The following is a 57,671-nucleotide window of genomic DNA, read 5'->3' as shown; positions in this document are numbered from 1 at the left end:
GTATCTTGACGTCGCTCGTTGGCGCATTGGCGACATTCAGGTAGAGCGTATAGGGCGTGCCGGTATTCAGTGCGCTTTGATAGGTGAAATCGGGATTATCCCGGAAAAGCGCGGCGTCATTGCCCGAAATGCCCTCGATGACATGCACCTGGCCTGAGCTCAGCGCGCCGGTGCGAACGGCGGATTCAGGCAGGAAACGATAGATCACCTCATCGAGATAGGCTGGCCCCTGGTGACCAGCATTGCCGGGAGCCCAATTATAGGCCGCGTTTCTGACGAAGCGGATTTCCTGACCTTTGACATAGCGATCGAGGATGAAAGGGCCGGTGCCTGCGATTTCAGGCCCACCCGCCTTCAATTGCGGCGAGGAGAATGATTTCGGCGAGATGATCTCGATGCTGGTCGCGCCATCGAGAAACGGCGCATAGACGTCATTGAGCGTGAGCACGACCGTATGAGGATCGCGCGCGACTGCCTCCGAAATATGAGAGACGTGACCGGCGCTGATGCTGCCGGAATAGATCGGCTCCTTCAGTTTCAGGAAGTTTGTGACGACGGCCGCCGCGTCGAATGTCTCTCCGTCGCTGAAGATCACGTCGTCGCGGAGGTTGAAGGTATAGGTCCTGCCATCCTCGGATATCGCATAGTCTTTCGCCAGCCACGGCACATAGCCGCCATCCGCGGAGCGGGCGAGAAGGCATTCGTAGGCGTTGCGCAGAACCAGCTTCGCCTTGGCCTGGCCGTTCAGATGCGGGTTGAGCGTCGTCGGCTCCGTTTCGACACCCCAGCTCAGGGATCCGCCGGGCGCAGGCTTGTCATCCGCCAGCGTTTCGCTCGCTCGCAGTCCGGTGGACAGAGACAGAGCAGCAATCGCTGAACTCTTCAGGAAATCTCTTCTGGTTACCACGCTATTCTTTCCCATGTCATTTTGGACTGGTTTCCAATCAGGCAGCGGCGGCCTTGCGCGCGCCGGCCAGCAATTCGATGGTGCCAAGGCGGTGCGCACCTTCGGAAACCGGGCAGTCGATCACAAATTCTTCGATGCCGAATTCCTTGTGCAGGCGCTGAAGCTCCAGATGGACGTCGGCCGGTGTTCCGCGAATGACGCGCGGGCTTCTCTCTTCGATCCGATAGTCGGTCGCGCCTGCCTGGCGAACATATTCGAGCGCCTGCTCGCGGCTGCCGACATTGACGCTTTGTCCATCCTTGATTTGCAGGTGGAACCGGCGCGTGTCGCCCAGGAGACCGTCGGCAAGAGAGGCTGTTTGCGCCGTGACGATGCTGACAGCGAGCAACGCAGTCTTGCCGCCCGTCTGCCGATAGGCCGACAGCGATTGCGAGATCGCTTCGTCGTCACCATGGATATGACCTGCATAGACAAAACCCCAGCCGAGGCGAGCGGCCAATCTTGCGCTGTCGGGGCTTGCGCCGAGCAGAAAACGGCCGGGCGGCTCGTCAGGTGCTGGAAAGGCTGCTAGGTCCGCTGCTTTGCCTTCTTCGCCCTGTTCATGCCGCAAGAAGCCATCCAGTTCGCTCAACTGCGCTTCGAAGGATGGCTTGCGCGAGGGATCATATGCTTTCTGGAGAGCGCCGGTCGAAAGCGGAAGACCGCCCGGCGCCTTGCCGACCCCAAGGTCGACGCGTCCTGGCGCCAGGGCCGCCAGCAAATTGAAATTCTCGGCAACCTTGTAGGCGCTGTAATGCTGTAGCATCACGCCACCGGAACCGATGCGGATGCGCCGGGTATGTGCCAGCAGGTGGCCGATCAATATTTCGGGGGAGGAGCTTGCGAGTTTTGGAGAATTATGGTGCTCAGCGACCCAGAAACGCCGATAGCCCAATTCTTCGGCTCGTCTGGCGAGCGCCAGGCTGCGCTGCAATGCCTGCGATGCACGCTCGGCGCCATCAATCGGGCTCTTGTCGAGAAAACTCAGGGCGTAAGACATCTGTCCTCATAGGTCGTCGGCAATATCAATTGTTATAATCTATATTTTTAATAGATTATTAGATCGAGCAATGATGTTTTAATCGTCGGCTGCACAATGAAAGATCATGCCGCGCGAAGCCTTCCTGAAATTATGTGTTCAGAGACAGCGAAGCACTTGATGGCATCGAGAGGCTGCGAGGTCACTAGGTTCCTGATGGCAACTTGCCTCTGTAGAACCTTCAGGCGCTCCCCAGGAGGCGTTTCAGTGGCGCATATCATCGTCCGTTGCTCGAAGACTTTCGAAGTCGCGGATGCGCGAGCGGGCGAGGTCAATGATCCCGGTACTCGCGCATTCTTCGAATGCGATTATCTGTCTTTCTCCAGCTTCATTTTCGACACGACAAAACGGATTGCTCAGCTGTCTCCCGCATATGCGGATATCGTGCCCGCCGTTCAATCGGCGAGGCCGGCGCTTGCAGCCGTGCCATCGATGTCCAGCTCGACACCTGCCTGGACCATGGGGCGCTGGAGCGTTCGATGACCTCGGGACTCGAGCAGGCCGTCGGTCGGCATCATCCATTTACCTAAACATTCTGATGATTGTCGGAACCAAAAGCGCACGCCTGCGTAGACTTAGGCGGGGAGCTTCGTTCGGTTGTGGCGAGGAGCGGAGTGCCTTGAACCGCTTCAATACCCAGGAAGGGTAATTTGCTTTCATTCTACGGCGACACGCAGAGTAACTTCGAAAGGGGACCTGATGTCGAGTTACACACCTTTGGTCCTGTTTTTCATCTCTGTGGGGCTGCTGATTTGCATGATTGGTATCGGTTTGGCTTCCCTTATTCAGTAAAAGATATCACAGATGACGCCTCTGGATGAGCGGAAGCTGGTGGTCGGGGCTGAAGAGATTCGAGGGCAACTGAGCGATTAAAGCCGGAATCCAGGATATGTCAGGCGTCACTCGCTGTTAAGTGAATTTCGGCCCGACCGTCGACATCGGATTTTCCTGGAAGCGCCGGAAGCGTGTTATGGATGTTTATGTCAGTATTTCTATTGTGATTTCTATTGTTAGAGAGATGCTTTCCATAGGGGTTGCAGCCTCGGACGCGAAACATGGGACGACATGAGCGTATCACGGTTAGGGAATGGCGGTCCGCGCAAAACCAGTCTCTATGAGGAGCTCTTTGGGCGGCTGAAGGCCGAGATTCTCGATGGGACAGTGCCTGACGGCGCAGTGCTGACGGAGGCCGCGCTTGCGGATTTGATAGACAGCAGCCGGGCGCCGGTACGCCACGCGCTCCAACTCCTGTTCGATGAGGGATTGATCACACGGTTTGACGGTCGCGGTTTCATTGTCGGCAAGTCGGGAACGCCGCCGAAGCGGATCAAACTTGCGGACTATCTCGGCAAATTGTTCGCTGAGGATGGCGACAGGCCGATATTCGCCTGGCAGGCGCTTTATGAAGATGTCGAGAGCATTGTTGTCTATCGTTCCTTCTTTGGCCGTTATCGCATCAATGAAAACGAGCTGGCGCGGCATTTCGGCGTCGGGCGCGGAGTAGCACGCGATGTGTTGTTAAAGCTGGAAACGCTCGGCATCACGGAAAAGGACGATAATTTCCGCTGGTCGATCGTACCGCTCGACAGCCAGCGCATTCGCGACCTCTATGAGGTGCGCGAGCAGATCGAGCCGGTGGCGCTCGCAAGCGCCTTGAGCGGACTGTCCGAAGAACACGTCGATGCGATGCTTTCAAGGCTGTCGCTGGCGCTCGCGGATTACCCCGATGTCTCGGCCTCGACCATGTACGAGCTGGAACTCGATCTTCATCAGCGCAGCCTGCAGGCCTGCCCGAACAAGGAGTTCCTGAATATTCTGAAGCGGACGCATTGCATCCTCACGCTCAGCAAGCACGTCGTCGGCAGCCGCATCAAGATGCCGGAATACGAGCCGTTCCTCGCTGAGCATATCGGTGTCTTCAAGATGGTGCAAAAGCGCAATGAGGAAGGGCTGCGAAAAGCGATGCGAGATCATATCCATAATTCGCAGCCCAATGTGCAGGCGCGTGCCAGCTATATCCGTGAACACTATCAGCCGGACGAATACAGTTTCATCATCTAACGCGCAGCGGTATCAGGTGATCGCGCCGACCTGCCAGGGCACGAATTCATTGTCGCCATAGTCGAAGGTCTCGCTCAGCGTCTTCTTGCCGGAGGCGACAGCGATGATCTCCTCGAAAATCCGTTCGCCGGCTGCCTCGATCGTATCGTCGCCGCTGACGATGTCGCCGCAGTTGATGTCCATATCCTCGCGCATATGGTTGTACATCTCGGTGTTGGTGGCGATCTTGACGCAAGGCGCCGGCTTGAAGCCGGAGACGGAGCCTCTGCCCGTCGTAAAGCAGATCACATTGCAGCCACCGGCAACCTGGCCGGTGACGGCGACCGGGTCGTAGCCGGGCGTGTCCATGAAGACGAAGCCGGGCTCGTCGACGATCTCCGAATATTCGTAGACGGCCTTCAAAGGCATGGAGCCACCCTTGGCGACGGCGCCGAGAGACTTTTCCAGGATCGTCGTCAATCCGCCGAGCTTGTTGCCGTAAGAGGGATTGTTGTTGAGTTCCGCGCCGTTGCGGCGGGTATAGTCGCGCCACCAGTCGATTCGGGAGAGCAGCTTTTCGGCGACCGCGGGCGTGACCGCCCTGCGCGTCAGCAGGTGTTCCGCCCCGTAGATTTCCGGGGTTTCCGCCAGAACCGACGTGCCACCATTACGCACGAGAAGGTCGGAGGCATAACCGAGTGCCGGATTGGCCGAAATCCCTGAATAGCCATCCGAGCCGCCGCATTCCAGAGCGAGCTTGATCCCCGAGAGCGGCTGGACCGTGCGTTTGGCGGAATTCACCTCCGGCAGCATGTCCTTGATCATCTCGGAGGCCGCCGCGATCGTCTTGCGGGTGCCGCCGAGATCCTGGATCGTCATGGTGCGCAGCCGGTTTCCCTCCTCGAGTTTGTAATGCTCGAGAATGGGCGCGATCTGATTGGTTTCGCAGCCGAGGCCGATCATCAGGATGCCGCCGAAATTCGGATGCCGGGCGTAGCCCTGAAGGGTGCGCGCCAGATAGCGATAGCCTTCCGACTGGGTGTTGATGGCGCAGCCGCCGCCATGGGTCAGTGCCACGACGCCATCGACATTGTCGAAGCCGTCTAAACCGCCGGTGCGGTTGAAATGCTCGGCAATGTATTTCGACACGGTCGCCGAGCAGTTGACTGTCGTTATGATGCCGATGAAATTACGTGTGCCGACGCCGCCGGCGCCGCGATCGAAGCCCATGAAGGTCCGACAGTCCGCTTGCGGCAGCATGCCCGCTTCTTCGATATCGACACTGAACTGATAGGGATGATCCGATTCGATCACCGCCAGGTTCTGTAGATGGACATGGCCGCCGGCCGGAATGAATTGCGTCGCGACACCGATGGGCTGGCCAAACTTGCGGATCTCCTGGCCGGCCTGGATGTCGCGAACCGCGACCTTGTGGCCGCGCGGGATCTGATCTGCAGCAGCCAAGCCGTCAATGCCGGTTGGGCTACCAGCGCGGATCATCGCGCGAGCGACAGCGACATCATCGATAGGATTGAGCAGGATGACCGGGGAAACGGCGGACATGAGAAATTCCGTATGGTTGGGTTAGTGTCTATTGCTAGCAATAGACAATTATTCGAGGGAAGACGTCAAGCACGATCAACATCGGTGGCTAGCTTCTACCTCAATCGTGTGGTTGGCGCGCGAGCCAGCCAGAAAGATCGGCTTCTGCCCGTTCGAGTGCACTATGATTGAGCAGTTTTCTCAGAAACGCCACGGCAACGGCGCGCGCTCTGAGATTGAACCGGCCATCGTCATCCTGGCCGCCGCGCGGCTGATAGACGCCGAGTTTGACGTATAGCTGCTGCAATCGGTTCTGGACGCTGCGTACCGAGAGATTGCGCCTTTGGGCGATGGCGCGATCGGTCAATCCAAGTGCTATATCGATCAGAATCTCATACTCGGCCTCGGTAAAGCCGTTGACATTGCCGAGGCTTTTTTGCTGCATGCCGCGCACTTCGCGGTCGATCACGCATTGGCTCTCGATAAAGATGCTGCGAAGCGCCAGCTTCAGGCGGTCGTCAGAGGCTGATTTCAGGACGTAGCCATAGACGGCGCCGACAGGGACGATGCGCGAGACGCCGCGAACATAGGCCTCGTCCGAATAGTTCGACCAGAACAGAATGCGCGTTTCCGGCCGTTCCTTCCATATGGTGCGAGCCGCCTCGATGCCATTGCGCTGGCTCATCTGCAGATCCATGACGATGTGAGCGGATTTCAGATCCCGCGCCAGCCGTTCGCCCGCATTGCCGTTTTCCGCCTCCAGCACGCCATCGCATTCGGGAAGTGCGGCGCGGACCGCTTCATTCAGATAGGAGCGATGAAGCGGATCGTCCTCGATGATCAGAACCTTCATGCCGCAGCTCCTCCCACCGATTGCGCCTTGGCAGGCAGGCTGACGCTGACGGTTGTTCCACGGGACGCAGCCGCAGCCTTGATCGTAAAGCGCGCTGAGATCAAGCGCGCGCGCGTCCTCATGTTTTCGATACCGCCGCCCGAAGATCTGCGGCTATTTCCAAGTCCAACGCCGTCATCCATGACATCAATGGTGACGGCACCCTCGGCCGCTTTCAGATGAACCTCGATGCTCTCAGCCTGAGCGTGGCGAATAGCGTTATTGATGGCCTCCTGCGCGATGCGGAAAAGGGCAATGGACACCGATTGTTCAAGGCAGTCGATCGCGCCACCGGTGTCATCGTTCAGGATCCAGGTCAAAGTCGCCTCGCTCTCCTGGATTGACCGTTCAAGATGGTTCTCCACTGCCTGTGCGAAGCCGAAAAGTTGAAGAACCGAGGGCTTGGCTTCCTCAATGATCTGGCGAAGATCGTGCATGCTGTGCTGCAAGCCACGAAACAGCGGCTCAAGCGCTTCGCCGGTGACATCGGGCTGGCGGGCAAGCCGTTCCAGCCGCCGGGAAAGGCGCGTCAGGTCGGCAAGAATCTGATCATGCAGGTCCATGCCGATGCGCTGACGTTCGGCCTCCAACGCCTCGGTTAGTTTCAGGGCGCCGAGGCGCAGACCCTCTTCGCGGGCACGGGCCTCGGCTTCCACGATCGCCGATCGTTTGGCCTGGTCAGCGGCACGGATTGCAAAGAAATGCGGTGCCAGGAGGTCGGCAATCACGCGGGCACTTTCTATATCCTGCATGGTGTAGAGACCGGTCTGGTGACTTGAGCAGGACAAAGCACCGATGACGTGGCCCTGAACCTTGAGGGGCACGTGCAGACGGCTGTGTAGCGATTGATGAAAGATCGGATGCGAGAAAGCACCCTGAAAATGGAATTGCGGATCACTCCAGGCATCGTCGGTTAGGAGGTAGTCGGTCTCGCCCCAAAGAAGCGTGCGGATGGGGCTGTTGCTCACGGGCGCCGGAAAGCGGCGACCCCAATCCGTCTCCAGTCCGCTCTCGTAGGCGGTATGAAACTGTTCATCCATCAGGATGATACAGACGTCGAGATGGTCATGCGGGATGACATGGCTGATTTCGGCAGCGACCGCCTGGATGACCGAGTGAAAGTCGAGCTGGCCGGCAAGAAGCCTTGATATGTTGAGATAATGGTCGAAGACCGATTGCGGCGCCAGATCGCGCAAGACACGCCCTCCCAGGCAATGCGTCGACCCTTACTCCTCCGGCCGCTCGCAGCATGCAGATTTCCGACGCTATTAAGCGCCGATCCGGGTGATCCGTCTTGCGGATTTGCGCATCTTTTCTGCGGGATCCCGCAAGGTCCCGCCCTTTAAGCGCCTGTACAAGCGTCACAATCTCGGACATCCTGTTTTTACTGACAGGGGAACCTTCAGTGCAAATATTATTTTCGATCGTTCGTTGAGGAGCGCGTTCGAAAATCTTGGCCTGGAAGATGAAGTACAGGCTCTTTGGGAGGAAAAAATGAATATTGCCAAGATGCTTATGGCATCCGCCGTCATCGCTTGCGTTGCTGCGCCGGGTGCTGCCTTTGCCGATACGTCGTCCAAGAAAATTGCATTGTCGAACAATTATGCTGGCAATTCCTGGCGCCAGGCCATGCTGACCAGCTGGCAGAAGGTGACGGGCGAAGCGGTCAAAACCGGAGTCGTTGCCGCCGCCGATCCGTTCACAACGGCCGAAAACCAGGCAACCGAACAGGCCGCCCAGATCCAGAACATGATCCTGCAGGGTTATGATGCGATCGTCATCGATGCCGCATCGCCGACAGCACTGAACGGTGCGATCAAGGAAGCCTGCGATGCCAAGATCGTTGTCGTCTCCTTCGACGGTATCGTTACCGAACCCTGCGCCTGGCGCATCGCCGTCGACTTCAAGGGCATGGGTGCCAGCCAGATCGAATATCTCGCCAAGAAGATGCCGAAGGGTGGCAATGTGCTTGAGATCCGCGGGCTTGCCGGCGTCTCGGTCGATGATGAGATTTCGGCCGGTATCCACGAGGCTGCCGCCAAATATCCGCAGTTCAAGATTGTCGGTTCGGTTCATGGCGACTGGGCTCAGGATGTGGCGCAGCGTGCCGTCGCTGGTATCCTGCCGAGCCTTCCCGATATTGCTGCGGTCGTGACCCAGGGCGGTGACGGCTATGGTGCTGCCCAGGCCTTTGCCGCGGCCAAGCGTCCGATGCCCACGATCGTGATGGGCAACCGTCAGGATGAGCTTGCCTGGTGGAAGAAGGAGAAGGATGCCAATGGCTATGAGACGATGTCGGTCTCGATCGCGCCCGGCGTCTCGACACTCGCCTTCTGGGTCGCCCAGCAGATCCTTGACGGTCAAGAGGTAAAGAAGGATCTGGTTGTCCCGTTCCTGCGCATCGATCAGGACAATCTCGAAACCAACCTTGCCACCACGCAGGCGGGCGGTGTCGCCAACGTCGAATATACGCTCGACGACGCCAAGAAGGTCATCGCCGCGGCGAAGTAGCCGATTTTCGCAAGCCGTAAAGACTGGCGCCGCCGATGAAAAGGCGGCGCCCGCCGATGCAACGCCCGACCGGACGATCCATGATTGCAGCCAAAGACAATGCTTTGAAGAGACAGGATGCCGGCCCGCAAGCCGTCGTCTCGGCCCGGGGCATCAAGGTGCATTTCGGTGCTGTGAAAGCGCTCGATGGTGCCGATCTGACGGTTCATGCTGGCGAGTGCATAGGGCTCGTCGGTCACAATGGTGCCGGCAAGTCGACGATCGTCAACGTCATCAATGGTGGTCTCAGCCCGCACGAGGGCAACGTCACCTATGAAGGGGACAGCACTGTGCACGGCGTCAACGCGGCGCGCGCGCACGGCATACGCTGCGTCTTTCAGGAATTGTCGCTCGCCCCCAATCTCACCGTCGTTGAGAATATGCGGGTTGTCCATCGCGGCCTTGCCGGCTGGAACTGGCGGCGGCAGGCGGCGATCATCGTTCGTGCCAAGCTCGACGAGATTTTTGCCGGTCACAGGATCGACGTCATGCGGACAGTCGGCGAACTCTCGATCGCCGAGCGGCAGATGGTAGAGATCGCGATCACCTTTTGTGCCGTCGGCGAGAAGCCGAAGCTGGTCATCCTGGATGAACCTACCTCTTCGCTCGATGCGGGGCTTGCGGCGCAGTTGATGGCCTATGTGCGCGGCTTCGTGCAGGCCGGTGGCGCTGTCATGCTGATCTCGCATATTCTCGGCGAGATCCTTTCGACAGCGAGCCGCATTCTGGTCATGAAGGACGGCCGCGTCGTCGCCGATCGCAGCGCCCAGGATTTCACAGTCCACAGCCTGGTCCAGGCAATGGGCAGTGTCGTCAAGGAGCAGGACCGCAAGCGCACGAGCGGGGAGGGCGGCGCATCGCCTCCTCTCCTTGCGTTGCCGGCACGAGGCGGCAAGGGACTTGGCTTCAATGCCCGCAAGGGCGAGGTGATAGGGCTCGCCGGACTGGCCGGCCACGGTCAGACCGACATGCTGCTCGATCTCCATCGGTCGCTTTCAAGCAACTGGTTGCCGGGCAGGCAGGGCAATATCGCCTTCGTCGCCGGCGACCGGAGCCTGAACGGCACTTTCCCGCTGTGGAGCATCCTGAAAAACCTCAGCATTGCCTCACTGGGCGACTTTTCAAGAATGTCTGTCGTCGACAGCGGGCAGGAGGATCGCCTCGGAGCGGACTGGAAAGGTCGCATCGAAATTCGTACGCCGACGATGGCAAACGGCATTCTGTCCTTGTCCGGCGGCAATCAGCAGAAAGTTCTGTTTGCCCGCGCCTTGGCCACGACGGCGCCGATCGTGCTGATGGACGATCCCATGCGCGGTGTCGATATCGGTACCAAACAGGAGGTCTACAGGATCTTGAACGACGAGGCTTCGTCCGGCCGGACTTTCATCTGGTATTCAACGGAGATGGACGAGATCCGTCTTTGCGACCGCGCCTATGTCTTTCGCGATGGTGCCATCGTCGCCGAGTTGGTTGGAAAGCACATCACGGAGGAAAATGTGCTGGCGGCTTCCTTTGCGGGGGAGGGCGCATGAGCCGTCCGTCATCCGCTACCCTGCGCCTGCTCATTCCGGCGCTATCGCTTGCCGTGCTGCTCGCCGCGGTCTTTTATCTGCAGCCGCGCGCCATGAGCTATATCGGTCTCAATCTGCTCTTCAATCTCGCCGTACCGATTGCCTTGGCGACGATCGCGCAGATGATGATCATGTCGGTCAACGATCTTGACCTGTCGATGGGGACCTTCGTCAGCTTCACGGCCTGCGTGGCGGCGACCTATCTGCAATCCTCTCCGCTCATCGGCATCCTCATTCTGGCGGCCGCAATCGCCGTCTATGCCGCGATCGGCATCGTCATCTATATCAGGGATCTGCCATCGATCGTCGTCACGCTCGGCATGAGCTTCGTCTGGGGCGGCCTTGCGGTTCTATTGTTGCCGGCGCCGGGTGGCACCGCGCCGGATTGGGCGCGCTGGCTGATGACCTCGAAACCGCCGCTTGTTCCTATGGCGATCATAGCGAGCGTGGTCATCGCGCTGTTTTCCCATCTGATCGTCATGCGCTCCTCTTTCGGGGTGCTTATCCGCGGCGTCGGCGGCAATCAGCGATCGCTGCAGCGGGCCGGCTGGTCCGTCGTCAGCCTGCGTGCGGCGGCTTATGCGCTGGCTGGCTTCTTCGCCGTACTTTCCGGTATTGCGCTGGTCGGGCTCACCACCTCGGCGGATGCGAACATCGCGCTGCGTTACACATTGCTGTCGATCGCCGGCGTCATCCTCGGTGGTGGCGAATTTACCGGTGGCCGCGTCTCTCCGGTGGGTGCCGTCATCGGCGCGCTGACGTTGACCTTGGCGGGTTCCTTCCTGTCATTTCTGCGTATCTCGCCCGACTGGCAGATCGGCGCACAGGGCGCGATCCTGATTATTGTGCTTGCGCTCAGGCTCTTGCTCAATCGCGTCGAAAAGCGGGAGAAACAATCATGATCGCTTTTCGCACGCTTGGCCGCAAGCCCTGGATCTGGTCTTTCATCGCGGCAATCGCGGTGTGGATCATCACCGTCCTCTTCACCGGCGGCGCCAGTTCTATCGGTCTCTCACAGGCCGCACTCACCTTTGCGGCATTCTCTGTTATCGTCGGCATCGGGCAGATGTTCGTCATCACGCTCGGGCCGGGTAACATCGATCTTTCCGTGCCTGCCACCATGACGCTTGCCGGTACGATCGCGCTGAAACTCATGAATGTCGAAGACAGCATGATCGTGCCGGGTCTGCTGGTGTCGGTTGTGATCGGGCTTGGCATCGGCATCGGCAACTATGCGCTGATCAAGCTGCTGCGCATTCCGCCGATCATCGCAACGCTCTCCATGAGCTTCATCATTCAGTCGACCGCCATCTGGAGCAATCGCGGCTTGCGCATCAAGCCGCCCGAATATCTGGCCGATTTCACCACGTCGGGTGTGTTCGGCATACCAAATGTCGCTATCGTCGCCCTGCTGCTGTCGGCGCTTGCCTGGATTCTCCTGGAAAAAACGATCTATGGCCGCTGGATATCGGCGATCGGCCAGAGCATGTTTGCAGCGCGCATGGCCGGCATCCCGGTCGATGGAACGCGGCTTGCGACCTATGTGCTTTGCGCCATCCTGGCCTCGATCTGCGGCTATCTGCTCGCGAGCTTCTCCGGCGGCGCAGCGCTCAACATGGGCGCGGAATATCTGTTGATGTCGATCGCCGTCGTCATCATCGGCGGGACGGCGGTTGCCGGCGGCGATTCCAACGTGCCGGGCATCTGGGGCGCCTCGCTGTTCATGTTCTTGGTTGTCTCCATGCTCAACACCTATGGTTTCGGCGCCGGCCCAAGGCTCGTTCTCACCGGTCTGATCATTATTGCCGTCATTCTCGTTGCTGGCGGCCGTCCCATTGGCGGGCGCTGAACTCGTTCCCCAAGACCCCTAGGAAAACTATGATGCCAAACGACGTCTCGTCCATTTACGAAATCTACGACACGCGCTTCCGCAATCTGGTCGTTCCAAGCGCTGGCTTGGAAGAGCTTTATTCGGATTGCCGCTGGGCAGAGGGGCCGGTATGGTTTGCCGACGCCGGATGCCTGATCTGGAGCGACATTCCCAACGAGCGCATGCTGCGCTGGGTGCCGGGCGGCCATGTCTCCGTCTTCCGCGCGCCGTCGAATTTCGCCAATGGCAATACGCGCGACCGCCAAGGGCGGCTCGTGTCGTGCGAACACGGCACCCGCCGGGTGACGCGTACCGAGATCGACGGCTCCATCACCGTTCTTGCTGATAGCTATAAGGGCAAGCGGTTGAATTCACCCAATGACGTGGTCGTTCGCTCGGATGGAACGGTCTGGTTTACCGACCCCACTTACGGCATTCTCTCGAATTACGAGGGTTACAAGGCAGAGCCGGAGCAGCCGACCCGCAATGTCTACCGGCTCGATCCGTCGACGGGGGAGCTGGATGTCGTGGCGGATGATTTCTGCCAGCCGAACGGCTTGGCCTTCTCGCCGGACGAAACGAAACTTTACGTTGCTGATTCAGCGGCAAGCCACGACGTCAGCGCCCCAAGGCACATTCGCGTCTTCGACGTCGTGGATGGCAAGAAACTCGCAAACGGCCAGGTCTTCTGCAACATCGACACCGGCATTCCGGACGGTTTCCGAGCTGACGTCGAAGGCAATATCTGGACAAGCGCTGGCGACGGCGTTCATTGTTTCGCGCCGGACGGCAGTTTGATCGGCAAGATCAAGATACCGCAGACGGTCGCCAACCTCACTTTTGGGGGCGCGAAGCGAAACCAGCTGTTCATAGCCGCCACGCGATCGCTTTATCGAGTGTATACGACTGCGACCGGGGTACAGGCACCCTAGTGGCATGTCAGGAGTTGTTGCCGATAATGGCCTGCGACTTCCGCGCCATCAATAATCCCCGGGCTGGGGATGTAGCGTAAGCTGGAGGTCGCGCAAACCACGGCTGCCGTCGCGGCTGCCGGTTGCGGCGACAGCGGTGAAGATGCGCTCGGCGTCGTCGTACATTTTGAGATTGAGATAGCAATATCCGCGCAGCACCATTAGGTCGACGCGCTCCTGCTGCAGCTGCGCGCGCTGGTCTAGATAGAGCAACGTCTCGTGATAGCGCTTGCCCTCGAAGGCGGAGAGTGCGCGGTCGGCCAGTATGGCGACCTGCAATTCGGCGGCGCGCTGATGGTTCATCGGTGCCTTGGTCGCAGCGACGGCCGCATCATTGGCAAGACCGGCCCGCAGATAGGCGAGGCTCTGTCCATAGGCCGCCTCTTCGCGCGATTTTGGATCCGTGTTGTTCAAGGCGGCACCGAAGGCTTCCACCGCCTCCATCGGCCGATTGAGGTTCATCAGGCACCAGCCGCGGGAAAGAGCATTGCCGGGCGTCAACAGCTCCGCGTTGACGGTGGCATTGCATCCTGCCGGCTGCCGTGTCGAGCGGGTGGCCACCCGGGCACGGGTCTCCGGTTCAGCATAATTCGAGGCAGGAGGACGGCGGGCAGGAGCTACCGGCTGCACGGGGGGCTGCGTATTGACGTAGGGCTGAGTTACCGGAAGCTGGGGCGCTACCTGAGAGACCATCGGCGGCACATTCTGCAACGCGCCTTGCTGCATCGTTGTTTGGGGTAAGGTCTGGGGCGCAGGCTGCATGGTCTGATTGGGGGACGGCAGCGGTTCTGATGCCGTCGTGCGCGGTGTCGGCTCGCCGAGCACGGCGATACGTTGGGAGCGACCGGCCCACAGTCTCTGAACTTCGGCGACGCCCACACGGTCGTTCAACTGATTGCGTGTAATGGCAAGGCCATAGGCGGAAGGCTCATCGTCGGGTTTCCAGCGCAGAGCCGTCTCGAACCAGCGTGCGGCAGCTTGCGGCTGGTTCATAGAACGCGCAAACCATCCGAGCTGCTGGGCCGTTGGGACATATTTCTGCTTTACGACTTCCGCGGCGATACGAGCGAGAACATCTTCACTGAGGTTGGCCGGTGGTTGCAGTGCCATCAGATTGGCGGTTGCCGCAAGGTAGGTCGCCATCGCGTCCTTGGATTCATTGCGCCACTTATACATGGCGTCTTCGGCTTCCTGCGGTTTGTGGTCGGCAATCAGCACCAGGGCAAGACCTTGCGAGATCGTTGCCGAATCTTCCTTCTCATGCGCGGCCTTGAACCATTGCTCGGCGTCGGGATAATCGCTGCGGCGCAGATAGTACCAGCCGAGCAGCGAATCATCGGATGCAAGACCTTGGCTGCGGGCGACGCGCTCGACCTGAGACAGATAGTCCTGGGATACCGTCAGCTTGGGATCGTCATTGCCCTGGGCGACGAAACGGCGAGCCAGATCGGTCCTGATGCTGTCGAATTCGCGCCCGCCATTGCCGTCTGGCTTTTCCAGGGACAAGAGATCCTGCATCGATTGATAGGGTAGAAGGGCGGCGGCCTTCTGGATGGTCGCAAGTCTCTCCTGCGGATTGGTGCAGGCCTTCAGGATATATTTGTAGGCATCTTGGCCGCGGGCTGCACGATCGGTGCGGATGAAGGCTTCGGCGACGCGCCAGAGAACGTCGATATCGCTGCAGGTCAGCAGGCTCGGCGTCCTCGCGCCGATGTCGATTACAGTCTGATATTGCTTCAGATCGGAAGCATTGACGAGCCGCGTGCGTGCCTCTGCGATATCGAGGCGCTCCAGCAGATCGGCGGGCGGCTGCCATCCGGATTCGGCGGCCTGGCGGTCGGCAATGGCCTTGCGCACTTCGGCATAACGGCCCTCGGAATAGAGCTGCCACATAGCTTCGAGCTGCTTGTCGCTGTTTTGCGGAATGGCCAGCGGATCGGCCGGCGGCATCCAGTTCGGATAGAGCGTCTGCAGGCGGGAGATTTCCGCCTGGAGCCGCGCCTTGTCGCCACGGCTTGCAAAATAACGCAATGCGCTTTCATCGACCTTCGGCTGGTTATCCGCAGCTTGTGTCGGGTTGGTCTGTTGCGACGTCGATGGCTGCGTTGATTGCGGCTGTGGCGAGGCTTGGGCGATCGAATCCGCAGCAGTCGTATTTGCCGGCTTGGAAGGGGTGTCGGAGAGAACCGCCGACGGCGCAGCCGCTTGTATATGATCGGCGAGCGCCTGCAAGTCGACGGGCTGTCCGGAGCCGCCGGCCGAGCTGTTATCGGCGGCAAGCATCGTCTGCGGTTCGAGGCGTGCCGACTTTGCCAGCTTGATCTTGTCTTCCGGCGAATCGTGATCCTTCGTCGCGAGCGTAAACCCCGCCACGGCGACGGCCATGAAAGCCATGATCAAGGTGGATTTTATAAACACTCCGGATGTTTCTCCGTGACGAAAGCCAGGCTCAACAGCTGCAAGGTGGCTGGATAGTAAAGCGATGGGGCGAACTGCCGAACCGAAGCAGGCAGTTTCGTTCCGCTCACCACACACGCCACAACATCGTTAACAATTCTATAACCCGGGTCTGGAAGCAAATCCTTCGGCTTGCCCGTCGCCAGATCGATCGTTGCTGGCTCATCTTCATCGACGGTCATGCCCTGCCGCAGACGTGAAAGCAGCGCCTTGTCGTCGATCCCGGCGCGCACCAGGTAAAGGGGGATTCTGACGGCGTTATAGCCGAATTCCGCCTCGAAGCCGCTGGCGGGTTCTGGCTTCGCCTTCAGGCTTACCCAATCGGCCGGAAGCTGGCGCGGGCCAAATTGCAAGGAGTGCAGCAGGGCGAGGCCGTCGTCGCTGAGCTTCTGCCAGCGATCGGAAGGCACCAGCAGCGCCATGACGGGAATCGCTTCGAAGACCCAATAGGATGGATTGATGATCGGTCCATCCTTGCGCCCGGGAGGCCGGTAACCCTCGACTCCGGGAATGAGCAGCGTCCGCCCTGCGGCGCTGATGACGACATGGGACAGGATCGACTTGGCCATGCTCGCAGCCGCCTGCAGATAATCCTTGTTGTTCCAGGCCGATCCCGCCAAGGCCAGCGCATAGGCAATCAACAGATCGCCGTCGGAAGCATTGTTCGTGTCCGTCACATGCGGGGTGACGGCCGGATCCCATTTCCATACGGCAAGGCCGTCGTCACGCAGCAGCAGCTCCGTACGGGTAAAGTACCAGATCTGTTCGAAATCGGCCGGATTATTGGCGAGGTAGGCGAGCAGCATACCATAGCCTTGCCCCTCGCTGTGGCTGATGCCGCCATTGCCGTTATCGATGATGCGTCCATTCACATCGAGGAATTTCGCCTTATAGGCAGTCCATGCCTGCGGATCGATTGCCGCGTGTTGAGCGGCAGCCGGTTGTGCTGCCGCCAGGATGGCAGCGCTGCAGATCGCAAGAACAAGGCGCCGGAGTTTCATTCGCGCCTGCCGATCTTGGAAAGAACGCTTGCCGTGCTCACTCCGAGCAGGAAGGAACCGACCACGAACAGGAAGGCGTAGGACAATATGTTGCTGGAAAGCCAATTTGCGGCAATCAGCCGATAATTCGTCAGCGACCAGGGTTGGGAGACGACAAAGGTGAACCGGCTTACAGGCACGGTATCGATCTTTCCCGTCTTGCCGGAATAGACCGTGATGCGGCCGCCGATCTGCGACCAGGTATTTTGCGTGGTCATTGCCTCGGCGCCTGCACGCAGGTCTCCGGCACTGGGCGCGGTGACAACGGTCCAGGTCGCGTCATTGGTCGGATTTGCCTCCTGGGCGATCAGGAAGCTATTGGCATTCGAGGGCGTGAACACTTGCTCCGAACTCGGGATGAAGCGAAGCGAGCTCAAGGTGATATCGAAATTGCGGTGCATCCATTGCTGGAAGCTCTGCATCTGCCCCTGCAGCAATCCGCCGCTGATGCGGGAGTTCCAATCGGCAATGGTCACGGAAGCTTCTGGTATGCCGCCTTGGCCCGGGGCAGGCGGGCGCCAGGCAACCTGGCTCGAGGCGGAGATGTTCATTTGTGTGAGGATCGTCGACGGCAGCTGCGAGACGGAGCCAATGAACAGCGCATTGCGGGTCCCAACCGTACTGGGCGAGGCGGTGGGTTCCACTGTGATGGGATGGCCGGCGACCAGCGCCATCTGGCCGAGGAGCGTCGCGGTTGCAGATAAGGTGTCGGCGTCCGCGCGGTCGATGAAGAGCGCGGTCGGCTCGGTTTCGCGATTGTAGGGATAGCCGGTGCCGGCAAGGGCTGCGAGGTTGGGCCGCTGCGCGACCCTTGCAAAATCCGGGACGGTGAACTGACTTGTGTTGAACAGGGCAAAGCGTGGCGTTGTGCTTGAGGTCGCGGCAGGCGCGCAGGCGGTATCCTCGTCGGCCAGCAACATGGCTTCAAGCGTGATCGTGTTCAAGCCCGGTTTGAAATGCCGCATGGTAATGCGGATGGGCAATTGCCGGAAGATGCCGCCGCCGGTCACCGTGATCGGCTTGGTCGTGGCGATACTGCCGTTGACATAGACGTCGACATGACTGCCTGGCCGCACATCCTTGGCATAGGCCGCATCAAGCAGGATGGTGGCCTCGCCATAGGCATTCGCATAAAAATCGGACGGGATTGCCACGTTGAAGCTTGTATGGAAACGCCGCCCGGAGAATTCTGTCGTTCTGACGCCCAGTTGTTCGAAGGAAAGGCTGGTGCCTGAGTAGATCAGTGGTGCGTCGGGTGCGGACCATCGTTGCGTTACCAGCAGATCGCGGCGGCTATCGGGATCGCGATCGGTCGGCGAAACCACCATGTCGACCGCAGATGAGATCGCCTGCCAGGAAGGGCCGCTGATCAGGAGGAGCTGCTGACCGCTGCGTGGGTCCATCGCAAACGTCGCCAAAGCTCCATTTTGCGCCGCCGCCGGAACGGCAAATACGGACTGTAGCTCCGCTGGTGTGCCGACGACGACCGTCATCTTGCCCGGGCCTGGCGCAGGCAGGGCATCCGTGCCGAACGAAAAGGTTTCGTTCGGCATTCCGCTCAAAATCGCCAGTCCCTGCGCCAGACGCAGGATCGGTTTGGTCGTTCCCGGTTGAGCCAGGGCCGGCACGACAAGATTGAACTGTGTCTTGCCGGTACTGTCGACACCGATCGCGCGGATCGCATCGGTGGTGGACAGTTTTTCCGCTTCGCGACCGGCGAAGCTGAGATAAGTTCTTGCGGGATCGATATCGGACCAGAGCTCGTAGGTCGACGGAATGTCGCAGTCGACGCGGTGCCGCTGCGTCGCTTCGAAGGTCAGCAGATTGGCGCCGGGCTGCAGGAGCCCGCGCGGGATATCGAAGCTGATATCGGATTCGTTGTCCGAGGAGCTGATCTGCTGCTGATGTACGGCGCGGTCATTCACGAGGACCGTGAGCTGTGATGCCTCGGGGGCGACGACGACGGCGTTCTGATAGGCAAAGGTGAGCTTCGCGGGTGCCGCCGCCTGCTCCGGCGTCAGATAGATCGACCAGGACCTGCGATCGGCTTCACCTTCCAATCGCAGCTTTGCGAAGGGAACGACGTAGCGCCGGAATGCCGACGGGTCGGCGCTCGCGGTTGCCTGTTTCGCCTTCGGCGCCACTTGTGGCGTTGTCTGGGTGGGGGCGACAGGGGTTACGACCTGTGGCGCAGCTGTTTGCGGAGTAACGGCCGGCGGCATCATGACCAGAGGCGGAGTAGCTTGAGGAGCTACGGTCTGTGGTGCAACGGTCTGAGGCACTGTGACCGGAGGCACCGCTGCCTTCGGCGGCTCTGTCTGCGGCGCAGCAGCTTGCGGAGTTACGATCTGAGGCACTGTCGGCGCTTCGCCCTTCGGCCGCTCGCCGGACATGTCGAAAGGCATTGTCTGTGCCTGTGCGGCAACGGCACCAAGGAGAAGCAGGAGGGCGGAGAGGGTGCGGTTCATCAGCTTCTGGCCTTCGCATCCTGCCGCTGCTGCTTGCGATCCGAGCCAACACCCCTGAATAGATAGATCAGGCCGCGGCTGGTCTGATAGAGCGACATGCTCAGGAACCAGAATGTTCCGCGGATGATGCCCGGATTGCGCCGCCGTGCCTGCTGGAACTTCGTCCATTGATCGGAATTGGCGAAGACGAGGTCAGCAATCAGGCGATGGTCGACAGCGCCCCTCGGAACATATTGGCAGCCGATGGCGGTAATGTCACCCATCTGCTCTATATTGCGAACGATGACCGACAGGGTCACCGTGTCGGCACCACTATAGGGCTGGAAGCGGATGATGGCTTCCGCGCCGATCTTGACCGGTTCCAGATCCTTGTTGAAGACGTTCAACCTGGCGCCATGGACGGAGACGTCCTCGATGGAAGCGGAGTTCCACCGGCCGTCGATGCCGAATTCGCTGCGGCGATCGACCCGGACGCGCCGCGAAGAGGCACGTTCGCCGCGTTCGGAGACGACGCCGAGCGCGCAGCCGGAAAGAACGAGGTTGATGATGTTCCAGCCGCCGACGACGAGGGTGACGTCGGCCTTATAGGGCTCCGCATAGATACGATATATGGTGACCGCCAGCGCGATGATCTGAACGGCGAAGATGACGAAGAACGGACGGCTGATTTCCGAAAGGCGGCTGACGGCAATCGACTCATCCTTGGCGGTGACCTTGAAGGTCGGTTTGCGGGGATTGAGCATGACCGAGACAACGGCCGGCAACAGGTGCACCGTCTGGACATATTCATAGAGCTCGGAAATCCAGGGCCAGCGGAACGACCCATAAAGGTAGTTCTGCATCATCAGGTTCACGAGCATATAGGCAAGCGTATAGGCGAGGAACTCGCTGCCCGATGCCGTGAAAATCTCCAGATCGAAGAAGAGATAGAAGAGTGGTGCAAACAGGAAGATGACGCGCGGAAACGGAAACAGCCAGAACAGCGTGGACGACATGTAGCAGAGCCGTTGCGGCAATGTCAGGCCGCGCTTCAGGAGCGGGAAGCGGAAGCGCAGGATCTGCATCATGCCTTGCGCCCAGCGGCTGCGCTGGCCGATGAAGCTTGCGAAAGTCGCCGGCTGCAGGCCGGCAATCAGCGGCTTGTCGACATAGATGCTATTCCAACCTGCACCATGAAGCGCAAGCGCGGTTTCGCAGTCTTCCGTGATGCTGATACCGCTAAAGCCATTTTGCGATTGCAGCGCATTGCGGCTGAGCACGGCGGCCGAACCGCAGAAGAAGGCGGCATTCCATTTGTCGAGACCGCGTTGGATGATGCCGTAGAACATTTCGTTCTCGCTCGGCATGCTGTCAAAGGTGCGCAGGTTCCGCTCCAGCGGGTCGGGGTTGATGAAGAAGTGCGGCGTCTGGACGAGGAAGAGCTTAGGGTCATCCTCGAAATAGCCGACGGTTTCGCGCAGGAAATCGCGCGCCGGCGCATGGTCGGCATCGAAAACGGCGATCAGTTCGCCGTTCGAATGCTCCAGCCCGTTGTTGAGGTTGCCAGCCTTGGCATGTTCGTTGCGGTCGCGCGTCAGATATTCGACATCCAGATCGACGCAGAGCCGCTTGAGTTCGTCGTGGCGGGCAATTGCGGCCTGCGATTCCAAAATCTTGGTCGAATTGCGCTTCTGCAACGTGCCGCCATCGTCGAGCAGCCACACCTTGAGCTTGTCGGCTGGATAGTCCATCGCCTTGGCGGAAGCGAGCGTATTGGCAAGAAGGTTGGTGTCTTCGTTATAGGACGGCACGAAGACATCGACGCTTGGAAAGTGCTTGGTTTCGGCGGCGCGCGTGGTGCGCGGCGGCAGGGGCGTGGCGACGATGAAGAGGCTGAGCATCAGCATCGCCACGTTGTACATTTCGGCGAGATAGAGCAGCAGGCCGGGAATGAAGTTTTCCAGCTGGTTGACGGGTGGCAGCGTATAAGACGTGCGCCAATAGACATAGCGCAAAACGATCGCCGTGCCGAAGGCAAGCGCCACCAGCCGCCAGGTTCCCTGACGCTTGAGGATCTTGATGATCGCCATCAGAGTGACGACCACGGTGCTGGCAATCAGCTGCGTTTGAAGGTTGACCGGCAACGTGATCAGCACGATCCCGCATAGTGCTATCACGGCCCATATCAAGATGCTGCGTGCAGTCTGCATCGGTGTCCCTTCAAAGGTATTGCCAGACGCCATCCTGGCGCCCCCAAGCAGTGCCGTTTGCTAGCGGCACGCCTGAGATATGCCAGTTGCTCCGTTACAGTCCGGTAAAGGCACGATGATATTGCTCGCGGTATTTGCAGGCGGCGGCACGGCCATCGAGCTTGCGCCACCTGTGCCGTTCGTCTGCGGTTGATCGGTCTGCCCATCCGGCAGCGGTACGCGCGGGCCGATCATCGGCGGCAAAGCTGGCGCCGCCTGTGGCTGAGGCTGCGTTATGACCGGTCGGCGGACGACAGCGGGACGCGGTGCGGCAGGGCGGTTCTGGTAGCCGATGCTGATTGGCGCGGTGCGATAAGGGGTGGCGTCGGGATAAACGATCTCGCCGGGCTTGCCCAGAACGGCATCAGCGCCACGCGGGCCGCCGAAAGGGTTGAGCGCTGCGCCGGCAAAGTGGCCGGCGATCGTATAGCCGTAGACCGTGCTCAATAGCTGGCGTTCCGTCGCATGGGCGTCGCAGAGCCGGATGCGCACCTGCACCATGCCGAAATTGCGTTGCTCCTGCGGTGGCGCAAAGCCGGCTTTTACCTGCTGCCAGGCATAAAGGCAGGTATCGCCGGCCCGGCTCTGGCCGGAGGCGTAACCGAACGGACCATAATTGTTCTGAACGAAGGTCGCCGAGCGGGCGAGCCGTACGCCAGGCACTGCGGCCGCCATTTCGCGGGCAATCGTTCCATCGCTGATCGTATTGTAAGGCCGGCTCCCGAGTCCTGGATTGGAGCCAGTCAGCCCGAGAAACTGGACCTTGAGGAAATTCTGGCCGGAAACGGAGGACGAGGTGGAAAGCGCGATCGTCTGCTCGACATCCTTGGCATGCCGGCGCTCCACGACGTTGACGATCGCAGGTCCGCCTGGCGGTGGGAAGGCCAGCGCTTTGTCGCTGGTGACCGTTTCCACGCCGATCGATTGACGAACCGGGCCGGTCGTCGAGCAACCAACGCCGAGGCAGGCCAATATCATCAATGCTATCGTCTTTGAAAAATGCATCTCGTAGATCGCGACAATCGTGTGTGGTCACATTCATCGCAAATTGCGCGACGGTCTTTGGAATCAAGTCCTTGTATTCACTATAGCAAATAAAGGTGATTATGGTTAATCAAGGGTTAATTTTGACCGATTGGCGCTCCGGAAAAGACCAGAAATGCAGATCGAATGCGCTCCGTCGCACCAAATGCACGAAGAGTGATACGTAATCGAAGAAGCTGCTGCAACTTTAGGCGGTAAGCCTATGAATTTTGGATCTATTTCTTTCTGCGAAATGCGATCTGTACGGCCCGGTTCAACGCCGCCGGGAGGACCGACATGTGGTTCTCTCCGGCATATTCTTCAAAGGTGATCGTTTCTGTGGACGACGCCAGTTTGGCCCATCTCTCAGCCATGTCGCGGGCGAGTTCTATCGTGCGCGTTTCCTTCGCGCGTTCCTGTCGTTTTTGCTCTTCGGCGGTGCCTTTATGGAAGGGCGCTAGGGTTTCGCCTTCATATTGGCCGGCGGAAAGATGCAGTTCCATATCGAGCGGCTCTTTGTGCCTGTCCAGGAATTCCCTCTCCATCGAAAGAATAGCGGCATCTTCCCAGTAGATCGCTGGGCTTGCGGAAATCCAGCGGCTGAAGGCATCTGGTTTGTGAAACAGCGCATAGAGCGCGAACAGGCCACCGAACGAATGGCCGAAAAGCGTCTGGCGTGAGCGGTCGATCGGGACCTGCCGCTCTATCCAGGGTTTGAGCTCGTCTTCAATAAGGGTCAGAAAGCGCTCGCCGCCGCCGGTCCTCACATCCGGCGTGTCGGGGAAAAACGGCGGATAGACCCGCCCGGGCGGTGGGCTCAGATCCCAGGAGCGGCGAAGCGGATCATAGGGCTCGTCGGTGGGATAGCCGATGGCGACAATCACGCCTTCCGCAACGTTAGTTCCGTTCGGATAGCTTGCCTGCACCTTCAATGCATCGACGGCAGTCGCAAAGCAGGCATTGCCGTCGGTCAGGTATAGGATTGGCCAACCCTCTGGCGGGGCTGGCTTGTCGGGACGGTAGAGAAGGATCCTGTGAGGATGATCGGCATTGTCAAACTTCAGGTCAGCGAATGTGCAGCCGGCAAGAGTGACCGGCGCCGTCATGGCAGCCGCATTTGGTAATGAGGTGTGGGACATGGCCTCTCCGGCTGACCGATCATATGGGGCGCCGGAACAACAGCGCCGATTTTCAAAAAGGTGATAAAATTTCTCATATTATGGGAGGTGTGATCTGGCAAGCAGGTCAAATGCTTTGCCTGGCTTAATTTTCGGGTGTGTTCCGCGATCCGGTGCAGCATCACCGGGGCCATTCTGCAACATGAGAGTGGAAACCAATAAAAAATATGACTCTTGTACTCATGTATTCTTGACGCCAGCTGCGCCTGCGAACTAATTTGCGCCATCTTTTTCAGAAACGGGCAGGCGCAAAGGGCTTATGAAGCAGAAATCCCATAATTATATCAGTAGTTTGACATGTAAGAGATTCCAGCTTGCAAGCGGCGCCACCGCACTTGCAACAGTGTTTGCTTTAAGTGGAAATGCCTTTGCGCAGGACGCTGCGGCCAATGCGAATAACGGAGGTGCCACCCAGCTCGCGCCGATCGTCGTCAGTGGACAGTCGAGCGACGCAAGCGACAATACGACCGTAGCGGCAAAGAAGAGTCAGGGCGCTACTAAGATCAATACGCCCCTGGTCGAAACTCCTCGCTCCGTCTCGGTCATCACCAAGAAGGAAATGGAAGAGCGCGGCGCGCAAGACGTCATCGAGGCGGTGCGCTATTCGGCCGGCGTCCAGACCGGTTCCTTTGGCTTCGATCCGCGCTTCGACCAGATCTACGTTCGCGGCAATGACATCACCACCGACGGCGACTATCGCGATGGGTTGCGCCAGCCCTACATGAACTACGCCATGTTCCGGACTGATCCCTATGCGCTCGACCGTGTCGAGATCATAAAGGGGCCTGTCTCCGTTCTTTACGGTGCTGGTTCGCCGGGCGGTATCGTCAATAAGATATCGAAACTGCCAACAGACGAGACGATCAGGGAGGTCGGTGTCCTCTACGGAACATCGGACCGTGCCCAGACGATGTTCGACTTCGGCGGCCGGGTCAATCAGGACGATGACAGCATGCTCTACCGCATCGTCGGCCTGGCGCGAAAGGGCGATACCAATTTCGATATTGCCGACGACCGCTATCTCATCCAGCCATCCTTCACATGGAAGCCCGACGAATCGACGAAGTTTACTGTCTACGGATCGGCGCAATCCACGGAGTCGGACGCAAATCCCGGCGCAATGATCGGCCCCGATGGCAATGTCCTTGATTATCGTGACAGCGATCCGGACTATGATTATCAGAGAACCAAACAACAGCAGGTCGGCTATCAGTTCGAGCATGAGTTCGACGGCGGCTTCACCTTCCGCCAGAACCTTCGCTACTCGCATCTGGATTTGAAGGCACGCTATCTCAGCACCTACAGCTGGGTCGGCGACGTCGCTCAACGTGGTGCAAGTGCGATCGGCGACAAGATGAACGTCTTCCAGGTCGATAATCAGCTTGAAAGCAAGTTCAATACGGGCGCTGCTGCCCATACCATGCTGTTCGGCCTCGATTATACCCATATGAACGATTCATTCGCGTATGGATTTGATTCGACCACCAATCCTGCCTACGACTTCGATCTCGACAATCCAACTTACGGGGTGTCCGGCCCGACGCCGGAGTATAATTATAGCCGGGTCAACGCCAAACTGGAGCAGTTCGGCGCCTACGCGCTCGACCAGATCGAACTCGACAAATGGCGCTTCACGCTTGGTGGACGCCAGACCTGGGTCAAGCAGTCGACCGACACCACGCTCGTCTCTTCGAACACGACGACGGACGACAGCCTCAACAAGAATGCGTTTTCCTATCAGGTCGGCGCGCTCTATCTCTTCGACAACGGGATCGCGCCCTTCGCCAGCTATTCCACATCTTTCAATCCAGTCACGGAGCGGTCTGCTTCCGGCAGTATCCTCGATCCGACCAAGGGCGAGCAGTATGAGCTTGGCGTGAAATATCAGCCGCCAGGCACAGATATCATGCTGTCAGCAGTCGCCTATAACCTCGTCGAGAAGAACAAGCCGGTTCTGGTCGACCCGCTGACGCTCGTTTATGCCTCGCTTGGCGAGGTGACGAATAGAGGGATCGAGCTGGAAGCCAGGGCCAATATCACCGACGGCTGGGATGTGGTTGCCGCCTACGCCTACAATCACTCTGAAATCACCCGTGGTGACGATGCCGGCAACGCACCTGCCGTGACGCCTCAAAACATCGCCAGCATTTGGTCGAACTATACGTTCCAGGATGATTCTGCTGCAAAGGGTCTGACCGTCGGTGCCGGCATTCGCTATACGGGCGAGACCTATACCAGCACGGCCAACACGGCCAAGAACGATGCAAGCGTCTATCTGGATGCGGCAGTCTCTTACGACTTCGGCGCGGTTGATCAGAAGTACAAGGGCCTGACGGCATCCGTCGATGTCCGCAACATCGCCAACCGCCGTCTGACGGTCTGCAACGAGGGTTATTGCTACCTAGGCCAGGGCCGCAACATCACCGCATCGTTGAAGTATCGTTGGTAAGTTTCCCGCGGGCGCTGCTTTTTTGCAGCGCCCGTCTTTATTCCGGATTGGTGCCAGTAAAGAGGCGAGCTCTTCTCCTTAGCGCTTCCCGCCCAGTTTCTCTCAGATCAAGTTCGGCCGCTCTTCCTGCAAGTCGACTTTCATAAGTGCCGCCTGGAAGCGTGAGCACACATCCATCAGATCCTTGTTTCGGTCGCATTGGTTTGATGCGCAAGCCAGTCGTTGGCTTTAACGTGCGACGCGTTTCGATCAGTTTGACTTGCCGTTTCGGCAGAACACTTCGGGAAGTGAAGGGTCGTCTTCCACCACCATTATGTCGTTCTGCGTCGCTTCATCAGCAAGATCAGCAATAGCGGGGCGCCGACGAGGGCGGAAACCAGGCCCGCGGGCATCTGGTAGGGAAAGGCGATCATCCGGCCGAACCAGTCCGCGAGCACCATGAGGCTACCGCCGGCGAGCGCCGCACCGGCAAGCTGGGGAGCCGCGCGCCGCAGGCCGAGCTCGCGCGCCAGATGCGGTCCCATGAGGCCGATGAAGCTCAAAGGCCCGACGACAAGGGTGGCGGCTGCGGTCATGGCTGCAGCAAGGGCAAAGAGGCAGGCGCGGGCGAAGTTGACGCGAATGCCGATTGCCTGGGCTGCCTGGGTACCAAGCGGCAGCAGATCGAGCCAACGGTGGGCCAGAAAGGCAAATGCAAGGCCTGCGACTGCTGCAACCATTGCAGAGATTGCTTTTGGTGTATCAACAAGATAAGTCGATCCGCTCATCCATTGCATCACGATCATTGCACGCGGATCGCCGCTCGCTGCGAGCACGCTGATGAAAGCGTCCAACATGGCCCCGAGCGCGATGCCCGTCAGAAATACCCGCTCCGGCGCGAAACCGGACCGGATGCCGAACAGGAATATAGCGATGAGGACGGCGAAAGCGCCGATGCCGCCGAAGCCCAGCTGGGCGGCCATGCCGGGAGCGGGCAGAAGGAAAAGCGCGGCGGTGACGCCAAGGGTAGCGCCCGCCGAAATACCTAGAACCTCCGGGCTTGCCATCTCGTTGCCACTGAGCCGTTGCAGGATTGCGCCGACGACGCCAAGCATTGCACCCGCAGCAAAGGCACCGGCGATGCGTGGCAGGCGATAGGGCAGCACGTCGGACCAATGGAGATAGGCAAGCAGCGTCCACGTTCCATCCGGTGCACGCCCGAAGAAGACTGCGCCGACCAGGAGAAGGACGAGCGCCGGTATCGATGCAAGCAAGAGTATTCGCGGCGTCCGCCAGGCGCGGTTTGCATTCTGGGAGGGAGACGGCGCGCTGCGTTGCACGGTCTTCAAGCGCGGCAGCATCAGGAGCAGCAATGGCGCGCCGAGCAACGCGGTGATGGCACCTGTCGGAAGGAAGGTTGCAGAGGCTCCGGAAAGCAGCACCAGGGCCTCATCGGTCAGCAGTAATAATCCTGCGCCGATGAGGGGCGACCAGATGAGCTGGCTCTTCATCTGCCGGGCGCCGGCAAGTTGGGCGACGCGCGGAGCGATCAGGCCGATGAAGCCGATGACACCGACGGCGCTGGTGACGATTGCGGCAAGCGCAATTGCAATGCAAACGGTAGCAATGCGCGTGCGCTTGACCGACAGACCAAGCCCGCTTGCGCCGCTATCGCCAAGTTCCATGAGTGCCAGCGGCCGCGCCATCAGCAAGGCCCCGACAGAAAGGATGGCGATCTTCGGGAGAAGGGAAAGCGGAATAGTCCAGCTTTGCTGCGCCAGCGATCCCGCCCCCCAGATGAACAGGCCGGAGAGATAGCGATCGTTCATCAGGACGAGAATGGCGGCAAGCGCGCCGCTCCAGACGCCGACGATAAGGCCTGACAGCACGAGCGCCAATGGCGAAAAGCCGCGTCTTGCGCCGATCAGGAAAACGACTGCTGCCGCTGCGGCACTGCCGAACAGGGCGACTGCGTCGCGGCCGAGGCCCTGAAGGGCGGGAAAGGCGAGCATGACGGCAACGAGCGCAAGGTTGGCGCCTGCGGAAATGCCAAGCGTCGAAGGCGAGGCGAGCGGATTGCGCAGCACCTGCTGCAGCAGGCTTCCCGACAATGAAAGTGCTGCACCCGCCAGCAACGCGGTCGCGATCCTCGGCAGGGTCGAATAGATGAGCAGCAGGCGCTGCTGATCGTAGCCGGCTTCCTGTTCGAATAGGCGCGAGAGGTCTGGGCTTAGTTGATGCCAGGCAAGCAGGCTGGCGAGCACGAACAGCGTCAGAGCAACGGCTGGAGCACCGAGGGCGCTATTTGCTTCGGTGCGGGTCATGCGAATTTTTCCAGATGGTCGAGCAGTATGCGCGCAAAGCGCTCCGCTTCCTGCACCATGCCGAACATCAAGGTGCCCGGCAGCACGGAGACGCGCCCGGCTTGAACGAAGGGGAGGCTGGTCCACAGCGGACTGTCCTGCAGATTATCGAGCACGTTGGGCGGAAGTAGCGGCTCGAATGCGATCAGGCGCAGGTTTTGATCAAGCGTTGCCAATTGCTCCAGCCCGATCGTCTCGAAGCCCCAATAATCGCCGGGCCTTGTCCAGGCGTTCTTGAGGCCGATCCTGGTCATGACGTTCTGGTAAAGCCCCGCGCCGCAATAGATGCGGGCATGGCGGGTGTCGACAAAATTGATGAGCGCCAACGGCGGAGGGTTGAGCCTCTTCACCCGCCCCGCACAGTCGTCAAAGAAGCGCTCGGATCGGGCAAGGAAATCTTCGGCCTGGGGACGGCGGTCGATCGTATCTCCGAGCAACCGCGTAGCGGCGATCGAGCGCTGCAGGGCCTCGCCGCCCTCGGCATAGATTGTCAGTTCCATGACAGGCGAAATCGCCTCCAGTTGCGGCTTCAGTGGAGCGAGGTAGGGTGTTGTCAGGATCAGCGCCGGCTTGATGCTTGCCAGGACCTCGAGATTGATCTCGCTGGTGGTGCCGAGATCGACAACGCCGGAGGGCATTTTCGGCTCGACGACCCACGTATCCCAATCGGCAAGGGAGGCGATGGCGGCTGGCGTGACACCAAGTGCCAGCAGTGTCGACGCCAGGCCGTAATCGAGGGAGACGATCGGGCCGGATATCGGTTCCGCGGCCACTCCCACTTGCGGAATGGCAAAAAGCGCAGCAGTGGCCAGCAGCGCGCGGCGGGAGAGCATCAGGGTCTCGAAGATGCGTTCAGATGACATAGGCAAGCGGCGTTCCATGCACTGGATGGGCGGTGACGCCCATATTGGTGCCGTAGATCGTGTTGAGCGTTTCAGCCTTCATGAGGCTCGGCGACGGGCCCGCTGCAATGAGACGCCCTTGCTTCAGCGCATGCAGATGATCGCAGAAGTGCGCCGCGACATTGATATCGTGCAGGACGAGAATGACGCTCAGATCCTTCGTTCGGCAAAGCTCGCGCACGAGCCCGAGGATCTCCATCTGGTGGGCGATGTCGAGTGCCGATGTCGGCTCGTCGAGCAGCAGGCAGCGGCTGTCCTGAGCGACCAGCATGGCGATCCAGACACGCTGACGCTCGCCGCCGGAGAGTGTATCCACCATCCGGCCTGCCAGGGTATCGACATGGGTCAGCTTCATCGCTGTCTCCACCTTTTCCCGGTCGAGATCGGTGAAGCGCCCGAGCGCGCCGTGCCAGGGGTAGCGCCCGCAGGCGACAAGTTCCTCGACGGTCATGCCGGCAGCTGAGCTCGTGTCCTGCGGCAGATAGGCGACGGCGCGGGCAAATGCGCGCATGTCGTAGGAACTGGCGGCAACGCCATCGAACAGGATGCGCCCGCCGGTCGGCTGAATCTGTCGGGCCAGCAATTTGATCAGCGTGGATTTGCCGGAGCCATTATGACCAATCAAACCGGAAATCTCGCCTGCCTTGAAGCTGATATCGAGCGGGTGAAGAATGGTTTTGCCGTCGACTTCGAAACGGAGGCCCTCAGTCGTGAAGACCGTCGCGTGACTTTCATCGTTTCCGGTGATCGTTTCGTCTTTCATTGTCATTCCTGCTGAAGCCTATCGGCTTCCTGAAATTCTGATTGTCGGCCGGTGGCCGGGTTAGTTTATCGAGGTCAATGGCTTGACGAAGAACAGGCACGGATCGCTTTCACGCCAGAGAGTCGGGAATATTTCGGCGCGGATGAAGCCGTTTCTATCGTAGAAGGCGCGGGTCTTTTCATATTGCGGTTCGTCCTTGCCGCGCGGCGCGAGCGTCTTGACCGTCAGGAGCTTGCAATCGGAAGAGCGCGCAAAGGTCTCGGCTGCAGCCAGCAACTGCTTGCCGACGCCGCTGCGATGGTGCCGGCGCCTGGTTGCTATCACGACAATCTCCATGGCGGCCGGCGGATGGGCACGCAACGCCACGAAACCGGCAACGGTATCGGCTTCGACGCAGCCGAACATCGGCAGGGTCTCCACGGCGCCTGCGCAGGCTTCGATGACATCGGGGTCGGTAAACCAGTCGGTCAATTCCGACATGATGTCACGACAGATGGCGCCTTTGGATTCGGTTATCTCGATGGTTTCCTGCATCTATTCTTCCCTTTCCTGGCGGTGCGGTGCAGTTCGCAGGTGATGGCGGAGAACCGCCATCATGCCCGCATCTCCCGCACCCGTGCTGTTCGGTTTCGTTTGTGGCCGTTGCCGGCAACGCAACCATGGCCGGCCTCGAGCGAGATGGCGGCGAGGCACCGCGAATGCGCCTCTCGCAGAAGGCCGCAAACAAGAGCGCAGGATACGCCAGCCTCCTTGGCAATGATGTTCTGAGGGATATCGTCGAAGTAATGCTCCTCGTAGAATTTTCGGGTTCTGGCGGGCATGGATTCGACCGTGCAGCGGAAGGCCTTATAGGCTTCGGCCTCGTGAAGATGTTCCTCGGGGCTTCCATAGGCCGAGGTATTGCCGCCGACCTCCTCTTCGACGAACAGGCCGCGCTCATATTGCCGACGCCGCATATGATCTGTCGCAAGATTGCGCACCATGCGCATCACATAGGGTGCAGGGGCCGCTATATCCTCCTTCAGCGGTTTGGAGACCAGCTGCAGGAGCACTTCCTGCACGACATCCTCGGCCAAGCTCATGCAGCCCGTGATCCTGCGCGCGACGGAGAGGAGCTTCGGATAGGCGTGAAGTGCTGTTTGGAGTTGCTCATTGGAAGTCGACTGCGAATGGTTGGCAATCATGTCGGGCTCTCGCTGAAATCCAAAGTTGCATTTCTGTGTGCCCCTCTTTTTGAGAGGGAACCTATAAAACATGACAATGATAGTCAAGATAGCGGAGTCGAAAAGTGAAGCATCTCCTAAATCAAGGTTTATCCACCTGATTTTATTTTAACTTTTTGTGAGATCTAGAAGAAAATCCCGCTTTTGTGATGCTGCCATTGCGGCCTTGCTACAGCCCTTGATGTCGCGATAGCCCACTGAAAATCCCCACTTTCTCCGTCGCTGATCCGGCCGGAATGGATGAAAACCGCTTCGCCCGACGCCTGGCATCTGCTTGCAATGGTTGTGTTTCCGGGCGCCAATATCACGTTTTGCGGGTCGGCTAAAAAACCCTGGCCAAAGCATTTCAGCGCAGCCTCTTTCTGAACCCAGCAGGCGAGAAAAACATCGTGGCGATGTCGCTCATCCAATTGATACACCTGATCGAGCTCTTGTTCGGAAAGGATCATCGGCATGATCTCAGAGGCTTCTTTTTCCGAAAATGCATCAAGGCGTTCGATGTCGATGCCGATGCGGCCGCCGCGACAGATTGCCAACGCTACACGGTCTCCCGTGTGCGAGAGATTGAAGTCGATATCGGGGTAATCGCGCAGGTAGGGTCTGCCGGAAGGGGTAATCGCAAGAGAAAGCGCTTGCGGGGCACAGCCAAGCAGATTGGCGATGACACGTCGACACAGGACCCGTCCGGCAACGAAAAGGCGCCGCGCCGCGCATGATCTAAATGCGGCAGCACGGCTTTTTTCTGCCTCGCTCAAAATCGAGTCCGGGACGGGAAGCCCCTCAGACAGGCGCAGGCTATGAAGTTCCACCTGCGCCGTCTCTTCCCCCGGTTGGTCTGTCTTCACCTATTCCGCTGCCTGTCCCATGTGAGAGGGAAGGTTCGACGGCTGCCCATGCGTCTCCCACTGTACGATGGGATCGAGCTGATCGAGATCGAAATGCTGGCGGCCGAGCAATGCATTGGCGATCACGGCGCTGCGCCACGCGGCAAGGCTAAGCTGCGGTTCGGCGATGCCGTGGCTATGGCGTCCGGCATTGAGAACGAAGATGCGGTTCTCACGCGGCCCGTCCCATGCAAGCGAGAAGTCGCTTTCCAGCACCGGCTCGCCGATCGAGCTGAGCTCGATGCGGTTTTCGAGCGAATGCAGGAATTCCGGCAGCACAAAGCGATAGCCGGTGGCAAAGACGATCATATCGACCGTCAGTGTTTCGATGCTGTCATCGAAGCCGTTGCGCATGGTCAGCATAATTTCGCGACCATCCTGCTCGGCCGCGATGACGTTGCGGAAGGGGCGCAAGGATATGCCGTGATCGGGGTGGCCGGCGGCATCAAGCTTTCGCTCATAGAGTCGGCGATAGAGCTTTTTCAAGGTGGAGGCGGAAACGCCGTCGCTCGCCAGTACCTGCCGGCGTGTATGGGTGAGCCGCAGCTCCTCGGGAAGTCCGTGGAAGCGCTCCATATAACCCGGCGTGAAGAGCTCATTGGTGAATGGCGTCGCATCGAGCGGTTCGAAATTCGGGCGGCGGCTGATCCAATGAATGGACGAAACGGCGTTCAGGTCCAAAAGGGCATCGACGATCTCCGCGCCGCTTTGGCCGCCGCCGATGACGGCAACGCGGGGCGCTTTGACATCACCGATACGTTGCGTCGCTTCGCTGCTGTGGAAGGTCATGGATTTCGGCAGCTGTTCGGCCCAGGCCGGACGAGACGCAATCTTGCCGACGCCAACGGAAAGATTGCGAGCGTCGATCGCACCATTGTCGGTGGCGAGAGAGAAGAAGCCGTCACTGGCGTGGACCTCTCGGACGCTGGCGCCAAAGCGAAGCGAGGTCAGTCCGCGTGCGACCCATCCGAGATAGTCGGCGAATTCCTTGCGGGGGACGGCTTCATATTCCGCATTGAGAAACTGATAAAAGCGTTTATGCGCAACGAGATAGGAGAGGAAGCTCCAGCGGCTTGTCGGGTTGGTGGCTGTCACCAGATCCTTGAGAATGGATGTCTGCATTTCCGCGCCCGGCAGCATCATTCCCGGATGCCACGCAAAAGATGGGCGCCGCTCGAAAAAGCGGACGGAAAGTTGCGGTATGGAATCGAGCTGAGCGGCAAGGCTGAGGTTGAAGGGACCGATTCCAGCCCCGGCGAGGTCGAGCACGTGCGATGTCATGATGCAGCTCCAGAATGATGTCGAAGAGGGGTTACTTGACGGTGTCTTTGGACAGTGGCGCCGGCGCAAAGGCATGATCGAGCCGCCGGGCGAAACGCTGGTGGAAGGGCGTCTTGCCGATGATCGTCAAATGGTTGGTGCCGGTAACGATTTCCGATGCCGTGGCATTGGGCGAATAGCGTCGCCAGTCGATGACGTTGAGGGCGCGCGTAAGAGAATCCTCGGCCGCAAAGGCATGGATGCGGAAATCGGATTGCTCCAGGCGGTAGTTTCGGAAGATCATCGCATTATCGATGAGGATCCAGAAGGTGTGCTCTTCCGAGCCGATATCGGGACCATCCGTCGGCAGTTTGACGTTATGCTTGACGATATGGTGGAGGAACTGTTCGTAGACCTCCTCGTTCATGGCGGCGAAAAGCCTCTTCCAGTCCTCGCGCATCGGCGTGGTCGCAAGCCAGCTCTGTACGGCGGCATGGGTGCGATCGCGGATGCCGTCTTCGAAGCGCGGCATGATGCCGACGGTGAACTCCTCGTCCATGTCGCAGACGTCGACCATGCCGATCATGCGCAGATCGATATCGTTGCCGAGCTGTCGGGCGGCTTCATAGGCGAGCAGCCCGCCCCACGACCAGCCGAGGAAAGCGCAAGGCCGGCCATTGGCCTTTTTGCGTACGGCTTCGGCGTAACGCGCTGTGATATCTTCGACGCGGGTGCTCAGCGTTTTGGTCTCTGTCAGCGAATAGCAGATGAAGCCGGTCGCCGGCTGTTCCGGGCCGAGATAATCGACAAGGCGCATATATTCGCGCGTGCTGACGAGCAGACCGGGGAAGCAGTAGAGCACCGGCCGGTCGCCGTTGCGGCGAAGATAGACCACATCGACACCGGTCTCGTCGCGGCTGCCGTCGATCGCGAGTGCCAGATCGCGCACCGTCGGATGATTGAACATGTCGGCGATCGACAGCGGCCATTCGGGATGGCGCATCTTCAGGCGCGAGACGATGCGCACGGCCATCAGCGACTGTCCGCCAATATCGAAGAAATTCTCGGTGACGCCGATATCGCCGATGTCGAGGATGTCCTTCCAGACATCCAGGATCGCTTTTTCCTTGTCGTTGGCAGGTAGCGCCATTTCGCGCTCTATGCGTGGTGCGGGCAGGGCGGCACGATCGAGCTTGCTATTCGGCCCCATCGGCAGCTTGTCGATCAGCATGATGGTCTGCGGCACCATGTAATCGGGCAGGGCGGTCATGGCGGCGCGGCGCAACTCGGTCACGCTCAAGTTCTCGCCCTCGCGCGGCACCACATAGGCGACCAGAGAACTGCGGCCACCTTCATTGTGAAGGAGGATGACCGCCTCGGCGACCCGCTGATCCGAGCGCAGCACGGCTTCGATTTCGCCCGGCTCGATGCGGAAGCCGCGCAATTTGATCTGGTGGTCGACGCGGCCGGCAAATTCGACAATGCCGTCTTCCCGCCAGCGGCCGAGATCGCCCGACTTGTAAAGTCTGCCGCCTTTCGAGAAGGGATCGGGGATGAAACGGTCCGCCGTCAGCTCCGGCTGGCCGAGATAGCCGCGTGCCAGGCCGCTGCCGCCGATATAGATTTCGCCGATCACACCGACCGGAACCGGCGCAAGGTCGGTATCGAGCACATAAATACGCCGATCGCCCACGCCGCGACCGATCGGCGCGACTGTCCCCTCGAAGCGGGTTCCGGCCGGAATTTTCCAGATCATCGGCGTCATGATCGTTTCGGTCGGACCGTAACCGTTGATGAGCAGCTGGGCCTTCAGGTTTTCGGTAATCATGTCGAACACCGCCTGCGACAGGGCTTCGCCGCCGAAGGAATAGAGCCGCAACCGCGGTATTTCGCTGTTCTCGCCGGCATATTCCGCAAGGCCGCGCACATAGCTGGTGGGCAGGCTGGCATTGTTGACGCCGTGTCGCTTCATCATCGCGAATGCATCTTCGGGCGTCGCAAGCTTGTCTTGCGTCAGCACCACGCCGCCGCCAGCCATCAGCGGTACGATCCAGCGCTCGTGACCACCGTCGGAGGTGAAGGGAAGCACAGGATATTCGCAGGACCCCTCGCTCATCTCGTAGATGCGCAGGGTCGCCTTGCAATGGTGCGCCAGTGGGCCGTGCTCGACCGCGACGCCCTTCGGTATGCCCGTCGAGCCTGAGGTGTAAATCACATAGGCAAGCTGCTTTGGGGCAATCGTCGTTGCCGGTGCGTCGACGCTCTCCGTGGACAGGTCGGTGGCGTCGAGATTGAGGTAGGGTGTCGCTATATCGCTCGGCAGGTTGCCGATGTGTTTCGTTCGGGAAATGACGAGCGAAAGGCCCGGGGCTGTCAGGATGTGACGATTGCGCGCCTCCGGATGATCCGGCTCGACTGGGGTGAACGCGCCGCCCGACTTGAAGACGGCAAGAATGGCAATGATGGCATCGATCGATTTTTCAAGGGCGATGGCCACGCGCTTTTCCGGGCTGATCCCCATCGCGATCAATCGATGAGCCAGCCGGTTGGCGGCAGCTTCGAGCTCGCCATGTGTTACCGATTTTTCGCCCTGCGCGACGGCAAAGGCGTTCGGCCGTCGCTTCGCCTGTGCTGAGATGACCTCGTGGATAGGCGTGCCGTCGTCGGGCTCCGGCGCGTCGGGGTAGGGTGCTGAAAGCCTGTCCAGCTCTTCCAACGACACAAAGGCAATATGTTTGACCTGCGTGCCGGGATTGGCATTCAACTGCGCAAGTGCCATGGCAAGATCGTCGGCGAAGCGTATGATCTGCTTTCGATCATGCTTCTGTGGGTCAAAGCCGATGCCGATACGCAGTTTGCCGACGGATGCCGGTGAAACGGTGACGACCAGATCGGCATCGCGGCGTGCCGGCGGTTCGATGGGGCTGCGTGCCGCAACTTCGTTCGAGGTTGCTTGCGGGAGGCGCGAGGGCGGGCGCACATCGAGGAGTGTCTTGACGAGGCCGGTGGTGTCGAAGAATTCGTCCCGTCGTATTAGCGCATCGGCAAGAGCCTCGAAAGGCAGGAATTGCCGGGTCGCCGTATCGATTTCCTTGACGAATGCGTCGTGAACGCCCTTGAGCGTCATGGTGCCGTCGAGTTCCGGCGTCAGGATCAACACATCTTCGCTGCGGGCGGCAACTTTCTGCCTTTCCGGGCGCGTGACGAGGCCGATCCTTTGAGTGCCATATCCGGTATGGCGCCGCAGGGCGATCCCGAGGGCGGCAAGCATGTCGCGAGACGTGTCAGTAGACGACTGTACCGGCACTTCAAGCATATGCTCGAACCATGCCTCGTCGACCATGGTCTTTCCAGCCGACGTTTGCGGCAGGAGTGACGCAATGTTCTCCTGAGCTGTCAGCCGCTGGAACCAGAAGTCGACCAACTCCGGTCCCGCATGGCGTGGTGCGCCATTGGCAATCATCCATGATGCGGCGTCGGGCAGCACCGTCTCCGCAATATCCGCCGGGCCGTGGCCGTCGATGTTGCGAAGGAAATCCGTCGCAAGCAGGTCGAGCGCGGCGGCGTCGGCAAGGATTGCGTGGAGGGAAAATACAGCGCCGAGCGCTTGCCCGTTTTGCGTCAGAAGGATGAAGCGGGCCGGATTGCCATTGGTAAGATCTATGGCGCGGGCTCGTTCGGCCGTGGCGGCTGCGGTCAGCGCTTCGTCCAGGTTTTCGCCGGCAGTCAACTCCGTCTCAAGGACGTCGACGAAGCGGCCGTTTTTCAGGATCTGTTGGACGGCGCCACCCGCCCGAGCTTCGAATTCCGAGGTGATGAGCGGATGTTGGCGCGAAAGCCTTGAAAGGCCCTCATGCGCTGCAGCAAGAGTAACAGAAGGAAAGACGATGGCGAGTATTTGTCGCCCGTAAACGACTTCGTTACCCGTCTCCGACAAGAGCCAGATACGTGACTGCGCCGGCGACAGCGAGCATTTGGCGAGGTGATCCGAGTCGTTTGCTGCCTTGGCGTTCCGATCATGGACAGTCATTTCTTCGCCATTCTCCCTGAGTGTACTGAAATACATATCCAATCGATTGAAATACAATAACATATACGTCTCAATATCTGTGATAGATATTAAGTTTAATCGATTGATATCTCTGACTTCTGGCGCCGATAAACTCGGATACTCCGAAAATTACATCGATGCAGCTGCATGACGAACGGAGTTTTGGAAAATTCAGAAGATTTTCAAAAAATATTTTCGGAAAATATTTTGAATTTTTGCCAATGTCGTTCGTCACCGCAGAATTAGGGCTGTGCTTGGCCTGTCGATCTCAGCCGGCGTGGTTCTGAAGATATGGAGATGAAATATGGATGCTTCCCTGGCGATGAAGGGTGATAGGACGGCGGAGAAATCCTTTGATCTGCGCCTGCCGGCTTCGGGCTTTGAGAGCAGCGCGCTTGCCTGTGGCCAGCCGCTCATCATATCGGCAGGGCCTGCGCCAGGGAGTTTTCGCGTCGAGCATCACGGAGTGAAGGTGGCCTCAGGTCATCTATCGGGGCCGGCCAGCAATCTCCTGGTCTTCGAAGCAATCTCCACGGCAGCCTTGCCGCTTTCTGGCGAGGATATTGTCAACGCCGTGTCGGAAGCTGTTCTGGCATGCAATCCGCACCTGACCGGCTTCGAGATCGCACTTGCGGATGATGATCTTGCAAAGCGACTGCTGGAATCCGGCGCGATCGAGCATAGCGGGGGCAGCCTCATCGTGCGGCCGGATTCCTTTTTTCAACAAGCGAGATCCTGGCTCGGAAGTTCACCCAAGGCCTATCCGGAACTGCCGATCTTGACGAATGGTGTCCTTCATCCGCAGCGGCCGCCGAAGCCCGCCGGCCGCGTCTACAGCCGCTTCATTCCCTGGCTGAACACGCAACTCGGTTTTCATGTCGCCGATATCGAGGCCGATCTTCCGCATTTCCATCGCTGGATGAATGATCCGAGGGTTGCTGCCATATGGGAAGACAGCGGCGATCTTTCCTATCATCGCAATTTCATCGCAGGCCGCCTTGCAGATCCGCGTACGCTGCCGCTGATCGGGACCTTCGGCGGCGTGCCTTTCGGTTACTTCGAACTCTATTGGGCCAAGGAAGACAGGATCGGACCGCACTACGACGCTGATGGCTATGATCGAGGCTGGCATGTGGCGATCGGAGAGGATGATTTTCGCGGAAAGGCCTTCGTCAGCGCCTGGCTGCCATCGTTGATGCACTACATGTTCCTGGCCGATCCACGCACCCGTCGTATCGTCGGGGAACCGATCCATCATCACGTCCAGCAGATCCGCAATCTCGACCGTTCCGGCTTCGCCAAGGTCAAGCACATTCAGTTCCCGCACAAGAGGGCGTTGCTGGTTATGCTCCTGCGCGAGCGCTTCTTTATGGATCGGCTGCTGCTGCCGGATCTCACCGGTTTGCCCACGGAGGATGGGCAGTCTGTCCTTGGCTCTCTGGCGCGGGGCGCCTGATGAAGACAGCCGTCGATATGAACGATCCGCGTATCAAGCGGCTCGTTCTGGCGGTCGCGCTCCCGGCGGTGGCCGGGCTGGCCGCCAGCGCCGGCCATCATGCGATCAACGCGATCTTCCTGGGGGCGCTAGGCCCGGATGTGCTGGCAGGCATCAGTCTGGTCATGCCGCTGTTTCTGCTTGTTGCGGCAGCAGGTCAGGGGCTCGGTATCGGGCTTGCGACGCTGCTGGCGCGCCATCTCGGCGAGGGAGATATCAAAGCCGCTTCGTCGGTCGCCACGACAGCGCTCGCGGCGACGATCCCGCTCGGCATAGCCTTGTCGATACTGATCTATCTCGGCCTGCCGGATTTTGTCGGCGCACTCGGTGCCAGCGACAATCTCCTCGCCCCTGGGCTCGATTACGGGCGGCTGCTTGCTTTCGGGATGACGCTCGGGCTTTTGCAGGCTATCTGCGATTTCATCGCGATCGCCGAGGGCAATTCACGTTTTTCGATGATCGTGTTGATCGCGAGCTTCGCCTTGAACGCGGTTCTCGATCCCGTCTTCATCTTTCTCTTCAAGCTAGGTGCGTCGGGCGCCGCACTGGCGACCATCGTGTCGTCCATCGCTGCCCTTGCATGCTATATCGCTTATTTCCTGCGCCGATGGGGAACTGTGAGCGTGACCGGCGGGGCGATATGCTGGCAACTGCTTTGGCCGATCGCGCGCATTGGTCTTCCCGCTGCCGCAACAAGCATTGTCACAGGCTTTGGCTTTCTGGTCTTGATGCGCGAGGCCGCTGTCCATGGCGGGGATACAGGTGTCGCCGCGACGGCCATTGCCATCCGCTTGATGACCTTGGGACAGCTTCCGTTGTTCGGCTTTTGCCTAGGCGCCCAGAGCGTCGTCAGCCATGCTTTTGGCGCTGGCGATGCTGAGCGACTGAAAGCCGTTATCCGGTTCATGCTTGCTGTGACGATACCGGTCGCATTGCTCTATTCTATCCTGCTGTTCCTGGCTGCCGAGCCGATCGCACGCCTGTTTACGGACAGCCAGGACGTCGTGGATGAGGCAGCAGCCTGGCTGCGGTCCCTCTTTCCGATCTTTCCACTTGCGGCCTTTCAATCCGTCTTGCTCGTTATGCTGCAATCGCGGGGCAGGGCCGGCCTGTCCGCGCTCGTGGGGCTTGCGCCGCAGGGCTATCTGCTGATCCCGCTTCTGCTTCTGCTGCCGCTTTGGTTGGGCTTTGCCGGTGTTGCCGCCGCTGCTGTCACCGCTGCCATTCTGGCTGCCATCCTTGGAGGCTTTGTTGGATGGCGGGAATGGCTCGCCATTCTGCCGACCGATGCACCGGGCCGCCTTGCTGGCCAATCGACACTTCACTCCTGACCCAAGAGGAACGCCATGAACGAGACGCCGAGATTCGATGCCTACCGCCACACCATTCCAGATGCGCTGATGCCGCCGCGTGACGATCCGTTCGATGCGGCGGTGCCGCCGATCTACCAGACATCGCTCTTCCTGTTCGATAGCTACAGAGAGCTTGAGGACGTCTTCGCCGGCCGTTCGAAGAAGCCGATCTATTCGCGCGGCGACAATCCGACGGTACGGCTTCTGGAGCGCAAGATTGCCGAGATGGAGGGCGCGGAAGAGGCACGCGCTTTTTCGAGCGGCATGGGCGCGATTGCCGCCGCAGTCCTCGCCTTTGTCGGGCCTGGCGACCGCATCGTCACCGTGCGGCACGTCTATAGCGATGCCTTCCGCTTCTTCGAGAAAGTGCTGAAGCGCTTCGGCATTACCGTCGACTATATCGATGGCACGGACACGGAGGCGATGCTTGCCGCACTTCCCGGCGCCAAGCTTGCCTATCTCGAAAGCCCGACCTCGATGGTTTTCGAGCTGCAGGATCTGACTGCGATCGCCGAGGTTGCTCGCCGCCATGGCGTCGTGACAATGGTCGACAATTCCTGGGCAACGCCACTCTTCCAGAAGCCGCTCGCTGTCGGCATCGATATTGTCATCCACGCCGCCTCGAAATATCTCGGCGGACAGAGCGATACGGTGGCGGGTCTTGTTACCGGCTCCAAGGTGCATATCGACCGGATCAACAGCGAAATCTACCCCTATACGGGTGCGAAGCTCGCGCCATTCGAGGCATGGCTCGTGCTGCGTAATCTCGAGACCCTGCCATTCCGCATGCGCCATCACCATGAAGCCGGGCTCGAAGTGGCGTCCTGGCTCGATGCCCATGCGGATGTGACCAACGTCATGCATCCGGCACTCGGCGATCATCCGGGAAAACGTACTTTCAGCGGATTTGGCGGGCTGTTTTCCTTCGAGGTCTCGGACCACATCGATGTCGCCGACTTCGTCGACGCCTTGCGCATCATCCGCATCGGGGTGAGCTGGGGTGGGCCTGAGAGCCTCGTGGTGCCGGCAAAGGCCGCGCTCAGCATCTCGCCGGAAACCAATGTCTTCGCGCGCTTCGGCGTCAGCGATCGAACGATCCGTTTGAACGTCGGACTGCATTCGGCCAAGGAAGTCATTGCTGATCTCGATCAGGCACTTGCAGCCGCCAAGCGCTAGCCGGCCGCAGCACCGTTACATCACGAAAGGGGTGGAGTGACACAGTCGCTCCGCCCGTACTATTATTCATCGTTGATCTATTCCCGCCCAGACTGATTGAGACAAGATGACCATTCCTTCCAATGAAACGCTGAGCGCGCTTGCCGCCGAATATGGAACGCCGCTCTGGATCTATGATGCCGCCGCGATCCGCCGCCGCATCGCGCAACTCTCCGCCTTTGATGTCATTCGCTATGCGCAGAAGGCCTGTTCGAACATTCATATCCTGAAAGAGATGCGAAATGCGGGTGTGCGGGTCGATGCCGTTTCACTCGGCGAGATCGATCGCGCGATGCGGGCGGGTTTTGCTGCCGGCAATTCGTCCGGAGCTGCGGAGATCGTATTCACCGCCGATGTCTTCGACCGGCCGACACTGGAACGCGTCATTGCCGACAAGGTCGAGGTGAATATCGGTTCCATCGACATGCTGCATCAGCTGGGTGAGCGTTCGCCTGGTCATAGGGTGTGGCTGCGCATCAATCCCGGTTTCGGGCATGGCCATAGCAAAAAAACCAACACCGGCGGTGAAACCAGCAAGCACGGCATCTGGTTCGAGCAATTGCAGGAGGCGGTGGCGCTGACGCGGAAATATTCGCTGAAGCTAGTCGGGCTGCATATGCATATCGGCTCCGGCGTCGATTACGGGCATCTGCAGCGCGTTTGCGGTGCGATGATCGGCTTCTGCCGCGCGCTGGATGTCGATATCGAGGCCATCTCGGCTGGCGGCGGTCTCTCCGTGCCTTACAGGGAGGGGGAAGAAGAGATCGATCCCGCTCATTATTTTTCGCTCTGGGATAAGGCGCGGCGCGAGATCGAGGCACATTTCGGCCATCCAATCCGGCTGGAGATCGAACCAGGCCGCTTTCTGACCGCCGATTCCGGCCTATTGCTTGCTGAAGTCAGAGCCGTCAAGATGATGGGCCGCAACCGCTTCGTCCTTGTCGATGCGGGTTTCAGCGATCTCGCCAGACCGGCCATGTATGGTAGCTACCATCACATCTCCGTCATTCCTGGCAAGACGCCTCGCGATGCTGCCGGAACACTCTTCCCAACCGTCGTCGCAGGCCCGCTTTGTGAATCGGGAGATGTTTTCACGCAGACGGACAATGGCACGGTAGAAACGCGCGATCTGCCCGAAACCCATGTCGGCGACTATCTCGTGTTTCATGGCGCCGGCGCTTACGGCGCAACCATGTCGTCGAACTATAACAGCCGTCTTTATGCTCCGGAGATCCTGATCGACGGTGAGACACATCGATTGATCCGCAGGCGCCAGACACTCGACGAGCTGTTCATGCTGGAAGCCATCTAGGCGCAGCGCTTTCAAAGCCAAGAAAGAGCCTCCACTTCGATCAGGCGGGGGCTTTTCTGCAGTTGCGAAATGAATATAGTGACCACGACCCTGCGTCGTGGCGCTCGGTCGTTTTCACATTGTTACCGGCCGCAAGGCGCGAAAGTTCTGCACCGCTATGCTGGCCTGGCTTGATCAGAAAACCGAAATCGTCGAACACGCCGATCAATCGTCGCAATATTTCGAGCCGGCTCACGCCGCCTACTATAGCGGGAAGCCCGGCCAGCCGCTGAAGCTCATGCTGCAGGCGCGCAGCGACTTCCTGTCGATCTGGCGTCGCGCCGATTATCGCGAGCATGTGGCGGAATTCAAGCTTCTGGGCCGGCAGCTCATCATCGTTAATTCGCCTGAGGCTATCCGTTATGTGGTGGCCAAACGCCATGAGAATTTCGAGCGCAAGACGCCGCAGATGCGGCGCGCGCTGGAATATTTGCTAGGCGACGGCCTGTTCATTTCCGACAAGGAAACCTGGAAGCAGCGCCGGCCGCTGGTCTCCGATATCGTGCATAAAAACCGCGTGCCGGCCTTCGGCGCGATCATGCAGAGCACGGCAAACGAGCTTGCCGACCGGTGGCAGAGCCTAGGGGAGGGTGCCGAAGTCAACGCTCTGTTCGAAATGGCGGGGCTGACGGCGGAAATCATCTCCCGCAGCGTCTTCGGCAATGATCTCGGCGAGGAAGGTGCCAATGCCGTCACCGAAGGCTTTGCGAGCTACCAGTCGCTGGTCGATTCCGTCAATTTCGGCTATTTTCTCGGCTTCGACGAGGGGCTGCCGATCATCAAGACGCCGAGTTTGAGCCGGTCGGTGAAACGCATTCACCGGATCATCGATCAGGTGATCGAAGATCATCTCGCAGGCAAGGGTGATAACAGTTCGATGGTCGAGCTGCTGATCCGACGGCAGCAACGTAATCCTGAGTTGAAACTCGATGTCGTGGCGCTTCGAAACGAGGCCGCCACCATCTTCATGGCCGGCCACGAAACCACCGCGGCGACTTTGACCTGGGCCTGGTATCTGCTCGCAGGTGCGCCCTGGGTAGAGGAGGCGGTTCATACGGAAATCGACGCTGTCTGCGGCGATCGGATCCCCTCGATCGATGATGTTGCAAAGCTCGACTGGTGCCGTGCGGTCATCGAGGAGACGTTGCGCCTCTATCCCCCGGTGCCGATCCTGGCGCGTCAGGCCGCCGAAGCGGACCAGATCGGCGACGTGAAGGTACGCAAGGCAGCGCTGGTGCTGATCGTGCCATGGATATTGCACCGCACGGATTCGCTCTTCCCCGAGCCGCATCGCTTTCACCCGGAGCGTTTCCTCGGCGAGGCGCGGCCGGCGCCCTACAGCTACATTCCCTTCGCCGCCGGACCGCGTGTATGCCCCGGTCTGCAATTTGGCCTTACCGAGGCGATCCTCTGCCTGGCGATCCTGGCCCAGCGTTTTCGCGTTCGGATCAAGGATGGGCATAAAGTTCAACCGCAATGCCGCCTGACACTGCGTCCGCGTGACGGCATGCCCGTGACACTGCATAGGCGCCGGGGATGACGACCGAGACCGACAAGAAAGTCGCCGTCGGCAAGCGCAAGGCGTGGACCTATGAGCCTCCGAAAGCTCCGCCCCTTGCCGATTTCGTAGCCGGTGGCGACCGGCGTAAGGCATTTCTGCGCTATTGGCTTTACGAGAATATCGGCAACGCCATAGATCTCTTCCTCTATTTTGCCTTCATGTTATTGCCGGCGAGCGTCTGCTCCGATCTCGGCGGCTGGCTCGGGCGCCTGCTGGCGCCGCGCTTCCACAAGGGTGCATACGCGCGCGCGGCAGCCAATCTCAAGATGATAAGACCCGAGCTTGGTGAGGCAGAGCTTGAGAAGCTTTTGAAGGCCTATGCCGATTCTCAAGGGCGGCAGATGGCGGAATATTCCGTGGTGCCGAGATTGGCACGACGGCACGTCCGCAAGATCGGTACCGAAGGGCTGGTCGAGCGTTGCAGTGAAGGGCCGGTGATCTTCATCGCGCCGCATATCAGCAACTGGGAGGTGCTTTGGCATTGCCTTCTCGATATGGGACTTGAGGTCACCATGAACTATGACCCGCCCAAACGCCGCTCACGCCACTACATAGTCAACCGACTGCGCAAGGGCGCCGGCCTCGGAATCTTGAAACCCGGCCGCAGTTTCGTGCGACCGGCCCTGAGAATCCTGGAGAACGGCGGCAATCTGCTGATGTTCTGTGACGAGGGCTTCAACGGGTATATCCGCGCGCCGTTCTTCGGAAGACCTGCGCATCTTGAGGGCAATTACGCGCTCATCGCGCGGATGGCCCGGAAAACGAATGCATTGATCTATCCGGTTTATATTGTTCGGGAGAGGGGGACGAGGTTTGTGCTGAGGGCATTGACGCCTTTCATGCTCCCTGGAAGGTCAGGCAGCGAGGAGCATATTGTTCAGGACGTTGCACAATTAAATGCCGTGATAGAGCCAATGGTGCACTCCTATGCGGACCAATGGTATTTTGTCGATAATCGACCGTAGTGGAGAAACCGCGACACAATTTGAGTGTTTCGTAGGTGGTTTTTCGGATGGTCGCGTTGCTTCGGTCATCTTACAAATTTTATGAATTGTTTGTGACCTTAGGTTGCGTGATTTGGCTTTAGGAGATAGAAGCCTATCAACAGCAAGGATGGTTATCCGCTGAAAAGATTGGTGTGGCTCCCCGGGAGCTTTAGTCGCCTCTTCGAGGGGTGATTGTTTTGGCCGTCGCCTTTGTTTTTCAATGGGCGTGACGGCAATAGTTTTATTGTGCGGCCGAGCGCAGGAATGGGTTTTCAATGACGATATTGGTTTCGGGCGGAGCCGGATTTATAGGCGGAAACTTTGTTCTTGATTGGCTCGAGCGACGCGGTGAAATAGTCGTCAATCTGGACAAGCTGACTTACGCCGGCAACCTGCATACGTTGAAGGGGTTGAAGAATGATGATCGTCATGTCTTCGTACATGGCGATATTGGTGATCGGGAGTTGGTGAGCGATTTGCTATCGATTCACCGGCCGCGGGCGGTAATCAATTTCGCAGCCGAAAGTCATGTCGACAGATCCATCCACGGACCCGGTGATTTCATTCAGACGAATATCGTCGGCACCTTCAGCCTGCTGGAAGCGGTGCGCAGACATTGGGACGGCTTGGCCGAGAACGAGAAACAGGCTTTCCGTTTTCTCCATGTCTCCACCGACGAGGTCTACGGCACGCTGTCGAAGGATGATGCGCCGTTTAACGAACTCAATCGCTATGAGCCGAATAGCCCCTATTCGGCCAGCAAGGCGGCCTCTGATCATCTCGTCCGGGCGTGGCACCATACTTATGGCCTGCCTGTGTTGACAACGAACTGCAGCAACAATTACGGGCCCCATCATTTTCCAGAAAAGCTGATCCCGCTGGTTATTCTGAATGCACTTTCCGGCAAAAGCTTGCCGATCTATGGCGACGGCCAGCAAATTCGCGATTGGCTCTATGTGCGGGACCACTGCAGCGCCATTCGCCGCGTGCTGGAGGCCGGTACGGTCGGCGAGACCTATAATGTCGGTGGTTGGAACGAAAAACCCAATCTTGAGGTCGTGCATACGATTTGCGCGATCCTCGATGAGCTTCGGCCGAAGGCCGATGGCGGTCGCTACAGCGATCAGATCACCTTCGTCAGGGATAGGCCAGGTCATGATCGCCGCTATGCGATCGATGCTCGCAAGCTCGAGCGCGAGCTCGGCTGGAAGCCTGAGGAGACCTTCGAAACCGGCATTCGCAAGACGGTCGGATGGTATCTCGACAACCAGGATTGGGTGCAAAACGTCACCAGTGGTGCTTATCGGGAATGGGTCGGCAAACAATACGAGGTCGACGCGTGAGTACCATTCTGGTCACTGGCGCCAATGGGCAGGTCGGGTTCGAGTTGCAGCGTTCGTTAGGCGGATTAGGCAGTGTGGTTGCCCTGACGCGTGCAGAACTGGATCTTGCGAGTGAGGCAAGCATTCTTACCGCTCTTCGCGAGTACAAGCCGCGTGTCATCGTAAATCCGGCCGCATATACGGCTGTTGATCGCGCCGAAGGCGACAAAGTGCAGGCTATGGCGGTCAATGCCGCTGCGCCAGGAGTATTGGCGCGCTGGGCAGCTGACAATGGGGCCTGGCTGATCCATTACTCGACGGATTATGTCTTCGACGGCAAGAAAGCCGATCCCTATCATGAAGACGACGCCGCTAATCCGCAGTCCGTCTATGGCGAAAGCAAATGGTTGGGTGAGGAGGCGGTCCGCGCCTCCGGCGCTTCCCATGCTATCTTGCGGACGAGCTGGGTTTATGGTCATCACGGCAGCAATTTCCTGAAGACTATCCTTCGGCTGGCAGGTGAACGAAGCACATTGAACGTGGTCGCCGATCAAATGGGCGCACCGACCTCGGCGGCTCTGATCGCAGACGTTACACGCGCGGTGATCGAGCGCATTGCTGGCTCTGATGTGTCCGAAGAGCTAGAGGGTACCTATCACCTCACGGCACAAGACAGCACATCCTGGCATGGCTATGCCGCACATATCGTGCGTCAGACATCGGCTGCCAATGTCAAGCTTGCGCTTTCCCTTGACGCACTCAAGCCGATTTCGACTGCGGAGTACCCGACGCCGGCGAAGCGTCCGGCCAATTCAAGGCTGGATTGTAAAAAGCTGATGGATCGCTTCGATATCGCCCTTCCGCAATGGCAGGAAGGCGTTGATGATGTGTTGGCCAGATTGCGGGCTGCAGGGAATTGAGAGCCGTGGGTTCCATGATGATTTCGATTATCCTCCAAGCCGATAAGACGTAGACAGACTGAAGACGAGACGCTTTATCATGACGAAAGCACGCAAAGGAATCATACTGGCCGGCGGATCGGGAACGCGCCTTTATCCATTGACGCTCGCGGTCAGCAAACAGCTCCTGCCGATCTATGACAAGCCGATGATCTACTACCCGCTGACGACTTTGATGCTGGCGGGAATACGTGAAATCCTCATCATCTCGACGCCGCAGGACACGCCTCGTTTCGAGCAGCTACTCGGCGATGGCAGCCAATGGGGCATAAAGCTGGACTATGCTGTCCAGCCGAACCCGGACGGCCTTGCCCAGGCTTTCCTGATCGGCGAGAGGTTTCTAGACGGCGCGCCATCCGCCTTAGTGCTGGGGGACAACATCTTCTACGGGCATGATTTTACGCGATTGCTGCGTGAGGCGAGTGACAAGAAAACAGGCGCTACCGTTTTTGCCTACCACGTGCAGGATCCCCATCGTTATGGCGTGGTCGAGTTCAACGAGAGCGGTCGAGCAGTCAGCCTGGAGGAAAAGCCGCGGATACCGAAGAGTAATTATGCGGTTACCGGTCTTTATTTCTACGATGAATCCGTCGTCAATGTGGCAAAGTCCATCCGGCCGTCGCCGCGCGGCGAATTGGAGATTACCGATGTTAACGTTCGCTACCTGAATGCCGGGCAGTTGGATGTGCAGACTATGGGACGCGGTTACGCCTGGCTCGACACCGGTACGCATGAATCGATGCTGGAGGCGAGCCATTACATCGCGACCATCGAGAACCGGCAGGGTTTGAAGGTTGCCTGTCCCGAAGAGATAGCCTACCGCAGCGCCTGGATCACCGCGTCCGAGGTCGACGCGCTAGCACAGCCATTGAAGAAGAACGCCTATGGTCAATATCTCCTAGGAATTCTGCGTGAGCAGATATTCTAATCGCCATGGCGTGCACCATGCCGTTGTATCCCCCGCACGAATATTTGAGCAGAGCGACGAATGAGAGCCATCGATACCGCTATACCCGACGTCAAGATCATCGAACCCATGGTGTTTGCCGACGACCGCGGCTTCTTCTTTGAAAGCTTCAGCAAGGTGAAGTTCGAGGCGGCGATCGGCCGCAGCGCTGATTTCGTGCAGGATAATCACAGCCGATCGGGAAAGGGTGTCCTACGCGGCCTGCACTATCAGTTACCACCACATGCCCAAGCCAAACTGGTGCGGGTCGTCGTTGGCGAAGTCTATGATGTCGCCGTCGACATCAGAAAAACATCTCCGACATTCGGGCAATGGGTTGGCGTTCGTCTCTCTGCTGAAAACAAGCGTCAGTTGTGGATACCCGAAGGATTTGCTCACGGTTTTCTAACATTGAGCGATCATGTAGAGTTTCTGTATAAAACCACCAACTATTATGCCCCGCAGAGCGATCGCGGCATTCGCTGGGATGATCCGCAGATTGCCATCGACTGGCAACTTGCCGATCAGCCGACGCTATCTACAAAAGATCAGCGTCAACCATTGTTAGCGGAAGCGGATTTGAGTACTTTATGATGGAAACTGCAAATGGATTAATCTTGATATATATTGCCGATTAATGATTAATATTGTGACGGTAATCGGTAAAATTGCCAAGAAATATCGGGTAAATTTCTGGATATACTCTTAGAGGTAATATATCTAGCGGCATTGATTTGTCTGGCTCTGCTTTCCATATGAGCGATCGAGGCTCCTGATCGCGTCCATTGATGAGGCGATTAACAGCGGCTGAAGGCTGACGACGGAATGAACGGCGCAGTGCTCCAAATGGGGATGCGTGAGTTTCGCAAAGAAGCTCTCGATAGCGCTGGACTGTTAAGTTTGGTTAAAAATTGGGTATCGGGACTTAAATTTCGACGTAGAGCAAATTTAGCGGGTGAGAATTTTGACGCTAAATTTTACAGTAGTCACCAAGTTCCGCGAATTCTTCAACAAAACGAGAAACGCGAACTACATTTTCTCCATATGCTCGCGCTACAAAGTGTACGTTATCCTTCCCCGTCATTTTGGGGTGGAAGCCACCAGCAAATCCGAGAGGCCAAGAGACACGAACATCTTTTATTATCCGCCCTGAGTTTGGAAACATAGTTCCTGCGATCATGCGCATAGTGGTTGATTTTCCTGCGCCGTTTACTCCAAGCAGTCCGTACGAGAATCCTGATTGAAACTGAGCTGTTACGTGATTAAGTATAATTTTCCTGTGCCTCCCAGTTTTGAAATATTTTGTCACATTTTTTAGATGTATCATCTTTTTTCCTATATTTATTTACAGTGCTTTGATTTCAAAAATCCTTTAATTTAGGAAATTAAACAGGTTCTGTATCCGCATTATCGAAATTTATATTTAAATTGTGGATATTGACGCGCCGTGTAGATTTATACAGACCGAGTCTGAGTGCTATGCACACGAAGACATCATATATCGCGTTTTTTTGAATACAAAGAACTTGTTTCGAACAATGTCTTATTCGTATTTTTCCATACTAAAGTCCGTACTGGAGGTATCGATTAGCGGCCCCAGCGGACGTCATTATGCAACTTCAGCGAAAGGATAGCGCGCCGCTATCTGCCGCAGCACGGGCATGCCTGATGCGCTCCCCGCCTTATCTGCCCAATCCAGGAAGGCGTGGATGCGGCGGGCGACCTTTTCGGGATGGTGCTGGCTGATGTCGGCGATGCGATGGTCTAGAAATGGATTGAGGAAGCGGTCGAGTGTCGTTGCGACATAGGCCTTCGCCTCATCGCCCATGCCGTTTGCCACAAAGCCGGGCAGCACTTCACTTTCGTAGAGAGTATCGAGCCTAGCGCGTATATTTCTGTCGGCCAGTATGGCGCGCACTGTTTCATCCGCCGGCCGGTCTTCGCGCTGCCAGATTTCGGCAAGGAAGGTGTGTCCGAGGTTGAGAATATGCAGCTTCAGGCGCTCGTAAGGTTCGAGATCGTCGGTCAGCACGATGCTTGGGTGCTGGCATGGCGCGTGTACACCCGGCGCGCGCTTGATCGCCCATAGGGCATAAGGTTCCGCGACGGCGCCGATCGGCTCGATCGGCTCGGAAACGATGCGATCAACCAGAGTTTCGGCGAAGGCGGCGTGGTTATCGAGCCAGGTATAGAATTCAGCCGGCACATCGTTGAGCCGAGCGCAATCGATGACTGTCTGTTTCAGAACATGACCGTTGCCTGTCATCAGCTCGCAGGGCAGGATGACCAAGGGACGACCGGATGTCTGCCAGCGCTGGACGAGGAGAGCGGCAAGCTTGGCGGGGAAAGATCGGGGAACCTGACCATCCGCGTCGAAATGATCTTCCTCCGGCCATGTCTTATAGCCGGTCTCGCCGGTGTTGGAGATGACGAATTCGGCATCCTCGGCAAAGAGCTTTGACAGCTCCTTCCAATGTTCTACTGCGGAGAGACCGCGCTCGACGCTGGTGACCTGTACGGTGCGATCGACAGGTTTGCCATCCGACATGCCGCGGATGATGACCGGATAGCCCTCCGAATTCCCGAAGGCGGCGACACGTCCGCTGCGGCTGCTGGCGCCCGAAACCTGAACAATGGTGATGGGACCGACATCCTGGCCGGATTGCCGTGCCTCGTGCACGAAGAACGCCGCATGCGCCTGTAGGAATCGGCTGGTGCCGAACTGGATGATCCGTGAGCTCAAGCCGATACCCTTATATATGAATGCTGTTGGAAGACTATTTGTCGGGGCAGGGAGATGCGAACCGATTCTTTCGGATCTGTTTTTTATCTATAGAAAACATTGAAGTCTTCGACGGTCAAATGTTTTCTATGAGGATAACAGAGCATTTCCATCGAGGGCGAGTTCGATCCGCGTAAACATACGAAGCCCGCCACAGCTGTGCTGATGAAGCTCGGCAAAGAACACTTCGAGTGGTTCGCTCGCCCCGGTTTTCTCCTCAAGCAGATGATGATCAGCGCGCCGCCGGGGCTGCCGCCCGCCGCACGTTTTCTTCGCTCAGCGTCTGGCCGTGGAACTTCGATAGCAATGCAACGACAGCGTCGATTTCCTTGGCCAGTCGCTGTGCGTCCCACTGTCGGGCGACTGCGGCAATGGTGCCGATTTCACGCAGGCCCTGGATCGTCAGCAGGCCTTCGATCGCCATGGTCGTACGCCGGAAGACGATGTCGGACAGATGCACGACCATCTCCTGCCGCGCGATCCAATCGATCTCAAGCGCGCTGTGGCGCGGCGCACCGCTGATGCGCTGGCTGTCGTTGTAGTCCGAAGGGCGAGTGAGGATTGCCGCTGTAGTCGTGCCGTATCGGCCGAGCAACTCATCCGCTCTGCTGACGTCGACGCCGGCTTTCGCGGCGACTGCTTTGATCCAGCTTGTACGCTCGTTGGCGCTCGCCGGGAAATCCCGGCCGCCGCCGATCGCAAGTCGCTCCGTGGACGTCTTGCGGCCGATTTGAAGGCGTGCCAGCACTGTATCGGCAACTTCCTCGGCAAAGCCGCGGAATGTGGTCCATTTGCCGCCGACCAGTGAGATGATAGGGAAGGGGCGCCCAGCCTGCGGCTCGAAGACGGGTGCGGAGTGATCGCGACTGATCAGGCCCGGCGACGAGGCGTCCGAGGCGGGCAGGGGGCGAATGCCACTATAGCTATAGGTCACCTGGTCGCGGTCGAAGCGGAGGCTCGGCAGAAGCGACCTTACGCTGTCGAGGAAATAGTCGATCTCCGGCTCTTCGCAGCGCACATTGTCGGGATCGTCACAAGGGATATCGGTCGAGCCGACGAGCGCCTGGCCGAGATAGCCATAGACGAGGCAGATGCGACCGTCATCGGCTTCGAAATAGATCATATGGCCGTTCAGGCTGCGCACCAGTTCCGGATGATCGAGCAGGATATGCGATCCCTTGGTGCCGCCGATCAGATGGGCCGGTGCGCCGAGAGCGGCGTTGACATGATCGATCCATGGGCCGGCGGCATTGACCACGAGCTTCGGCTTGGCCGAAAAGGCATAACCGTCCGAACGCTGAAAGGTCAGCACGCCATCGGCAGCGGAAACGAGCCGCGTCGAATTTGCCGCCAATGAAGCCTTGTTCGCCTCCAGTCCGTCATTGACCAGCTCATAGACCAGCCGTTCGGGCCGGCTGATCTTGGCATCGTAATAGATGCCGCCGGCGACGATCTCAGGCGTGACATGCGGCATCTCCTTGAGCGCGCGGCGCTTCAAAAGGAACCTGTGGCGCGGCATGACGCGATTGCGCGAACCGAAGAAGTCGTAGAGTGCGAGCCCGATCTTGATAAGCAGGGCGCCGCGGCTGCGCGGGGCGGTAGTCGAGCCCGTCAGCGTGCGAAGGGCTGCCCAGATGCCACGCGTCCAGGAGAAGATCGGCACGAAGGTCGGCAGTGCTTCGACGCAATGCGGTGCGTTCGTGAGCAGAAGGTTTCGTTCCAGCGCCGATTGCGCGACCAGGCCGAATTCGCCTGTTTCCAGATATTTCAGGCCGCCGTGGATCAGCCTGGATGGCGCAGCGCTCGTGCCCGAACCGAAGTCGGCCTTGTCGACGATCAGGCAGTTAACGCCCTGCAGCGACAGATCGCGAAACAGACCGGCACCATTGACCCCTGCGCCGAGGATGACGACGTCGACATCTCCGTCTTGAAGTTTGGAGAAGCGTTGCTGCAGATCGGCGGCCATATCGGTCATAACATCATTGTCCTGGTGAACTGCCGCGATAGACCCTGTCTGCGCGGCGCAATTTTCGGTCTAGTCTTGGGAGCGCTGGGTTGCGAGATTGCCAATCCGCGGCCAGAGCGGCGTCATCGCTTCGGCAATGTCGCGGAAGAGGTTGTAGCGAATGCGGTAATCGGCGCTGCGGACGGAATCCGGATGATAGGTTCTGGCGATCTTGCCGACATCGCGCGGATCGCTTTCCGGGCTGGAATAGACACCGATGCCGGCGCCGGCGCAAAGGGCTGCTCCCCAGGCAGCGGCTTCGTCGGTTTCGGTGACGGTGACGGGCATGCCGAACACGTCGGCAAACATCTGCACGACGATCGGGTTGCGCGAGACACCACCTGCCAGCCTTGCCTGATTGAAGGAAAAACCGTCGCTTAGCGCATCGACGTGAATCTTATGGTTGAAGGCGATGCCTTCCAGGACGGCTCGCAGCATATCACCGCGATCATGCCAGCCGCCAAGCCCGAAGAAGCTGGCGCTTGCCTCGGCGCCATAGGGTGAGCCGAAGAGATAAGGGTGGAACAGCGCGCTCGATGGCCGGTTGAACGCCGCTTGGATTTCGGGGTCGAGCAGGGCGTGAATGGACTGGCCCGCAGCCTCGGCGCTTGCAATTTCGCTGGCGCAGAGTTTGTCGAGGAACCATTCGTAATTCGCCGAGGATGCCGGCGAAATCGACATGTTGTTCCATTGGCCCGGCGCAATGGCATTGCGGCAGAACCAGCGGCTGTCGACGCGCGGCTCCGACGAGAGCGTCTCGTTGATCGAATAGGTGCCGGCGATAACGGCGACGACGCCGGCCGCATAGCCGCCGGCTCCAAGGGCTGAGGCGGTTACATCGTGCAATCCAGCAACGACGGGCGTGCCTTGGGCAAGAGCGGTTCGCTTCGCGACGGCCTCGGTCACGTATCCCACGACCTCGTCGGATCGCGAGGCTGGCGGCAAGGCGTCCGTCACCTCGGCAATGTCGAAAAGTTTCAGCGCATCGGGGGAATAATCCTGGGTCGAAACATCGGTGAAGGAGGTGCTTGCTTCGGTGCGGTCGGTGCCGGCAACGCCAGTCAGGCAGAAGCGTAGCCAGTCCTTGCAGCTCAAAATATGGCCGATCTGCCCAAAACGTTCGGGTTCATTGGCCTTGATCCAGGCAAGCAACGCCGATGGAGCCGAGACATGCGGCAGTTGGCCGGTCAACTTCAAAGACGCGTCGGCAACGGGGGCTTTCAGCCATTGTTCGACGATCGATCCCGCGCGGCTGTCGAGTGAGAGAATGGCGCGTCCGAGCGGCTTTTTTGCCTTGTCGAGCAGATAAATGCCGTCACCGTGCGCGGTTGCGGCAATCGCCTGGATGTCGCTTGCCGGGCGGTTGCTGAGCTTGATCGCCTCGGCAATGGCATCTGCCGTCCGGTCCCAAAGTTCGTCCATGTCGCGCTCGACATGGCGTGGCTTCGGCATGAACTGGGTCACCCGACGGCGCGCAACGGCAAGCGGTGTTCCGTCAATGTCGAAGATGACGGCTTTGGTGACGGTTAAACCGCTGTCAATTCCGAGCAGACTCGGCATTCCCATGACTCCTGATCATGAACGACGAGAGGCGGCCGTTGCCAGGTTCAGCCTCAGGATCGCTCCTTGTCGCCCTTGGCGACGACCACATTGATATTCTTGTTGCGCATCCGCTCCAGATGAGCCGCAGGCGTCTTTTCATCGACGATGACGACATCGAACTCACTCAGATGCGCAAAACTATGCAGCGCCCGCCGTTCGAACTTCGTATGGTCCATCAGCAAGATGCGCTTGGCGGCGCTTTCGAACATCGCGCGCTTGATGTCGACGATTTCGGGAGACTGATGGAAAACCATGTCATCGATGATGGCCGACATCGAGATGAAGGAGACATCGGCCCGCAAGCGATTGATTTCGTTGATCGTCATCCGGCCCATGAAGGCATTGCACCAATTATAGTATTGTCCGCCAAGCGCCAGGAGCGACACGTCATGCATGTCCTTCAGCGCGTTCATCAACGTCAGCGAATTGGTGATTGCCGTCAGCGGAACCTTGGCCGGCAGCTGCGAGGCCATCTGTAGAACGGTGGTGGAATCGTCGAGGAAGATTGCCTGACCCGGCTCGATGAATTGCATGGCCGCCGCGGCGATCATCTTCTTTTCGTTTGCTTGCCGATTGGCACGATAGACGTCGCTCGATTCGATCAGGCTGGTGGCTGCGGCCGATACGATGCCGCGCGTCTTGCGAAACAGGCCTCGGCTGACCAGTTCGTCGACATCGCGATGTGCCGTCATCAGGCTGATGCCGAAGCGCTCGGTCAGATCCTCGATGCGCATCGAACCTTCCGCCATCACCGCTTCAGCGATCATCTGGCGCCTGGCAATCTGGCGGGAATGCCGGCTGTCGCTCGGCAGCTCGTCTTGCAGGAATGATACGGGGCTTGTCTTGTCTGTCACTTTGGCCTCTGACGTCGCGCCTTGCGGAGATTGACTTGCTGCAGCGAACGTCACGCTATAGAAAAAAAGTATAAAGAACAGTTCGCTATCAGGATTTCTGCAAGTTCTGTCTGATGTGCAGCCAGGGTGCCGCCCACTGGGGTCAAGGGATGGGGACGCCGAGTTCCGGCGCCCCCGATGTCATTACTCAGACAGAACGAAGGGTGCCGTGTACTTGTCGACATTGTCCTTGGTGATCAGGATGCAATCGAAAAGCTGCTTTTCGCTGGTGGCACCGGTCTTGCCGGTCTTGATGAAGCTGTCGGCCTGCTTGACGGCTTCCGCCGAGAAGGTGGCGACCGGCTGCAGGACGGTATATTGCAGTTCACCGGCCTTAATGGCGGCCACAGCATCTGGAGAACCGTCGAAGCCGCCGACCTTGACGTTGGCAAGCTTGCCGGCTTCCTTGAGAGCGGCAATCGCGCCGAGCGCCATTTCGTCATTGCCGGAGATCACGCCGATAATGTCCGGGTGAGCCTGCAGGATCGACTGCATCTTGTTGTGGCCCTGGGTGCGGTCCCAGTTGGCAACTTCCTTGGCAACCTTCTTCAGGTCGGGATACTGGGTCAGAACGGTTTCATAGCCGTTCGACCGAGTGGCCGCATTGTTGTCGGAGGGCGAGCCGAAGAGTTCGGCATAATTGCCCTTGTCGCCAACAGCTTCGACCCATTGCTGCGCGCCGATAGCCGCACCCTGGGCGTTGTTGGAGACGAGCTGAGCCTTGGCAAGGCCTTCCTGGTTGATTTCGGCATTGACGAGGAAAACCGGGATGCCGGCCGCAACGGCCTTCTTGACTGCGCCGACCGATCCGTCGGCATTGGCCGGATCGAGGATGATGGCGACCGACTTGTTGGTGATCGCCGTATCGATCAGGTTGCTTTCGGTGTTGGTATCGCCCTTGTGCGCACCGACCGTGGCGGTATAGCCGAGCTTTTCGGCGGTTGCCTTGGCGATGTTGCCTTCCGTCAGCCAATAGGGGTTGGACGGATCGTTGACGATGATCGTCATCTGGCCCGCGGCCCATGCAGCTCCTGTCAGAAGCGGTGCCACAGCAACTGCTGCCATGACGATGCGCAAACCTTTTTTAAACATTAGTCTCTCTCCCTTTTGATGAGCTCTGGTGATGCCGGCGAACCGGCGGTCTTTTCTCCGATTGGCATTTCACCGATCGGCGACAAGTCTTGATGCAGTGTCAGCCGGATTTGGTCCGACGTCCGTACTGGATGCTGTTCATGAGCACGGCGAGCACGATGACCGCGCCGGTAAAGACCGTCTGCCAGTAGGCCGAGACACCGATGATGACGAGGCCGTCCGCGAGGAAGCCGATGACGAAGGCGCCAAGCATGGTGCCGCGCACCGTACCGCGGCCACCCGTCAATGCGGCACCGCCGATGACAACAGCGGCGATCGCCGTCAGCTCATAGCTGGTGCCGGCGTTTGGACCGGCCGAGGTCAGCTGCGAGGACAGGACGAGGCCGGCAATGGCCGCGCAAATCCCCGACAGGACATAGAC

General features: G+C 59.0%; 44 protein-coding genes (2 of these 44 running past the window's edge). 18 read left to right on the top strand and 26 right to left on the bottom strand.

Going from position 1 to position 57,671, the window contains the following annotated elements; all coding sequences use genetic code 11:
* Together ABOK31_RS27660 and ABOK31_RS27655 are read right to left on the bottom strand one after the other, a co-directional pair.
* Positions 1-907: the 5' portion of an ABC transporter substrate-binding protein gene (locus ABOK31_RS27660; RefSeq protein ID WP_349960021.1), read on the bottom strand. Its footprint begins 731 nt before the window's first position; the window shows 907 of its 1,638 coding nt (coding positions 1-907); the start codon lies at positions 905-907; its stop codon lies off the left edge, out of view.
* A gap of 37 nt (positions 908-944) precedes the next feature.
* Positions 945-1,946 (bottom strand): LLM class flavin-dependent oxidoreductase, encoded by a 1,002-nt coding sequence (locus tag ABOK31_RS27655; protein WP_349960019.1) that lies wholly within the window; start codon positions 1,944-1,946, stop codon positions 945-947.
* A 246-nt stretch (positions 1,947-2,192) separates the two neighbouring features.
* Here ABOK31_RS27655 and ABOK31_RS27650 point away from each other — a divergent pair, with 246 nt between their 5' ends.
* On the top strand, positions 2,193-2,468 hold the full coding sequence (locus tag ABOK31_RS27650; protein ID WP_174171866.1) for a hypothetical protein: 276 nt from the start codon (positions 2,193-2,195) through the stop codon (positions 2,466-2,468).
* A 582-nt stretch (positions 2,469-3,050) separates the two neighbouring features.
* On the top strand, positions 3,051-4,046 hold the full coding sequence (locus tag ABOK31_RS27645; RefSeq protein ID WP_349960017.1) for a GntR family transcriptional regulator: 996 nt from the start codon (positions 3,051-3,053) through the stop codon (positions 4,044-4,046).
* Positions 4,047-4,058: 12 nt separating this feature from the next.
* Here the strand turns inward: ABOK31_RS27645 and ABOK31_RS27640 are convergent, their stop codons facing one another.
* From ABOK31_RS27640 to ABOK31_RS27630, 3 genes are all read right to left on the bottom strand, one after another.
* The gene (locus ABOK31_RS27640; RefSeq protein ID WP_349960015.1) at positions 4,059-5,588 is read right to left on the bottom strand and encodes an altronate dehydratase family protein; all 1,530 of its coding nucleotides are present in this window, start codon (positions 5,586-5,588) and stop codon (positions 4,059-4,061) included.
* Positions 5,589-5,688: 100 nt separating this feature from the next.
* Positions 5,689-6,420, bottom strand: a complete 732-nt coding sequence (locus tag ABOK31_RS27635; protein WP_349960013.1) for a response regulator transcription factor — start codon at positions 6,418-6,420, stop codon at positions 5,689-5,691.
* Entirely contained in the window at positions 6,417-7,655 is a 1,239-nt protein-coding gene (locus tag ABOK31_RS27630; protein ID WP_174171862.1) for a sensor histidine kinase, read from the bottom strand. Before ABOK31_RS27630 ends, ABOK31_RS27635 begins: the two co-directional genes overlap by 4 nt.
* A gap of 298 nt (positions 7,656-7,953) precedes the next feature.
* On the opposite strand from ABOK31_RS27630, the gene ABOK31_RS27625 reads away from it, so the two are divergent.
* The 5 genes from ABOK31_RS27625 (at position 7,954) to ABOK31_RS27605 (ending at position 13,382) form a co-directional block, all read left to right on the top strand.
* A complete protein-coding gene (locus tag ABOK31_RS27625; RefSeq protein ID WP_174171861.1) occupies positions 7,954-8,970 on the top strand; it encodes an ABC transporter substrate-binding protein in 1,017 nt (338 codons plus the stop codon).
* Between the two features lie 80 nt (positions 8,971-9,050).
* The gene (locus tag ABOK31_RS27620; protein ID WP_349960011.1) at positions 9,051-10,541 is read left to right on the top strand and encodes a sugar ABC transporter ATP-binding protein; all 1,491 of its coding nucleotides are present in this window, start codon (positions 9,051-9,053) and stop codon (positions 10,539-10,541) included.
* Positions 10,538-11,482, top strand: a complete 945-nt coding sequence (locus ABOK31_RS27615) for an ABC transporter permease (RefSeq protein WP_349960009.1) — start codon at positions 10,538-10,540, stop codon at positions 11,480-11,482. The genes ABOK31_RS27620 and ABOK31_RS27615 overlap by 4 nt, the downstream gene beginning before the upstream one ends.
* Positions 11,479-12,429, top strand: coding sequence for an ABC transporter permease (locus ABOK31_RS27610; protein WP_174171858.1), 951 nt, complete (start codon positions 11,479-11,481; stop codon positions 12,427-12,429). The genes ABOK31_RS27615 and ABOK31_RS27610 overlap by 4 nt, the downstream gene beginning before the upstream one ends.
* Positions 12,430-12,461: 32 nt before the next feature.
* A complete protein-coding gene (locus ABOK31_RS27605; RefSeq protein WP_349961336.1) occupies positions 12,462-13,382 on the top strand; it encodes an SMP-30/gluconolactonase/LRE family protein in 921 nt (306 codons plus the stop codon).
* Between the two features lie 48 nt (positions 13,383-13,430).
* Here the strand turns inward: ABOK31_RS27605 and ABOK31_RS27600 are convergent, their stop codons facing one another.
* The 6 genes from ABOK31_RS27600 to ABOK31_RS27575 all read right to left on the bottom strand — a co-directional run bounded on the left by ABOK31_RS27600 (position 13,431) and on the right by ABOK31_RS27575 (position 23,743).
* Positions 13,431-15,833: a cellulose synthase gene (locus ABOK31_RS27600; protein ID WP_349961334.1), complete on the bottom strand. Its 2,403-nt coding sequence runs from the start codon at positions 15,831-15,833 to the stop codon at positions 13,431-13,433.
* The gene (locus tag ABOK31_RS27595; RefSeq protein ID WP_349960005.1) at positions 15,830-16,879 is read right to left on the bottom strand and encodes a glycosyl hydrolase family 8; all 1,050 of its coding nucleotides are present in this window, start codon (positions 16,877-16,879) and stop codon (positions 15,830-15,832) included. Before ABOK31_RS27595 ends, ABOK31_RS27600 begins: the two co-directional genes overlap by 4 nt.
* Entirely contained in the window at positions 16,876-19,386 is a 2,511-nt protein-coding gene (locus ABOK31_RS27590) for a cellulose biosynthesis cyclic di-GMP-binding regulatory protein BcsB (protein ID WP_349960003.1), read from the bottom strand. The genes ABOK31_RS27595 and ABOK31_RS27590 overlap by 4 nt, the downstream gene beginning before the upstream one ends.
* Entirely contained in the window at positions 19,386-21,575 is a 2,190-nt protein-coding gene (bcsA, locus tag ABOK31_RS27585; protein WP_174171854.1) for a UDP-forming cellulose synthase catalytic subunit, read from the bottom strand. The genes ABOK31_RS27590 and bcsA overlap by 1 nt, the downstream gene beginning before the upstream one ends.
* A 60-nt stretch (positions 21,576-21,635) precedes the next feature.
* A complete protein-coding gene (bcsN, locus tag ABOK31_RS27580; RefSeq protein ID WP_174171853.1) occupies positions 21,636-22,619 on the bottom strand; it encodes a cellulose biosynthesis protein BcsN in 984 nt (327 codons plus the stop codon).
* A 254-nt stretch (positions 22,620-22,873) separates the two neighbouring features.
* Positions 22,874-23,743 (bottom strand): alpha/beta hydrolase-fold protein, encoded by an 870-nt coding sequence (locus ABOK31_RS27575; RefSeq protein ID WP_349961332.1) that lies wholly within the window; start codon positions 23,741-23,743, stop codon positions 22,874-22,876.
* Positions 23,744-24,074: 331 nt separating this feature from the next.
* Between ABOK31_RS27575 and ABOK31_RS27570 the strand changes: the two genes are divergently transcribed.
* Positions 24,075-26,264 (top strand): TonB-dependent siderophore receptor, encoded by a 2,190-nt coding sequence (locus ABOK31_RS27570; protein ID WP_349960000.1) that lies wholly within the window; start codon positions 24,075-24,077, stop codon positions 26,262-26,264.
* Between the two features lie 311 nt (positions 26,265-26,575).
* Here ABOK31_RS27570 and fhuB read toward each other — a convergent pair whose 3' ends face one another.
* From fhuB to ABOK31_RS27530, 8 genes are all read right to left on the bottom strand, one after another.
* Positions 26,576-28,567: a Fe(3+)-hydroxamate ABC transporter permease FhuB gene (gene fhuB, locus ABOK31_RS27565; RefSeq protein WP_349959997.1), complete on the bottom strand. Its 1,992-nt coding sequence runs from the start codon at positions 28,565-28,567 to the stop codon at positions 26,576-26,578.
* Entirely contained in the window at positions 28,564-29,469 is a 906-nt protein-coding gene (locus ABOK31_RS27560) for an iron-siderophore ABC transporter substrate-binding protein (RefSeq protein ID WP_349959995.1), read from the bottom strand. The genes fhuB and ABOK31_RS27560 overlap by 4 nt, the downstream gene beginning before the upstream one ends.
* On the bottom strand, positions 29,459-30,271 hold the full coding sequence (locus ABOK31_RS27555; protein WP_174171849.1) for an ATP-binding cassette domain-containing protein: 813 nt from the start codon (positions 30,269-30,271) through the stop codon (positions 29,459-29,461). The genes ABOK31_RS27560 and ABOK31_RS27555 overlap by 11 nt, the downstream gene beginning before the upstream one ends.
* A 60-nt stretch (positions 30,272-30,331) precedes the next feature.
* The gene (locus ABOK31_RS27550) at positions 30,332-30,805 is read right to left on the bottom strand and encodes a GNAT family N-acetyltransferase (RefSeq protein ID WP_174171848.1); all 474 of its coding nucleotides are present in this window, start codon (positions 30,803-30,805) and stop codon (positions 30,332-30,334) included.
* 59 nt (positions 30,806-30,864) lie between these two features.
* Entirely contained in the window at positions 30,865-31,455 is a 591-nt protein-coding gene (locus tag ABOK31_RS27545; RefSeq protein WP_174171847.1) for a sigma-70 family RNA polymerase sigma factor, read from the bottom strand.
* Between the two features lie 164 nt (positions 31,456-31,619).
* Positions 31,620-32,339: a 4'-phosphopantetheinyl transferase superfamily protein gene (locus tag ABOK31_RS27540; protein WP_349959992.1), complete on the bottom strand. Its 720-nt coding sequence runs from the start codon at positions 32,337-32,339 to the stop codon at positions 31,620-31,622.
* Positions 32,340-33,659, bottom strand: a complete 1,320-nt coding sequence (locus ABOK31_RS27535) for a lysine N(6)-hydroxylase/L-ornithine N(5)-oxygenase family protein (protein ID WP_349959990.1) — start codon at positions 33,657-33,659, stop codon at positions 32,340-32,342. It abuts the gene before it with no gap.
* A 31-nt stretch (positions 33,660-33,690) separates the two neighbouring features.
* Entirely contained in the window at positions 33,691-37,668 is a 3,978-nt protein-coding gene (locus ABOK31_RS27530; protein ID WP_349959988.1) for an amino acid adenylation domain-containing protein, read from the bottom strand.
* Between the two features lie 325 nt (positions 37,669-37,993).
* Between ABOK31_RS27530 and ABOK31_RS27525 the strand changes: the two genes are divergently transcribed.
* From ABOK31_RS27525 to rfbC, 10 genes are all read left to right on the top strand, one after another.
* A complete protein-coding gene (locus ABOK31_RS27525) occupies positions 37,994-39,145 on the top strand; it encodes a GNAT family N-acetyltransferase (protein ID WP_349959986.1) in 1,152 nt (383 codons plus the stop codon).
* Positions 39,145-40,515: an MATE family efflux transporter gene (locus tag ABOK31_RS27520; RefSeq protein ID WP_349959984.1), complete on the top strand. Its 1,371-nt coding sequence runs from the start codon at positions 39,145-39,147 to the stop codon at positions 40,513-40,515. Before ABOK31_RS27525 ends, ABOK31_RS27520 begins: the two co-directional genes overlap by 1 nt.
* A 15-nt stretch (positions 40,516-40,530) precedes the next feature.
* Entirely contained in the window at positions 40,531-41,712 is a 1,182-nt protein-coding gene (locus ABOK31_RS27515; protein WP_349959982.1) for a PLP-dependent transferase, read from the top strand.
* A 106-nt stretch (positions 41,713-41,818) separates the two neighbouring features.
* The gene (lysA, locus tag ABOK31_RS27510; protein ID WP_349959980.1) at positions 41,819-43,063 is read left to right on the top strand and encodes a diaminopimelate decarboxylase; all 1,245 of its coding nucleotides are present in this window, start codon (positions 41,819-41,821) and stop codon (positions 43,061-43,063) included.
* A 97-nt stretch (positions 43,064-43,160) separates the two neighbouring features.
* Positions 43,161-44,642 carry a cytochrome P450 gene (locus tag ABOK31_RS27505; protein WP_349959978.1) on the top strand — a complete coding sequence of 494 codons (1,482 nt, stop codon included), beginning with the start codon at positions 43,161-43,163 and terminating at the stop codon, positions 44,640-44,642.
* Complete coding sequence (locus ABOK31_RS27500) at positions 44,639-45,628, top strand: lipid A biosynthesis lauroyl acyltransferase (RefSeq protein ID WP_349959975.1); 990 nt, start codon at positions 44,639-44,641, stop codon at positions 45,626-45,628. The genes ABOK31_RS27505 and ABOK31_RS27500 overlap by 4 nt, the downstream gene beginning before the upstream one ends.
* Before the next feature lie 296 nt (positions 45,629-45,924).
* A complete protein-coding gene (gene rfbB, locus ABOK31_RS27495) occupies positions 45,925-46,992 on the top strand; it encodes a dTDP-glucose 4,6-dehydratase (protein ID WP_349959973.1) in 1,068 nt (355 codons plus the stop codon).
* Positions 46,989-47,891 (top strand): dTDP-4-dehydrorhamnose reductase, encoded by a 903-nt coding sequence (gene rfbD, locus ABOK31_RS27490; protein ID WP_349959971.1) that lies wholly within the window; start codon positions 46,989-46,991, stop codon positions 47,889-47,891. Before rfbB ends, rfbD begins: the two co-directional genes overlap by 4 nt.
* Positions 47,892-47,970: 79 nt before the next feature.
* On the top strand, positions 47,971-48,858 hold the full coding sequence (gene rfbA / locus ABOK31_RS27485; RefSeq protein ID WP_349959969.1) for a glucose-1-phosphate thymidylyltransferase RfbA: 888 nt from the start codon (positions 47,971-47,973) through the stop codon (positions 48,856-48,858).
* Positions 48,859-48,918: 60 nt separating this feature from the next.
* Entirely contained in the window at positions 48,919-49,470 is a 552-nt protein-coding gene (gene rfbC, locus ABOK31_RS27480) for a dTDP-4-dehydrorhamnose 3,5-epimerase (RefSeq protein WP_349959967.1), read from the top strand.
* Positions 49,471-49,846: 376 nt separating this feature from the next.
* On the opposite strand, the gene ABOK31_RS27475 is transcribed toward rfbC, so the two are convergent.
* The 7 genes from ABOK31_RS27475 to ABOK31_RS27445 form a co-directional block, all read right to left on the bottom strand.
* A complete protein-coding gene (locus ABOK31_RS27475; RefSeq protein WP_349959965.1) occupies positions 49,847-50,203 on the bottom strand; it encodes an ATP-binding cassette domain-containing protein in 357 nt (118 codons plus the stop codon).
* Positions 50,204-50,485: 282 nt separating this feature from the next.
* A complete protein-coding gene (locus ABOK31_RS27470) occupies positions 50,486-51,619 on the bottom strand; it encodes a mannitol dehydrogenase family protein (protein WP_349959963.1) in 1,134 nt (377 codons plus the stop codon).
* Between the two features lie 271 nt (positions 51,620-51,890).
* The gene (locus ABOK31_RS27465; protein WP_349959961.1) at positions 51,891-53,633 is read right to left on the bottom strand and encodes a glycerol-3-phosphate dehydrogenase/oxidase; all 1,743 of its coding nucleotides are present in this window, start codon (positions 53,631-53,633) and stop codon (positions 51,891-51,893) included.
* Positions 53,634-53,693: 60 nt separating this feature from the next.
* Positions 53,694-55,223 (bottom strand): FGGY-family carbohydrate kinase, encoded by a 1,530-nt coding sequence (locus tag ABOK31_RS27460; protein ID WP_349959959.1) that lies wholly within the window; start codon positions 55,221-55,223, stop codon positions 53,694-53,696.
* A 53-nt stretch (positions 55,224-55,276) separates the two neighbouring features.
* Positions 55,277-56,119, bottom strand: a complete 843-nt coding sequence (locus tag ABOK31_RS27455) for a DeoR/GlpR family DNA-binding transcription regulator (protein WP_349959957.1) — start codon at positions 56,117-56,119, stop codon at positions 55,277-55,279.
* A 183-nt stretch (positions 56,120-56,302) separates the two neighbouring features.
* Positions 56,303-57,250 (bottom strand): D-ribose ABC transporter substrate-binding protein, encoded by a 948-nt coding sequence (locus tag ABOK31_RS27450; RefSeq protein WP_174171829.1) that lies wholly within the window; start codon positions 57,248-57,250, stop codon positions 56,303-56,305.
* A gap of 100 nt (positions 57,251-57,350) precedes the next feature.
* Positions 57,351-57,671 carry the end of an ABC transporter permease gene (locus ABOK31_RS27445; RefSeq protein ID WP_349959955.1) on the bottom strand. It continues 732 nt past the right edge of the window, so the window shows 321 of its 1,053 coding nt (coding positions 733-1,053); the start codon falls outside the window, past its right edge; it ends in the stop codon at positions 57,351-57,353.

Origin of the sequence: Rhizobium sp. ZPR4 (assembly GCF_040215725.1) — a bacterium.
Classification (GTDB): domain Bacteria; phylum Pseudomonadota; class Alphaproteobacteria; order Rhizobiales; family Rhizobiaceae; genus Rhizobium; species Rhizobium rhizogenes_D.
Note: the sequence above shows the minus strand (reverse complement) of the source record. Positions and strands in the feature narration are given on the sequence as shown.

What these genes read in the sequence shown, in the direction of transcription:
- ABOK31_RS27655 (WP_349960019.1), bottom strand. Translation starts at nt 1,946, where the DNA reads ATGTCTTACGCCCTGAGTTTTCTCGACAAGAGCCCGATTGATGGCGCC.
- ABOK31_RS27645 (WP_349960017.1), top strand. Translation starts at nt 3,051, where the DNA reads ATGAGCGTATCACGGTTAGGGAATGGCGGTCCGCGCAAAACCAGTCTC.
- ABOK31_RS27640 (WP_349960015.1), bottom strand. Translation starts at nt 5,588, where the DNA reads ATGTCCGCCGTTTCCCCGGTCATCCTGCTCAATCCTATCGATGATGTC.
- ABOK31_RS27635 (WP_349960013.1), bottom strand. Translation starts at nt 6,420, where the DNA reads ATGAAGGTTCTGATCATCGAGGACGATCCGCTTCATCGCTCCTATCTG.
- ABOK31_RS27625 (WP_174171861.1), top strand. Translation starts at nt 7,954, where the DNA reads ATGAATATTGCCAAGATGCTTATGGCATCCGCCGTCATCGCTTGCGTT.
- ABOK31_RS27620 (WP_349960011.1), top strand. Translation starts at nt 9,051, where the DNA reads ATGATTGCAGCCAAAGACAATGCTTTGAAGAGACAGGATGCCGGCCCG.
- ABOK31_RS27615 (WP_349960009.1), top strand. Translation starts at nt 10,538, where the DNA reads ATGAGCCGTCCGTCATCCGCTACCCTGCGCCTGCTCATTCCGGCGCTA.
- ABOK31_RS27610 (WP_174171858.1), top strand. Translation starts at nt 11,479, where the DNA reads ATGATCGCTTTTCGCACGCTTGGCCGCAAGCCCTGGATCTGGTCTTTC.
- ABOK31_RS27605 (WP_349961336.1), top strand. Translation starts at nt 12,462, where the DNA reads ATGCCAAACGACGTCTCGTCCATTTACGAAATCTACGACACGCGCTTC.
- ABOK31_RS27595 (WP_349960005.1), bottom strand. Translation starts at nt 16,879, where the DNA reads ATGAAACTCCGGCGCCTTGTTCTTGCGATCTGCAGCGCTGCCATCCTG.
- ABOK31_RS27590 (WP_349960003.1), bottom strand. Translation starts at nt 19,386, where the DNA reads ATGAACCGCACCCTCTCCGCCCTCCTGCTTCTCCTTGGTGCCGTTGCC.
- bcsA (WP_174171854.1), bottom strand. Translation starts at nt 21,575, where the DNA reads ATGCAGACTGCACGCAGCATCTTGATATGGGCCGTGATAGCACTATGC.
- bcsN (WP_174171853.1), bottom strand. Translation starts at nt 22,619, where the DNA reads ATGCATTTTTCAAAGACGATAGCATTGATGATATTGGCCTGCCTCGGC.
- ABOK31_RS27575 (WP_349961332.1), bottom strand. Translation starts at nt 23,743, where the DNA reads ATGACGGCGCCGGTCACTCTTGCCGGCTGCACATTCGCTGACCTGAAG.
- ABOK31_RS27570 (WP_349960000.1), top strand. Translation starts at nt 24,075, where the DNA reads ATGAAGCAGAAATCCCATAATTATATCAGTAGTTTGACATGTAAGAGA.
- fhuB (WP_349959997.1), bottom strand. Translation starts at nt 28,567, where the DNA reads ATGACCCGCACCGAAGCAAATAGCGCCCTCGGTGCTCCAGCCGTTGCT.
- ABOK31_RS27560 (WP_349959995.1), bottom strand. Translation starts at nt 29,469, where the DNA reads ATGTCATCTGAACGCATCTTCGAGACCCTGATGCTCTCCCGCCGCGCG.
- ABOK31_RS27555 (WP_174171849.1), bottom strand. Translation starts at nt 30,271, where the DNA reads ATGAAAGACGAAACGATCACCGGAAACGATGAAAGTCACGCGACGGTC.
- ABOK31_RS27550 (WP_174171848.1), bottom strand. Translation starts at nt 30,805, where the DNA reads ATGCAGGAAACCATCGAGATAACCGAATCCAAAGGCGCCATCTGTCGT.
- ABOK31_RS27545 (WP_174171847.1), bottom strand. Translation starts at nt 31,455, where the DNA reads ATGATTGCCAACCATTCGCAGTCGACTTCCAATGAGCAACTCCAAACA.
- ABOK31_RS27535 (WP_349959990.1), bottom strand. Translation starts at nt 33,659, where the DNA reads ATGACATCGCACGTGCTCGACCTCGCCGGGGCTGGAATCGGTCCCTTC.
- ABOK31_RS27530 (WP_349959988.1), bottom strand. Translation starts at nt 37,668, where the DNA reads ATGACTGTCCATGATCGGAACGCCAAGGCAGCAAACGACTCGGATCAC.
- ABOK31_RS27525 (WP_349959986.1), top strand. Translation starts at nt 37,994, where the DNA reads ATGGATGCTTCCCTGGCGATGAAGGGTGATAGGACGGCGGAGAAATCC.
- ABOK31_RS27520 (WP_349959984.1), top strand. Translation starts at nt 39,145, where the DNA reads ATGAAGACAGCCGTCGATATGAACGATCCGCGTATCAAGCGGCTCGTT.
- ABOK31_RS27515 (WP_349959982.1), top strand. Translation starts at nt 40,531, where the DNA reads ATGAACGAGACGCCGAGATTCGATGCCTACCGCCACACCATTCCAGAT.
- lysA (WP_349959980.1), top strand. Translation starts at nt 41,819, where the DNA reads ATGACCATTCCTTCCAATGAAACGCTGAGCGCGCTTGCCGCCGAATAT.
- ABOK31_RS27500 (WP_349959975.1), top strand. Translation starts at nt 44,639, where the DNA reads ATGACGACCGAGACCGACAAGAAAGTCGCCGTCGGCAAGCGCAAGGCG.
- rfbB (WP_349959973.1), top strand. Translation starts at nt 45,925, where the DNA reads ATGACGATATTGGTTTCGGGCGGAGCCGGATTTATAGGCGGAAACTTT.
- rfbA (WP_349959969.1), top strand. Translation starts at nt 47,971, where the DNA reads ATGACGAAAGCACGCAAAGGAATCATACTGGCCGGCGGATCGGGAACG.
- rfbC (WP_349959967.1), top strand. Translation starts at nt 48,919, where the DNA reads ATGAGAGCCATCGATACCGCTATACCCGACGTCAAGATCATCGAACCC.
- ABOK31_RS27475 (WP_349959965.1), bottom strand. Translation starts at nt 50,203, where the DNA reads ATGATACATCTAAAAAATGTGACAAAATATTTCAAAACTGGGAGGCAC.
- ABOK31_RS27465 (WP_349959961.1), bottom strand. Translation starts at nt 53,633, where the DNA reads ATGACCGATATGGCCGCCGATCTGCAGCAACGCTTCTCCAAACTTCAA.
- ABOK31_RS27460 (WP_349959959.1), bottom strand. Translation starts at nt 55,223, where the DNA reads ATGCCGAGTCTGCTCGGAATTGACAGCGGTTTAACCGTCACCAAAGCC.
- ABOK31_RS27450 (WP_174171829.1), bottom strand. Translation starts at nt 57,250, where the DNA reads ATGTTTAAAAAAGGTTTGCGCATCGTCATGGCAGCAGTTGCTGTGGCA.